The sequence below is a fragment of the Catalinimonas alkaloidigena genome, assembly GCF_900100765.1.
Taxonomy (GTDB): domain Bacteria; phylum Bacteroidota; class Bacteroidia; order Cytophagales; family Flexibacteraceae; genus Mooreia; species Mooreia alkaloidigena.
The window spans coordinates 575,974-632,815 of record NZ_FNFO01000002.1 but is presented as its reverse complement, the minus strand read 5'-3'; the positions used below and the strand labels follow the sequence as shown (position 1 = coordinate 632,815).

General features: G+C 52.9%; 60 protein-coding genes and 1 tRNA gene (2 of these 61 running past the window's edge). 42 read left to right on the top strand and 19 right to left on the bottom strand.

Features of this window, described 5'->3' with window-relative positions; translation table 11 throughout:
* The 19 genes from BLR44_RS06030 to BLR44_RS05945 all read left to right on the top strand — a co-directional run.
* A protein-coding gene (locus BLR44_RS06030) for a hypothetical protein (protein WP_089680266.1) crosses the window boundary here: on the top strand, positions 1-900 show its 3' portion. It extends 48 nt beyond the left edge of the window; only the last 900 of its 948 coding nucleotides appear in the window; its start codon lies off the left edge, out of view; it ends in the stop codon at positions 898-900.
* Positions 901-980: 80 nt separating this feature from the next.
* Positions 981-1,310, top strand: a complete 330-nt coding sequence (locus BLR44_RS06025; protein WP_089680264.1) for a hypothetical protein — start codon at positions 981-983, stop codon at positions 1,308-1,310.
* A 49-nt stretch (positions 1,311-1,359) separates the two neighbouring features.
* Positions 1,360-1,902 carry a hypothetical protein gene (locus tag BLR44_RS06020; RefSeq protein ID WP_089680262.1) on the top strand — a complete coding sequence of 181 codons (543 nt, stop codon included), beginning with the start codon at positions 1,360-1,362 and terminating at the stop codon, positions 1,900-1,902.
* 30 nt (positions 1,903-1,932) lie between these two features.
* Positions 1,933-2,139 carry a hypothetical protein gene (locus tag BLR44_RS28545; protein ID WP_143017148.1) on the top strand — a complete coding sequence of 69 codons (207 nt, stop codon included), beginning with the start codon at positions 1,933-1,935 and terminating at the stop codon, positions 2,137-2,139.
* A 126-nt stretch (positions 2,140-2,265) separates the two neighbouring features.
* A complete protein-coding gene (locus tag BLR44_RS06015) occupies positions 2,266-2,898 on the top strand; it encodes a hypothetical protein (protein WP_143017147.1) in 633 nt (210 codons plus the stop codon).
* The gene (locus BLR44_RS06010; RefSeq protein WP_089680258.1) at positions 2,898-3,473 is read left to right on the top strand and encodes a hypothetical protein; all 576 of its coding nucleotides are present in this window, start codon (positions 2,898-2,900) and stop codon (positions 3,471-3,473) included. The genes BLR44_RS06015 and BLR44_RS06010 overlap by 1 nt, the downstream gene beginning before the upstream one ends.
* A gap of 1 nt (position 3,474) precedes the next feature.
* Positions 3,475-5,124, top strand: coding sequence for a hypothetical protein (locus tag BLR44_RS06005; RefSeq protein ID WP_089680256.1), 1,650 nt, complete (start codon positions 3,475-3,477; stop codon positions 5,122-5,124).
* 347 nt (positions 5,125-5,471) lie between these two features.
* Positions 5,472-5,768: a hypothetical protein gene (locus tag BLR44_RS06000; protein WP_143017146.1), complete on the top strand. Its 297-nt coding sequence runs from the start codon at positions 5,472-5,474 to the stop codon at positions 5,766-5,768.
* Positions 5,768-7,102 (top strand): phage portal family protein, encoded by a 1,335-nt coding sequence (locus BLR44_RS05995; RefSeq protein WP_089680252.1) that lies wholly within the window; start codon positions 5,768-5,770, stop codon positions 7,100-7,102. Before BLR44_RS06000 ends, BLR44_RS05995 begins: the two co-directional genes overlap by 1 nt.
* A complete protein-coding gene (locus BLR44_RS05990) occupies positions 7,095-7,412 on the top strand; it encodes a hypothetical protein (protein WP_089680250.1) in 318 nt (105 codons plus the stop codon). Before BLR44_RS05995 ends, BLR44_RS05990 begins: the two co-directional genes overlap by 8 nt.
* Positions 7,412-8,383: a DUF6712 family protein gene (locus BLR44_RS05985; RefSeq protein ID WP_089680248.1), complete on the top strand. Its 972-nt coding sequence runs from the start codon at positions 7,412-7,414 to the stop codon at positions 8,381-8,383. The genes BLR44_RS05990 and BLR44_RS05985 overlap by 1 nt, the downstream gene beginning before the upstream one ends.
* A gap of 2 nt (positions 8,384-8,385) precedes the next feature.
* Complete coding sequence (locus BLR44_RS05980) at positions 8,386-8,853, top strand: lysozyme (protein ID WP_089680247.1); 468 nt, start codon at positions 8,386-8,388, stop codon at positions 8,851-8,853.
* A 16-nt stretch (positions 8,854-8,869) separates the two neighbouring features.
* Positions 8,870-9,115, top strand: coding sequence for a hypothetical protein (locus BLR44_RS05975; protein WP_089680245.1), 246 nt, complete (start codon positions 8,870-8,872; stop codon positions 9,113-9,115).
* Entirely contained in the window at positions 9,102-9,719 is a 618-nt protein-coding gene (locus tag BLR44_RS05970) for a hypothetical protein (RefSeq protein WP_089680243.1), read from the top strand. Before BLR44_RS05975 ends, BLR44_RS05970 begins: the two co-directional genes overlap by 14 nt.
* Complete coding sequence (locus tag BLR44_RS05965) at positions 9,716-10,162, top strand: hypothetical protein (RefSeq protein WP_143017145.1); 447 nt, start codon at positions 9,716-9,718, stop codon at positions 10,160-10,162. The genes BLR44_RS05970 and BLR44_RS05965 overlap by 4 nt, the downstream gene beginning before the upstream one ends.
* Positions 10,159-10,968: a hypothetical protein gene (locus tag BLR44_RS05960; RefSeq protein WP_089680240.1), complete on the top strand. Its 810-nt coding sequence runs from the start codon at positions 10,159-10,161 to the stop codon at positions 10,966-10,968. The genes BLR44_RS05965 and BLR44_RS05960 overlap by 4 nt, the downstream gene beginning before the upstream one ends.
* Entirely contained in the window at positions 10,965-11,468 is a 504-nt protein-coding gene (locus BLR44_RS05955) for a hypothetical protein (RefSeq protein WP_089680238.1), read from the top strand. The genes BLR44_RS05960 and BLR44_RS05955 overlap by 4 nt, the downstream gene beginning before the upstream one ends.
* Positions 11,469-11,743: 275 nt before the next feature.
* Positions 11,744-12,337, top strand: a complete 594-nt coding sequence (locus BLR44_RS05950) for a YdeI/OmpD-associated family protein (RefSeq protein WP_089680236.1) — start codon at positions 11,744-11,746, stop codon at positions 12,335-12,337.
* 197 nt (positions 12,338-12,534) lie between these two features.
* A complete protein-coding gene (locus BLR44_RS05945; RefSeq protein ID WP_089680235.1) occupies positions 12,535-13,209 on the top strand; it encodes a DNRLRE domain-containing protein in 675 nt (224 codons plus the stop codon).
* A 185-nt stretch (positions 13,210-13,394) separates the two neighbouring features.
* Here BLR44_RS05945 and BLR44_RS05940 read toward each other — a convergent pair whose 3' ends face one another.
* Complete coding sequence (locus tag BLR44_RS05940; protein WP_089680233.1) at positions 13,395-15,206, bottom strand: T9SS type A sorting domain-containing protein; 1,812 nt, start codon at positions 15,204-15,206, stop codon at positions 13,395-13,397.
* A gap of 297 nt (positions 15,207-15,503) precedes the next feature.
* Between BLR44_RS05940 and BLR44_RS05935 the strand changes: the two genes are divergently transcribed.
* The gene (locus tag BLR44_RS05935) at positions 15,504-16,046 is read left to right on the top strand and encodes a dihydrofolate reductase family protein (RefSeq protein WP_089680231.1); all 543 of its coding nucleotides are present in this window, start codon (positions 15,504-15,506) and stop codon (positions 16,044-16,046) included.
* A 131-nt stretch (positions 16,047-16,177) separates the two neighbouring features.
* On the opposite strand, the gene BLR44_RS05930 is transcribed toward BLR44_RS05935, so the two are convergent.
* Positions 16,178-16,390 (bottom strand): hypothetical protein, encoded by a 213-nt coding sequence (locus tag BLR44_RS05930; RefSeq protein ID WP_143017144.1) that lies wholly within the window; start codon positions 16,388-16,390, stop codon positions 16,178-16,180.
* Positions 16,391-16,548: 158 nt separating this feature from the next.
* Positions 16,549-16,755: a hypothetical protein gene (locus BLR44_RS28540; RefSeq protein WP_143017143.1), complete on the bottom strand. Its 207-nt coding sequence runs from the start codon at positions 16,753-16,755 to the stop codon at positions 16,549-16,551.
* Between the two features lie 409 nt (positions 16,756-17,164).
* Here BLR44_RS28540 and BLR44_RS05925 point away from each other — a divergent pair, with 409 nt between their 5' ends.
* Entirely contained in the window at positions 17,165-18,148 is a 984-nt protein-coding gene (locus tag BLR44_RS05925; RefSeq protein WP_089680227.1) for a GTP pyrophosphokinase, read from the top strand.
* Positions 18,149-18,192: 44 nt separating this feature from the next.
* Here BLR44_RS05925 and BLR44_RS05920 read toward each other — a convergent pair whose 3' ends face one another.
* A complete protein-coding gene (locus tag BLR44_RS05920; protein ID WP_089680225.1) occupies positions 18,193-18,849 on the bottom strand; it encodes a recombinase family protein in 657 nt (218 codons plus the stop codon).
* A 307-nt stretch (positions 18,850-19,156) separates the two neighbouring features.
* Here BLR44_RS05920 and BLR44_RS05915 point away from each other — a divergent pair, with 307 nt between their 5' ends.
* The 10 genes from BLR44_RS05915 (at position 19,157) to BLR44_RS05870 (ending at position 30,562) form a co-directional block, all read left to right on the top strand.
* The gene (locus BLR44_RS05915; RefSeq protein ID WP_176955913.1) at positions 19,157-19,723 is read left to right on the top strand and encodes a Crp/Fnr family transcriptional regulator; all 567 of its coding nucleotides are present in this window, start codon (positions 19,157-19,159) and stop codon (positions 19,721-19,723) included.
* Positions 19,724-19,806: 83 nt separating this feature from the next.
* Positions 19,807-20,724 carry an SDR family NAD(P)-dependent oxidoreductase gene (locus tag BLR44_RS05910; protein ID WP_089680221.1) on the top strand — a complete coding sequence of 306 codons (918 nt, stop codon included), beginning with the start codon at positions 19,807-19,809 and terminating at the stop codon, positions 20,722-20,724.
* A 274-nt stretch (positions 20,725-20,998) separates the two neighbouring features.
* Positions 20,999-21,349: a nuclear transport factor 2 family protein gene (locus tag BLR44_RS05905; protein ID WP_089680219.1), complete on the top strand. Its 351-nt coding sequence runs from the start codon at positions 20,999-21,001 to the stop codon at positions 21,347-21,349.
* Positions 21,350-21,504: 155 nt separating this feature from the next.
* On the top strand, positions 21,505-22,239 hold the full coding sequence (locus BLR44_RS05900) for a helix-turn-helix transcriptional regulator (protein ID WP_089680217.1): 735 nt from the start codon (positions 21,505-21,507) through the stop codon (positions 22,237-22,239).
* Between the two features lie 71 nt (positions 22,240-22,310).
* Positions 22,311-22,844, top strand: a complete 534-nt coding sequence (locus BLR44_RS05895; protein ID WP_089680215.1) for a dihydrofolate reductase family protein — start codon at positions 22,311-22,313, stop codon at positions 22,842-22,844.
* A 338-nt stretch (positions 22,845-23,182) separates the two neighbouring features.
* Positions 23,183-23,578, top strand: coding sequence for a hypothetical protein (locus BLR44_RS05890; protein WP_089680214.1), 396 nt, complete (start codon positions 23,183-23,185; stop codon positions 23,576-23,578).
* The gene (locus BLR44_RS05885) at positions 23,575-27,114 is read left to right on the top strand and encodes a phage tail tape measure protein (protein ID WP_089680212.1); all 3,540 of its coding nucleotides are present in this window, start codon (positions 23,575-23,577) and stop codon (positions 27,112-27,114) included. The genes BLR44_RS05890 and BLR44_RS05885 overlap by 4 nt, the downstream gene beginning before the upstream one ends.
* On the top strand, positions 27,111-28,295 hold the full coding sequence (locus BLR44_RS05880) for a hypothetical protein (RefSeq protein WP_089680208.1): 1,185 nt from the start codon (positions 27,111-27,113) through the stop codon (positions 28,293-28,295). Before BLR44_RS05885 ends, BLR44_RS05880 begins: the two co-directional genes overlap by 4 nt.
* A complete protein-coding gene (locus BLR44_RS05875; protein WP_089680206.1) occupies positions 28,292-30,064 on the top strand; it encodes a hypothetical protein in 1,773 nt (590 codons plus the stop codon). Before BLR44_RS05880 ends, BLR44_RS05875 begins: the two co-directional genes overlap by 4 nt.
* Before the next feature lie 51 nt (positions 30,065-30,115).
* Positions 30,116-30,562 carry a hypothetical protein gene (locus tag BLR44_RS05870; RefSeq protein ID WP_089680204.1) on the top strand — a complete coding sequence of 149 codons (447 nt, stop codon included), beginning with the start codon at positions 30,116-30,118 and terminating at the stop codon, positions 30,560-30,562.
* 28 nt (positions 30,563-30,590) lie between these two features.
* Here BLR44_RS05870 and BLR44_RS05865 read toward each other — a convergent pair whose 3' ends face one another.
* Positions 30,591-31,721: a site-specific integrase gene (locus BLR44_RS05865; protein ID WP_089680202.1), complete on the bottom strand. Its 1,131-nt coding sequence runs from the start codon at positions 31,719-31,721 to the stop codon at positions 30,591-30,593.
* A 118-nt stretch (positions 31,722-31,839) separates the two neighbouring features.
* Positions 31,840-31,913, bottom strand: a tRNA-Ile gene (locus BLR44_RS05860).
* Between the two features lie 80 nt (positions 31,914-31,993).
* On the opposite strand from BLR44_RS05860, the gene BLR44_RS05855 reads away from it, so the two are divergent.
* The 7 genes from BLR44_RS05855 to surE all read left to right on the top strand — a co-directional run bounded on the left by BLR44_RS05855 (position 31,994) and on the right by surE (position 39,787).
* Entirely contained in the window at positions 31,994-32,623 is a 630-nt protein-coding gene (locus tag BLR44_RS05855) for an HAD family hydrolase (protein ID WP_089680200.1), read from the top strand.
* Positions 32,616-34,133, top strand: a complete 1,518-nt coding sequence (locus BLR44_RS05850; protein WP_089680198.1) for a site-2 protease family protein — start codon at positions 32,616-32,618, stop codon at positions 34,131-34,133. Before BLR44_RS05855 ends, BLR44_RS05850 begins: the two co-directional genes overlap by 8 nt.
* Before the next feature lie 404 nt (positions 34,134-34,537).
* Positions 34,538-35,734: a glycosyltransferase family 4 protein gene (locus BLR44_RS05845; RefSeq protein ID WP_143017141.1), complete on the top strand. Its 1,197-nt coding sequence runs from the start codon at positions 34,538-34,540 to the stop codon at positions 35,732-35,734.
* A complete protein-coding gene (locus BLR44_RS05840) occupies positions 35,731-36,936 on the top strand; it encodes a glycosyltransferase (RefSeq protein ID WP_089680194.1) in 1,206 nt (401 codons plus the stop codon). The genes BLR44_RS05845 and BLR44_RS05840 overlap by 4 nt, the downstream gene beginning before the upstream one ends.
* 100 nt (positions 36,937-37,036) lie before the next feature.
* Positions 37,037-38,299, top strand: a complete 1,263-nt coding sequence (locus tag BLR44_RS05835) for a bifunctional 3,4-dihydroxy-2-butanone-4-phosphate synthase/GTP cyclohydrolase II (RefSeq protein WP_089680192.1) — start codon at positions 37,037-37,039, stop codon at positions 38,297-38,299.
* Positions 38,300-38,333: 34 nt separating this feature from the next.
* The gene (locus BLR44_RS05830) at positions 38,334-38,951 is read left to right on the top strand and encodes a hypothetical protein (protein WP_143017140.1); all 618 of its coding nucleotides are present in this window, start codon (positions 38,334-38,336) and stop codon (positions 38,949-38,951) included.
* Positions 38,948-39,787 (top strand): 5'/3'-nucleotidase SurE, encoded by an 840-nt coding sequence (gene surE / locus BLR44_RS05825; RefSeq protein ID WP_089680187.1) that lies wholly within the window; start codon positions 38,948-38,950, stop codon positions 39,785-39,787. The genes BLR44_RS05830 and surE overlap by 4 nt, the downstream gene beginning before the upstream one ends.
* Before the next feature lies 1 nt (position 39,788).
* Here surE and BLR44_RS05820 read toward each other — a convergent pair whose 3' ends face one another.
* The 8 genes from BLR44_RS05820 to BLR44_RS05785 all read right to left on the bottom strand — a co-directional run bounded on the left by BLR44_RS05820 (position 39,789) and on the right by BLR44_RS05785 (position 49,495).
* Positions 39,789-40,976, bottom strand: coding sequence for a glycosyltransferase family 4 protein (locus tag BLR44_RS05820; RefSeq protein ID WP_089680185.1), 1,188 nt, complete (start codon positions 40,974-40,976; stop codon positions 39,789-39,791).
* Between the two features lie 89 nt (positions 40,977-41,065).
* Entirely contained in the window at positions 41,066-41,815 is a 750-nt protein-coding gene (locus BLR44_RS05815) for a hypothetical protein (RefSeq protein ID WP_089680183.1), read from the bottom strand.
* A gap of 2 nt (positions 41,816-41,817) precedes the next feature.
* A complete protein-coding gene (locus BLR44_RS05810) occupies positions 41,818-42,519 on the bottom strand; it encodes a glycosyltransferase family 2 protein (RefSeq protein WP_245705982.1) in 702 nt (233 codons plus the stop codon).
* 25 nt (positions 42,520-42,544) lie between these two features.
* Positions 42,545-43,978 (bottom strand): O-antigen ligase family protein, encoded by a 1,434-nt coding sequence (locus BLR44_RS05805; RefSeq protein WP_143017139.1) that lies wholly within the window; start codon positions 43,976-43,978, stop codon positions 42,545-42,547.
* Positions 43,979-44,050: 72 nt separating this feature from the next.
* Positions 44,051-46,336, bottom strand: a complete 2,286-nt coding sequence (locus BLR44_RS05800; protein ID WP_176955912.1) for a GumC family protein — start codon at positions 46,334-46,336, stop codon at positions 44,051-44,053.
* Positions 46,337-46,465: 129 nt separating this feature from the next.
* Entirely contained in the window at positions 46,466-47,929 is a 1,464-nt protein-coding gene (locus BLR44_RS05795; RefSeq protein WP_089680174.1) for a lipopolysaccharide biosynthesis protein, read from the bottom strand.
* A gap of 51 nt (positions 47,930-47,980) precedes the next feature.
* On the bottom strand, positions 47,981-48,694 hold the full coding sequence (locus BLR44_RS05790; protein WP_176955910.1) for a polysaccharide biosynthesis/export family protein: 714 nt from the start codon (positions 48,692-48,694) through the stop codon (positions 47,981-47,983).
* 447 nt (positions 48,695-49,141) lie between these two features.
* Positions 49,142-49,495 carry a HepT-like ribonuclease domain-containing protein gene (locus BLR44_RS05785; RefSeq protein WP_089680170.1) on the bottom strand — a complete coding sequence of 118 codons (354 nt, stop codon included), beginning with the start codon at positions 49,493-49,495 and terminating at the stop codon, positions 49,142-49,144.
* A 145-nt stretch (positions 49,496-49,640) separates the two neighbouring features.
* On the opposite strand from BLR44_RS05785, the gene egtB reads away from it, so the two are divergent.
* Entirely contained in the window at positions 49,641-50,924 is a 1,284-nt protein-coding gene (gene egtB, locus BLR44_RS05780) for an ergothioneine biosynthesis protein EgtB (protein ID WP_089680168.1), read from the top strand.
* 23 nt (positions 50,925-50,947) lie between these two features.
* The gene (egtD, locus tag BLR44_RS05775) at positions 50,948-51,907 is read left to right on the top strand and encodes an L-histidine N(alpha)-methyltransferase (protein ID WP_089680166.1); all 960 of its coding nucleotides are present in this window, start codon (positions 50,948-50,950) and stop codon (positions 51,905-51,907) included.
* 73 nt (positions 51,908-51,980) lie between these two features.
* Here egtD and BLR44_RS05770 read toward each other — a convergent pair whose 3' ends face one another.
* Positions 51,981-52,541 carry a pyridoxamine 5'-phosphate oxidase family protein gene (locus BLR44_RS05770; RefSeq protein ID WP_089680164.1) on the bottom strand — a complete coding sequence of 187 codons (561 nt, stop codon included), beginning with the start codon at positions 52,539-52,541 and terminating at the stop codon, positions 51,981-51,983.
* Between the two features lie 109 nt (positions 52,542-52,650).
* On the opposite strand from BLR44_RS05770, the gene BLR44_RS05765 reads away from it, so the two are divergent.
* On the top strand, positions 52,651-53,307 hold the full coding sequence (locus BLR44_RS05765; RefSeq protein WP_089680162.1) for a TetR/AcrR family transcriptional regulator: 657 nt from the start codon (positions 52,651-52,653) through the stop codon (positions 53,305-53,307).
* A 53-nt stretch (positions 53,308-53,360) separates the two neighbouring features.
* Here the strand turns inward: BLR44_RS05765 and BLR44_RS05760 are convergent, their stop codons facing one another.
* Positions 53,361-54,173, bottom strand: a complete 813-nt coding sequence (locus BLR44_RS05760) for a hypothetical protein (RefSeq protein WP_089680160.1) — start codon at positions 54,171-54,173, stop codon at positions 53,361-53,363.
* A 288-nt stretch (positions 54,174-54,461) separates the two neighbouring features.
* Complete coding sequence (locus BLR44_RS05755; RefSeq protein WP_089680158.1) at positions 54,462-55,046, bottom strand: porin family protein; 585 nt, start codon at positions 55,044-55,046, stop codon at positions 54,462-54,464.
* A gap of 114 nt (positions 55,047-55,160) precedes the next feature.
* Here BLR44_RS05755 and BLR44_RS05750 point away from each other — a divergent pair, with 114 nt between their 5' ends.
* Positions 55,161-56,039: a fructosamine kinase family protein gene (locus BLR44_RS05750; protein ID WP_176955909.1), complete on the top strand. Its 879-nt coding sequence runs from the start codon at positions 55,161-55,163 to the stop codon at positions 56,037-56,039.
* A 61-nt stretch (positions 56,040-56,100) separates the two neighbouring features.
* Here the strand turns inward: BLR44_RS05750 and BLR44_RS05745 are convergent, their stop codons facing one another.
* Positions 56,101-56,340, bottom strand: a complete 240-nt coding sequence (locus BLR44_RS05745; protein ID WP_089680154.1) for a hypothetical protein — start codon at positions 56,338-56,340, stop codon at positions 56,101-56,103.
* Positions 56,341-56,436: 96 nt separating this feature from the next.
* Positions 56,437-56,842 carry the 3' portion of an L-type lectin-domain containing protein gene (locus tag BLR44_RS05740; RefSeq protein WP_089680773.1) on the bottom strand. It continues 320 nt past the right edge of the window, so the window shows 406 of its 726 coding nt (coding positions 321-726); its start codon lies beyond the right edge, outside the window; it ends in the stop codon at positions 56,437-56,439.

Here is a 56,842-nt window from a genome sequence, read left to right as displayed (position 1 = left end):
CCCAGCCAGGAGGCGAACCGCAGCCGCATTGTGCAGCAGCTGTTCCAGGCCGCGGTCACAGCCGCCCTGTTTACCACCATGGTCACGGACGCCACGATCTACCGTGCCTCCGAAGCCCGCATCGGCAAACTGTTGCAGCCGTTCCAGAAAGCCTGGACCCCTCGTGGCGAAGCGCAATTTGTGCCGATCGCCATCGAGCAATTCAAAATGAAAGCGGACCTGGAAGAGTATCCGGACGATCTGGAGGCTACCTGGTTGGGCTTTCTGGCCGACAACTCGCTGGATCGGAAGACCTGGCCGTTTGTGCGCTGGTTCGTAGAGTCCCTGGTGATCCCTCAGATCAAAGAAGACGAAGAACTGGACCTGATCTACAACGGTGTTTATGCCGCACCAACGCCGGGTACGGCCGGCGCTGTCGGCACAAGCATGGACGGACTGGGCAAGATCATTGCCGATCAGATCACGGCCGGCCGCATTACGCCGATCACGCTGGGCGCGATCGATGCGGACGATAAACTCTTTGTGAAACAGGTGGAAGACTTTGTGGATCAGATCAATTCCCTGTACCGCAACGCGCCCATGACGCTGGGCCTGAGCGAAACGCTGGAGCGCCGTTACCTGCGTGGCTACCGCGAACTGTACGGGAAGGATACTGACTACGCCGGTGCGAAGCGGAAGGTGGACTTCACCAACATCACCATGCAGGGCCTGCCCTCGATGGCCGGGAAGTCACGGATCTGGTGTTCTCCGAAGTCGAACCTGGTACGCCTGACCAAAAAGACGGGCATCCAGACGCCTCGCATTGAGAACGTAGACCGGAAGGTGAAGCTGTACACCGACTACTGGCAAGGCGTCGGCATGCTGATTCCGGAGATCTTCTTCTGCAACGAGCTGGTATAATTTCTCACCTCTGTCGAGGGGCGTTTACGCCCCCGCTTTCTAACCCTTTCCCCCCCGGGCGGGAACGCCCTTTTACTGTTATGGCAGACGAAACCCAAACTACAGAGCTGGAAGCGCTCAAAAAACAACTGGCTGAAGAGCGAGAAGCCAATGCGAAGGCCCTGGCCGAACGCGATGCCGTCATTGCGGATCAAACCAAAATGATCGAAGAGCAGGCCGTGGCCACCGTGGCCAGTGAGACCATCATCACACACGAGAAGGCCCGATACAAGGTCACCCTCCCGAAGTTCCAGGTGAAAGTGGCCGGTACGGTGCACGTGCTGAAGGCCGAAGACCTGAAAAAGAAAGAGTACGCGGACGTGGTGAAGCATTTGGTCAAGATCCAGTCGCCTGTACTGGTGAAGCTGTAGCTTCTCCCCGGAACAAAGCTGTTAACCCCTTTAAACAACATCTCACGCGATGGAATTACAAGATATTTTGTGGCCCAACGGGTCTAATAACGACGCCGGACTGGCCCGTATGCACTACTACTGTGCGCTGGACGACATCGATACATTTCCGGCCATTGCGGCGACGCCGGCCAGCGCCACTTCCGCGGCCGAACTGGTGACCGTGGCCGATGACTTTGTGTTCAAGTCAGGCAAGTGCTTCAAAGAGTTTTACTGCACGCTGGAGAAAGGCAATATGAAGTCTACGCTGGTGGGCGAACGCGATGGCAAAAGCGCCGAGAATACGGTGACGCTGTTCCATCCGGGCAACAAAGACTACCTGCTGGGCATGATCGAATACCTGAAGAACACTAACCTGGTGGTGCTGGTCCGGGAGCTGGATGGTCAGATCCGCATCTTCGGCTCGGAATACCTGCCCGCCAACCTGGATGTGGCCGAGTCGGATTCCGGAACGAAAGTAGCGGACCTGAAGGGCATCACGGTGACGGTCAAGTCGATCGGACGCATCGCGCCCATCTACACCGGTGCCATTCCGTTGACGCCGGCCGCTTAATCACGTTTACCACCCTTTGACGCAAACCTCATGGCAGAAACCAAGCCTGTGCCAACGCCCTCATCGGCGTTGGAGGGAAAATTTGAAGTGGTCGGCATTGTGCCCGGCAAGGTGATGATCGACGGCCAGACCGTTGATTTCACGACGATCAGCCTGACGAAGGCCGAAGCGCTTTACAACCGCAAAGGTGGCTGTCGCTACCTGAAGAAAATGGAAAAATCCGCTAAAAACAGTTAAGTTACTGGAAGCGGCCCCCTGCGGCCGCGTGGTTGCCTGAACCTATTGAATCTGCAAAGGCTCCTGATACCTCAGGAGCCTTTCTTATGTCCTTTCTGTAGCCTCCGTGCGGTTTTATTTTCGGTGGTGCATTACACAAAAACCGACCGCCCCGCGGACCGCATTGCTCAGGTGCTGAGCGACTGGAACTACGCTACGGCGCTGGCCATTTACCAGGACCTGGGCACTAGCGCGTTTATGAAGCAGCTGCTGGCCAGCGGCGAAAGCGTTTACACCACCCGCCGTCTCCGGGCGGAGCTGGAGGAACTTCTTAGCACGGCAGAAATAGGAGGCGCTGCGGTGCCTTCCCCCCTTCCCCGGCGCATTGCGGTCAACGATGAATTTGCCCACGCGCCGGAAGCCGTGCAGGCGTTGCAGGTGGAATGGAAAGATCTGTACAAGATCAGCAACCATCTGCGCCTGAAACTGCCCCTGATCGTGCGACAACAGGACCGGGCACCGCTATGTCGGGAGATCCGCAGCCATTTTGATCGCATCCATGACCTCTGGACGCAGTTGGACTACTACCGTGCCCATGGCGAGCTTCCACCGAACCTGAAGGAGGTCACGGTGGCCATCGAAGACCGGGCCCAGCTGGAGCGCCGGCGCAACACCTTACGCACCTACCTGAGCCGGGCCAGAAACGGCACCCGTCCGTCGGACAAAGTGCCCGCCTGGGAGGCCGAACTCCGCAGCATTGAAAAGAAACTACTGGACTGATGAACATTCACCGGAAACCCACTGATGTCGAACAGGTCATTGCCTATATGCAGCAACCGGCCACCCTCACGCTCACCGGCAAGTTGCAGGAGAAGCTGGAGCGCTGGGACTGCTGCGATAACCTGATCCGGCAATACGGCCGCTATTCGACGGTGGTAGAGATGCTGATGAAGAAGTTCGGGTGCTCCAAAGCCACCGCCTACCGCGACATCCAGGCCACCGAACAGGTGTTTGGCTCCATCAACCGTACGCAGAAAGAGTATTGGCGTATGATCCTGCGGGAGATGATGCTGGAGACGCGGGATCTGGCCAAACAGAACGAAGATCTGCGCACCATGACGGCCGCCGAAAAGAACCTGATGCAGCTCATGCAGCTGGACCAACAGGATCCGGAATTGCCGGACTACTCGGAGCTGCAACCGGCCGACATCACACTGGGCTTCTTCCCGGAACTGCTGAAGGTCGAGCTTCCGGAAGAGAAGGAACTGAAGCGACAGATCGCCAAACTCAAAGAGGTGAAGCGCAAGACCAACCTCAACGTCGACCAGCTGGAAGAGGCCAAAATCATCCCGTGAGATGGAAGAACGGAAGAAGATCCACCTCAACGTACCGCAACTGCTGTTCTACCTGGTGCAGTGCTCCATCAACGTCTGCATCTGGGGACGCGGTACCGGCAAGTCGGAAGGGCCCATCAGTCTGTTTTCACACGACAACGTGCACCGCATGCCCCGCGGCAACGGCGTGTTTCTGGGGAAGACCTATGAACAGCTGCTCACCCGGACGCTTCCGCCGGTCATCAAAGGCTGGGAGAAACTCGGCTACCGGGAAGAGGTGCATTTCTGGGTCCGGAAGTTTCCGGCCAGGAAGCTCAAGATCAAACGGGCGTACGTCGCGCCGGTCGACGCCACGCACTACATCACCTGGTACAACGGAAGCGGCATCTACCTGGGCTCGCTGGACCGGCCGGGTACCCTGAACGGCCTCTCGGTCGACTGGCTGGCCGCCGATGAGGCGCGCTTCCTGAACCGGGAGCGGCTGGAGACGGACGTGTTGCCGATCCTGCGGGGTAATGCCGAGCACTTCGGCAAGCTGAGCTGCCACGGCTCCATTTTGTTCACCACCGACCGGCCACGCGATGCGAAAAGTGCCTGGCTGAACGAGTACGCCAGGCTGATGGATCCGGAACTGATCGAAACCATCCTGGCCGTCCAAGTGAAACTTCTCCGCCTGAAAGAAGAGCTACTGACAGCAAAGGCGAACAACCAGGTGAAAGCACAGGAGCGGCTGAGTCGCCTGATGGATCGCTACCTGGCTGACCTCAACGAATTGCGGACGGGAGCCGTCTACTTCTCGACCGCCTCGACACTGGATAACGTGCACGCGCTCGGCTTGAACGCCATCAAAAATCTGAAGCGGGTGCTCTCTGACCTGGTGTACCGCGCCTCGGTGCTCAACCACGAGGTCAACAAGATCGATGACGGGTTCTACGGCCTGCTGGACGAGGAAGTGCACGGCTACGATGCGCCCAACTATGACTTCATTGACGGGCTGCAGCTCAACTTCCGGGAGGAGGTCAAGAAAGATTGCCGGTGGGATACGGACCTCAACCCGCTGCAGCCGCTGGATTTTGCGGCCGACTACAACGCAGCGATCAACTCCATGGTGATCGGTCAGCGTCAGGTGGGCCCAGTTCGGAATAAATACCGCTTCCTGAATGCCCTCTACGTCAAGCATCCGCACCGCCTGAAAGATCTGGCACAGGAATTCATTCGGTACTACCGCTACCACCCCACCAAAGAGGTCAATTACTACTATGACCACACGGCCGTGGGCACCAATGCCTCTTCCGATATCTCCTATGCGGATGAATGGGTCAGCATTTTGCAGGCGGCCGGCTGGCAGGTGAACCGGCACTACATCGGACAGGCCAGCAGCCATCACAGCCGGTACCTGTTGTGGCAACTGGGTTTCTCCGGTGATCCGCGGGTGGATGAGTTCAGTTACAACCGTGGCAATTGCCACCAGTGGCAGGTCTCCTGTGAAAATGCGCCGGTGAAGCAGACCAACGGAAGTTTTGGCAAGGATAAGGGCAGCGAGAAGGATCCGAGTGTCAAACCGGAGGATGCTACCCACTTCTCGGAGGCGGGGGACAACCTCTGGTGGGGCACGCAGCGCTACCGGCTCAACCAGACGGAAGGGGCGTTTGTGGACAATCTGTACGGGTAGGTAAAACCCAATGCACGCCTTTCTCATTTTTTGAAACAAGAAATGGCCTTAGAAAGCTAAAAAGGCGCTTTTTGGGCGTTTTCTCGACAGGATTTGTCTCAAGATGGCACTTCTCACCACGACCCGCCCTACCGCGTCGTGGCAATTGCCATAGGAGATCCACACGATATATGATTGAGGTAGCGAGCTGCCTTGCCACCATTTGGCATGGAGAGTAGTTACGTGACTATCCTATGCTACTCACCGACCAACCCTTTGTCTATAGGGTACACTCTGTCTAGCCAGCTCCGTCTAGCCGACCGCGTCTTGTCCTTTTTTTCCCCTGGTGCCGGCCCCATCTTGGCATCATGATTTTACTGCGTGATGCCCTTCGCCAGATGGAACAGCTCGACGAGCGGAAGGAGCCCGTGCCCTTCAACCTGGTCTTCTACACCAAGGATGGCGAACGGGTCGAACTCCGTCAGGTCGTCCTCTCGCGCAAGGTCAAGGCCCTGCCCCGTCACCAGCGTCAGGTAGGCTCAGCAGCTAAACCCAGTCATCGCCAGCGGGCCCGGATCAACGTGCTGATCCCGCAATCGGAACAGATCCGCAGCGTGCATACCCGCCTCATTGTCGAATTCAACAGCCAAGACGTCGCCTGGTAATGAGCACTGTCCTGATCAACCGAGATGCCACGGTGGCTTACCTGCCCTCTCACGAGGCTGCCGTCACGATGGAGCAACACAAGGCCACGACGACCGCGCCGGTGGCCATCAACCACCCGACGGACCAGACGCTGGCGCACTGGGGCGATGACAACCTGTTTCCGCAGACGGTGCTGACGGAGTGCAGCAAAAACACCATTGTGCCTTCCACGCTGGACAAGAAGGCGCGCCTCCTTTATGCCGGCGGTCTGTGCTACGGCAAGACCGTGATCCGGGACGGAAAGGAAACTTTCGAGCTGATGAAGGTGCCGGCCATTGAAACCTTCCTGCGCTACACCAACATCCGCCGTTACCTCATCGAGGCCTGCACCGACTTCTACTGGTTCTACAACATCTTTCCGGAACTCATCCTGTCGAAAGACCGCACCCAGATCCTGGGGCTCTACATCCAGGAAGCTTCGTTCTGTCGCTGGGCCCTTCAGAATCCCCGGACCGGCCTGGTCGACTGGTGCTACATCTCGGCCAACTGGGCCGACGGAGCCGATGCCACCAGCCAAGAGACGCAGAAGGTCCGCGTCCTGGATCCCTATTTCGATCCGGTCTACAACCTCCGGCAGGGCAACGACTGGAAATACATTTACCCGGTCTCTTACCCCACGCCCGGCAAAACCTACTACCAGCTGGCGCACTGGGATTCACTCCGCGGCTCCGGCTGGCTGGAGTTTGCCCAGGCCATTCCCGAATTCAAGCGGGCGCTGATGAAGAACCAGATCACCGTCAAGTATCACATCAACGTGCCGATGTACTGGTGGGAATGGAAGTATCCGGACTGGAGCAAAAAGAAGCCGGAAGAGAAACAGGCGCTGATGGATGAGGAGCTGAAGCGCTTCAACGATTTCCTGCAGGGCGCTAAAAACGCGGGCAAGGCCATCATGACCTCTTCCAAGTTCGATCCTCACTTCAACAAAGAGTTTCCGGGTTGGTCCATCACCCCGCTGGAAGACAAGCTAAAAGACGGGGCCTACGTGGAGGATTCGCAGGAAGCCAGCTCACACCTGCTCTACGCGCTGGGTGTGCCGGCCGCGCTGATCGGCAACACGCCGGGCAAGGGCGGCATGGGCGCCGGCAGCGGCTCGGACGTGCGCGAACACCTCAACATGTACCTGACCGACTGCCAGATTCATCAGGACATCATCCTGGAGCCGCTGCACTTCATTCGCGACTACAACGGCTGGGATCCGGAGATCGAATTCCGCTTCCGCCGGCCGCACCTCCAAACCCTCGACCACATCACTCCTTCTCAACGTCAAACTACGCCGAAAGACCATGCCTAGAATCACGGGCCGCCGTGCGGTCACCAAGAAAGAGAAAGCGCAGCTGCAAAAGCTAGCGGCCATGCTACCCCAAGCCCCGGCCCATCCGGTCTGTGCCGTCAAAGACGGGCATCAGCTACTCAAAGACACCCCCCATATCAACGTAAAAGGAGGTGATGCTATTGACCCGAAAGCCCGCTACAAAGTGGCCCGCGGTACGCAGCCGGTCAACCACTTCAGCCGCCTGGTGCAGGTCCTGGCCAGCGAAGGCGAAGAAGGGGTGCGCCGCTACATGCTGCGGTATAGAAACCAACCAAACCCGGCGGCCTGATGCTGTTCAAGACTACCGATGAGCTGCGGGAGTACCTACCCGCCAACGTCACCTTCCAGTTCGGTGATGTAAAGCCCTACCTGCGGCAGGCGGAAAACCGCTGGCTGCGCCGTGCCCTGGGTGAGAAAGAGTATGCGAACCTCCAGGAGAAGTACGAGGAGAGGGAGACGACACCGCTTAACGACACGTGGCAAGAACTCCTGGCACTCTGCCAGCTGGCCGTGGCCAACCTGGCCTTCATGCTCTACATCCCGTTCGGACAGGTCGAAGCGACGTCGACGGGCTTCAAGATCTCCGTCAGCGATACCCAGAAGACCGCGTTTGAGTGGCAGATCCGCAAGCTGGAAGCGTCCTTCCGCGATACGGGACTGGCCGGCCTCGAGGACGTCCTGGCCTTCCTGGAGGCGCATACCGAGATCTTTACTGACTGGAAAGCCTCCCAGGCCTGCACGCAGTACCGGGAAGGGTTTGTCAGTACCACCGAGCAACTGGCCTACCTGATCCCTAACGTCGGCACCTCGCGCCGGCTGTTTTTGGCACTCAGACCGGCCTTCCGCAGCGTGGAACAGCGCTGCATTCTGCCCGTGCTGGGCAAAGCCCTGTTTCAGCAGCTGAAGGAAGAGATGAAAGCGGGCAACGTAAGCGAGGCCCATCAGGAACTGATCGAATGGATCCGGCCCGTAGTAGCGCACCTGGCACTGGCCGAGGGCCTGGATGACCTGGCCGTCACCCTCGAAGACGACGGCATCACCCTGTTCGACAACTCGGCGTCGCGCCTGGTGGACAGCCGAGGCCCCGCCGATCTGCAACGGGTCGGCCTCCTACGCCGCAAGCGGGAAGCCGACGGCTATTTAGCCCTTCAGGAGCTGACGCAGTTTCTCCTGATGAACGGCGACGACTACCCGCTCTACGAAGCCCCCGCGTCCCCTTTGCCCCCCAATCCTACTTCCGGAACCTTCTTTACAGGCTAACCATGCAACTCAACAGCCAAGGCATCGCGCTGATCCGCTCGTTCGAAAAGTTTGAACCGCAGGCATATTTGTGTCCGGCGGGATGCTGGACCCTAGGGTGGGGCAACACCCGCTGGGAAAACGGCCGCCCCGTCAAGCCCGGCGAAACCATTACCCGCGAACGGGCCGAGCGCCTGTTCCACTACTGGCTCGATCGCTTCTCCGACGATGTGCGGAGCCTGTTGAAGGTGAAGGTCAACGAAAATCAGTTTTCAGCGCTGGTCTCCTTTGCTTACAACGTCGGCTCCGACATCGATGCGGACGACATCGCCGAAGGCTTGGGCGACTCGACCCTCCTGAAGCGGGTCAATGCGAACCCCTCTGATCCGGCGATCGCGGCCGAGTTCGCCAAGTGGAAGCGCAGCAACGGCCACGTCTTAAACGGCCTGGTCCGCCGGCGGGCGGCCGAAGCTACGCTCTACTTCCTGTAAACCGACGCAGAAATGAATGAACGCACTAGACTACCTCATGCAGCTGTCGGGCGAAACCATCGCCAAAGTCGGCCTTTTCGGCTCGGTGGGTGTGTTTTGCATGACCTGGATGTGGCGCATGATGACGGCACAAAATCAGCTCAACAAGGCACAAGCCGAGCGCATCACCGAGCTGGAAAACCTGCTGGACAAAGAACGTGAAGACAAAAACCAGCGCATCAAAGACCTGGAAAACCGCCTTTTCAACCATGAGAATAAGTGACAATCGGCTCTTCCTTCTGACCGTTTTCTGCCTGTTTGCCCTGCTGACGGGCTGGAACTTCCTGGAGTCCTACCAGAAACAGACCGAGCGCAAGGAGAAGGAAGCCGCGCAGGAGCAGAACCACCTGCTGGCCAAAGCCATCGAGGACAAAGACGAATCCATCACCTACTGGCGCCACCAGGCCGAGCGGGATCGGGACTTCTACACCCGGATCGACACCAGCGCCATCCTGGAAGTGCTGCGCAAGCAGACCGAAATCGAAGCGAAGCTGGACCGCAACTATGCCCAGGCACGGGCCGCCCACCGGGCGGTTGCCCTGCAAAATGCGGCCATCGTGCGCATCTCCACCAACACGGACCGGCTGTTCGACCAGGTACAGCTCATCGACTCACTGGCCCGCACCGGCTCGGATTCGCTCATCATCATGCACGTGCGTCAGGTAGGGGAGAAAGTGGAAGAAGCCGAGCACGCCATCAACCAGAACACCGCCCGGCAATTGCTGGAGCTGAAACCGAAGAAGAAACAACCGAAGATTCCGTGGTGGAAGCGCGGCACCCAGAAGGGCAACCGCAATGTCTGGGGTGATAAAATCAAGAAACGATGAGGACACTACGCTGTTTACTGGTGCTTCTCCTCCTGAGTGGCTGTGCTACTTACCAGCGGTGTCAGCGGAAGTTTGCCGAAACGGTGGTCGACACGGTGCAGATCGCCGTTCCCATTGCGGTGGCTGTGCCCAAAGATTCCGTTGTGACCCGCTTTCACACGGATACCACGCACCTGCGTATAGAAGAGCACCAGGGACGGGCACGGGTGGTCATTCACCGCTACTACGACACCACCTACGTCTATGCCTACTGCGATACGCTCACGGTCCGCGATACGATTCCGGTAACGCTACCCCACGCAACCACAGTATTTCACCCAGCGACAAAAGCCATCGCCTGGTACTGGTGGGTGGGCCTGGGTGTCTTGCTGACGTTCCTGATCCGGCTCACCGTCTTTGTCCTCAAGCTTAGTTTACGCGCATCGGGCGCTCCGCTGAAATGAACCAGGTCTACTTTAACAAGCGTAGCTACGCGATCGCCGGAAGCTTCCAGGAACTCACACGCCGTCAGCTGGTGGCCATCGCCGGCATCATCCATAGCCAACGTCCCATGCTCGATGCCGCGCTGCGGGTGCTGTTCATCCTATTGCAGGTGCACCGTCGACCGCGGCTGGCCTGGCTCCTCTACTTCCGACTCCGGACGCACCACGTGCAGGACCTACTCCTGTTGACTGACTTCTTATTTCAAAAGAATGACTTAACGAAGAATCGTATTCCCACCATCCGCCGTGGGCTGAAAAGGCTTTACGGACCGAACGACGAGCTGAAAGGCCTCCGCTTCATCGAATGGATGCACGCCGAAGCCGCCTTTCTGGCCTATTCCAAAACACAGGAGGAGCAGCACCTCAACCGCCTGGTGGCCATCCTCTACCGCCCCCGGAAAAAGGGCGCTCGGCCGCAGGCGCCCGACTGGGATGGCGACCTGCGCGAGCGTTACAACGATTACACGCTGGAGGCCCGCACGCGAAACGTAAGCCGCCTGCCCCTGGCGACCCGTCAGGCCATCCTCATGTTCTACGTGGGGTGCCGCGCGCTGATCATCGCCCGCTTTCCCAACGTGTTTAAGGAGCCCGGCGAATCAACGCAGGTCACGTCGGGGCAGAATGGCTGGCCGGAAGTGATGCGCCGCCTTGCCGGAGATGTAACCAAATTTGAAGAGGTGTCTTACCAGCGCCTGACGCTGGTGCTCTACGATCTGGATGGCCGGATCCGGGACGATCAGGCGCTCAAGGAAAAATTAAAGCAATGACCGAACAGCAGTACTACGACTATTTCCTCGATGTGGCGACACGTCACCCGGACCTGCAGCATACTGACCAGAAGCCCCGCTTCTTTCAGATGAACGTGGAGGAAGTCATCAGCGGCCGCGGCAACTTCCGCCCGGAAGACTATGTGCTGGTCATCGATTCGTTCGAGGGGCAGCTCGTCGACTACCGCTCCGACAACATCCTGGATTACCAGCATGGCGCCTTCCAGGTGCTACGGCACAGCCCCAAAGACGATGCGTTGCTACGGCGACAGATCGAAAGCAAGACCAAACAGATCGTCTTTCAAATCCTGGCCAAGCTGTTGCACGATCGGCTTCCCGAGAACGGCCGCCTGTTCAATTTAGAAGTGAGCAACACCAAGTATTTCAAGATCGGCCCTGTCTTCGATCAGGTATACGGTCACCGTTGCGAGCTGACCTTCTACGAATCGGCCAGCCATAACCTTGACTACGATCCTTCGTTATGGTATCCACTAGAGTAGTTATACGATAGCTATTGTAGGACGAAGCAGAAAACACTTTCACCGTTTTATTACCAGTATGTCAGTCCGCCACTTCCTTCAGCTCCTCTTTGCCAGGCCACCTTACCACAACACCGACCATGACATGCTTAGGCGCATGACGTGGGCGCTACTTTTAGCGGTCGCCAGTTTTCTCCTGGCCATTATGGCCCTCCTGTTTGCTTTGGCATAGCAATAAAACCGCTGTGCTACCGGGAAGGAAGAGACACACACTTGAATAAAAATTCATACGTGCTATGGGGAAGGTATTTGTAGAGACCATCGCGGAATTAAGAGATTGGCTTCTGGAAAATCATAATCAGGCCGAAAGTGTCTGGCTTGTAAAATGGAAAAAAGGGTTTGGTCCCACACACATCAGCTACGATGAACTCGTAGACGAACTCATGTGCTTTGGTTGGGTAGATAGCCTCCCCCAAAGCCTAGATCAGCAAAAAACTATGCTCCGAATTTTTCCGCGCCACCCCGCAAGCAACTGGTCGAAGGTGAACAAAGAGCGCATTGCCCGACTCACCCAAGAGGGAAGAATGGAAGCACCGGGCCTGAAAATGGTCGAAGAAGCCAAACAAAACGGGGCGTGGGATTTTTTAAATGATGTAGAACAGCTAGTAGTTCCTCCTGACCTGGAAGAAGCTTTTAAGGGCGATGATAAAGCCAAGTATTACTACGATCGCTTCCCCAACTCGTCAAAGCGAGGGATCCTCGAATGGATTAAGAATGCTAAACAGGACTCAACAAGGCAAAAGCGAATTGCAGAAACCGTGAAAAAAGCTTCTCAAAATCTAAAAGCTAATTTTCCCAAAGGAAGGGATGCGGGCCCTCAGGACAAATAGGCAACAGTGCCCAACTCTACAAAAGAGGTGTGTAACAACTACGTATACAAGTTGCGTTATAGCCAAATCGGTAAAGCTTATTCGTCACCGTCAGAGGGATAGCGCTGAAATGCCTGATCACTCGTCCCGCAGGCAACTTCCATGACATACGAAAGCCCCACTGCCCTATTTTTTCAACTTATTCGCGATTAAGATTTATGAAAAGCCTGTTGATTCCTGCGCTCCTCACAATCCTGTTGGTAGGTCTACTCACCGCTTGCTACAGAGAAGACTTACTGCCAGCTGGTGACCAGACCCTTGTTTTGCAACCGAACTCAGTGGATGGAAAAGACGCCCTGGTAAACTTGCAATATCCAAACACCAACTATGGCCAGAGCGAACGCCTACAAAGTTTGAGCTGGACCATCGATGGATCGAACGTAATCTTAAGAAGCTACCTTGCTTTTGATTTGTCCGGAGTCCCTGTGGGTAGTCAGATCACTTCGGCAAAATTATCGTTGTTTGCCTACCATGATGGCACACTCCCGTCGGAGGGCCATAGCCACCAGTCGGGTTCCAATAGCGCTTACATACAACGAGTGACTACATTCTGGGATGAAGAGACCATCACTTGGAATAATCAGCCGAGTTACAGCATCGGGAACCAGGTAGTACTACCTCAGGATACAAGTGCCTTGCAGGATTATGTCGGTATCGACGTCACGGGACTGATCCAAGACATCAAAAACAATCCCGCGGAAGGACATGGCATGGTTATCTCCTTGGTTGAGGAAAGTCCGTATCGTGGCTTATCGTTTGCATCAAGCGACCATGATGTGAAAGAGAAGAGACCTATGTTGACCGTGACGTACAAAGAGTCGACTAGTCGATAGAGTATGAACGAGGTCATCTGACTGCAAAGCGCAAGACACTAGCGAGAGGTCAGGTGCTGCATCACATCACCGACACGCTCGGCATCAGACCTTCAACAATTCATCGGCGGTCACTGGATGGAAGCAAAGAAGTTGTTTACTCCATAAGAAGAGCATCAGGAGTTGGCGTTAGAAGGGCGTGCCCCTTACTGCTTCGAGAATTTAAGCATGTACTGCCCGATTTTAAGAAAGTAAAGGCCGCTTTTTAAGTGGGAAAGATCCAAACTGGCTTCTTCGCCCCGGTAGGTTTGATGATAAACCACTTTGCCTTGCAGGTCAATGACGTGTATTTCTCCATGTATTGAAGGACTTGGCCAGCGCACACGGAGGGTTCCGGAAGTAGGATTAGGGTATAGTTGAGGCAAGGAGAAAGCGGAGTACTCAGGACTGCTTGTCACGGTGCAATTCCCCGCCGCTAATGCAGGATTGAGTAGGGAGGCGATGTAAATGCTGCTTCCATGGCTCCCGGTGTTGATTTCAAGCCTATGGTCGCCTGGAGCCAGCTCGAGGGTGAGATTCTTCTCGGCGAGTGCGCCCGTCAATGTGTAAATAGGACAATCCGCTTCTAAAGCAATCGAACTATAATTGTCCAGAATCCTGGAGTTAGCCACTGAATAGGCAAATAGCACCTTCCCCTCGCTATTATAAGAGGCAACAAACAAATCACCTCCACGAGCATTGATAGGGCGACCCTGCAGGTCTAGACTCTCAGAAGACGGGTCAAAATCGACCACTCCTCCTTCCAACACACCAGTGAGGTACAGATTGCCCTCCGCATCTACCTCCATATCGGTTATCGATTCAAAACAGAGGGCACCTACCTTGTCTTGCACCGCTTGGGCCATCAGGAGCTCTCCCGTTGCTGAATAACGTGCCATGAAAAGATCGCCACTCTCATCGGGCTCAAATTCGCTGACCTCCACAGCATACACTTCGCTGCTGGGATCGAAATCGACAATTCCTGACATTTTCCCGGCAATGAAAATGTCACCGGTGCGATTACCCGAAATCATGACCGGTAACGCGTTGGGGCCTTTTAAATCCTTGACCAACTGGAACTCTCCTTGTTGGTTGTAGGCTGCAAAGAAAAAAGAAGAGCTGTCGACGTTATCCAAAACGTAAGTAGCTGGGCTTGGATCAAAATCAAAGCTAGCGTCAATGGATTCCAAGAGGGTCCCGGTAATGTAATGAGAGCCGTCAGGATTGCAGCCGATGGCTTTTGTATTATTGGGTACTTGATAACCGAAACGGAAGTTGCCGTTTTGATCATAAGAGAGAACATACAAACCAAAGGGGATGGTGAATTCGTCGGGCCCGGGATCAAAGTCAAATCCATCTACAATCGGAGCGAGCAGCAGGTAGCTATTCCCATCCTGATCCACCTGCACCAGGCGATTCACAAGGTTATGGTTTGAAAAGGAGGCCCCAAACAGATTGTCAGGGAAAGGAAAAGCAAGGGCAAATCGAAAATTTCCTGCCTGGTCATACGAGGCTAAGAACAGTCTCATTTCATACACCGTGCTGGCTTGAAGTTCGAACACTCCCTCACTCGGATCGAAGTCGGCCTTTCCAGTAAAAGCTCCCAGCACGTAGAGGTTATTTGCTTTGTCGGTTTCTACCTGAAAGTTGCTTACCGAAGGTTCGATCTCCTGATCGGAAATGTGAAACGCATAATTTAGCTGCCCCCCTTTGCGGTACGAAGCCACAAAACCTGTTACGGTACCGCTTGGCAGGTTCTCATCCACGGGCAAGCTCACCACGGCAGCGGAAGGATCGAAATCATGGTTGCCCTGGTGCTGAAGGGCCCCTACGATGATCCGGTTTTCCTCTGAATCGATCGCGACATCGTAGGCATCCAGGACTGCGGATGCTTCGCCGGTGATCATAATAGGGTTTTGTGCTGCCAGGGAAGTGAGCAGAACGCTCCAAAGCAGGGAAGTAGGGAGTAATTTGAACATGGGGAGAGTGGGGTTAATCCATTAATACGATTCAAAAATTGTATTAACGCAGCAGGTTGCCGAACGCCTCGCTATCGGTGCAGCCATAATAGTTTTAAAAAATGACATTCCCCAATAAGCCAGAGAATAATCTTTCTCAGAAATGTACGGAGCCCTAATTGGGCTGCCGTGCTGCCTAAGTTCTTTACTTTTACTCCCGGACGGACGATCACGCCCTACGGGCTGATCGCCACGTTCGTTTAGTTAAGAGCGTTGTGGCTAATGTGAACCTACATAACCAACCCCAAAAAACACTTCATGAAAAAGATTATCTACTACGTGGCAAGTTCCATTGATGGTTTTATCTCCGGACCAAATGATGATGTTAGCAAATTTATTTTTCAAGGCAAAGGAGTTGAAACCTACTTAGAAGATTTAAAGTCATTTCAAACGGTAATCATGGGCAGAAAAACGTATGAGTTTGGCTATAAGTTTGGGGCAGTTCCTGGACAACCTTCACCTGCCTATCCTCATATGAAACATTATATTTTCTCCGACAGCATGAAATTAGAGGACAAAAGTGATCAGGTTGAAATAAAATCTATGAATAGAGAAGAGATTGTAAAAATAAAAAATGAATCACCTACAGACATTTACCTGTGTGGCGGTGGACAACTAGCGGGCTGGATGCTAGAAAACGGACTAATTGACCAGCTAAAACTCAAATTGAACCCGATAACGCTGGGAGGAGGAATTTCTTTGTTCGGACAAACTAAGGTTTCTGCCAATTGGAAATTAATAGAATCCGAAAAGTTTGACAGTGGACTGCTGTTGTTAACTTATGAACTAGAAAGGAACTAACACTAGCCACAACATTGCCTATAGCTTATGGCGGATGAATTGCTACTTTTTAAGGGTTTGGCTTCTTAGTCAAAATTGTTTACGGCTGACAGGAACATGCCCCGAAACCACCACAAGCTATATGTGAGCTGTTAGGCAATAAGAGACTTCTTTACCTTCTGTACGGTATGGACCGACCGGTAACTCCCGGCAATCTTCCGCAGGCTGAGCCCCTCCCGCAGCTCCCAAACCACTCCCGGATATTCTTTTAAGAGTTGATCTTTTGTTTTGGCAGAGCCCCGCGGCCGGCCGATGTACTTGCCTTTCCGCTTGGTGGCCTGCATGCTGGAGATCGTGCGTTCCACCAATGTCTCCCGTTCCAGCCGTAGGAAACCAATATGCCAGAAAGAGTTGACCTGTCCCTATGCTTCAGATTTGTGGAGCCTACCTGAGGTTTATGTAGCGTCACCCTGCGGAACGACGCCTAGTGTAGCGAAAAAAAGGGTGTCGCATCTCGAGTGCCTCACACCACCAGCAAAGGCGATCCAGAAAGCATATCAGTGTAGCGACGAAAACGGTCGTTTTTTTCGCTGCAAGCCACTTTTCCGACCAACCAACCAGATAATTTAAACAAAACCAAGTAAGAATTGTCTTTTGGAGTTTCGCCTATCTGCCCAAATAGCGAGGTAAACGAACCATCATTAGGTAGGTTTCCTTCTTCTTGTCCCACCAATGCAAGTGCTTAGGATAACGAAATAAGGAACAAAAGCAGGAATTATGCACTTGCTTAAAGCAATTTTACTCCTCACAACTCCATTTCTAACCAAGAAATCGCTTCTTTTGGTGCTGACGTAGGTAAATCCTATTATCTTCAAGACAGCAAAGATCCATTTGCCTTTCGATCATTACCAGGAAACCCAAGCGATGGCGTTATCTAGGGAGCAGCAAAATATTTTTCGGAAGCCGCAATAGGCAAAAAATTGAATTTTAGCAACAGCACCACTCCCTCATAACAAGTATATGCTTTATCAATATACTTAAAACAAGAAGAACCGGGTGGTAACTATAAGAAAAATAACAGCACCTTTTGGGAAAGGTGCGTCTATACATACGTTAGCTACAATCAAAATAGACAGATAATGGAACATCCGATTGCAATTAAGTTTATTGAAAATAAGGCAAATTATGAAGTATTAGCAGGCAAGGTAGAAGGATTATTACGGGAATTAATAATGGATGAAGGAATAAATGTTCACCACATAACAAGTAGAGTAAAGGAAGTCGATAAGCTTAAAGAAAAACTAAAGAGAAAAAATAATAAGTACAAAGCCCTTGAAGATATCACAGATCTAGCTGGAGTGAGAATCATCACTTATTTTGAAGATGACGTAGATAAGATCGCAAACATCATAGAAAAAGAATATGAAATCGACAGAGAAAATTCAATTGACAAACGGGTTCTTGAAAATGAAAAGTTTGGCTATATGTCACTACATTATGTAGCTTCTCTATCGAAAGAACGTTTGCGATTAACCGAAAACAAAAAATTCAAGAATAAAAAAATTGAAATTCAAGTAAGATCAATTTTGCAGCACTCTTGGGCAGAGATTGAACATGATATAGGGTATAAAGGAGAATTTGCAATCCCGAATTTTGCCAAACGAAGTTTTTCAAGAATCGCGGCACTTTTAGAAATAGCCGATATTGAGTTTATCCGATTAAGGGATGAACTAATTGAGTACAGCGAGTCGGTGATCGACAATTTAGATAAAGACTCTGAGAATATTTTACTTGACAAGGTAAGTCTGATCGAATTAATCAAAAGTGATAAGAATATTACTGAAATTGATAAATCTATTTCGGATCAGCTTGGTTGGGAATATGATGATTCTTACAGCTTTATAGATAATATAGTGGAACGTAACCTTAAGATCATTGCGGAATACCCTCAGCTAAATATTAAAAATATTAAACAAATTCAAGAACTACTTAGCAAAAACAAAAAGGATATTATTGAGATTGGTGTTAAAGAAAATGAAGATGAAAAAGGAGTACCGGATAGAGGACTTATTAATGGTGCTGCTATATCCTACTTGATTGATTTACTAAAAACAAGACTGTAGCTAACAACACCTAAACTGCATTAAAACGCAGTTTAGCCAAACCGTTAGACAGCAAGAAGCTTCTTCACCTTCTGTACTGTATCGACCGATACTTCGCGGATCTTGGCAATCTTTCGCAGACTGAGTCCCTCCCGAAGATCCCGAACCACTCCCGGATATTCTTTTAAGAGTTGATCTTTTGTTTTGGTGGAGCCCCGCGGCCGGCCGATGTGCTTGCCTTTCCGCTTGGCGGCCTGCATGCCGGAGATCGTACGTTCTACCAGCGTTTCCCGTTCCAGCCGGGCAAACTCGGCCAGCATCGTGAACATGAGCTGCGCCATCGGATTTTTCTTTTTCGCAGCGGGAGACCGCCCCGCAGTAAGCGTCTCCAGGTTGTAATTGGCCACGTACACCGAAACCCCTACCTCCGTGAAACGCTCCAGCACCTGCAATACCTCCAGTGTGTTGCGTCCCAGCCGTGAGATCTCCGTCACCAATACTTTCTGGATCGTACCGGCAGCGCCGGCGGCAAGTAGCGCTTGCAGGTGCGGACGCTTCGTGGTTTTGGTAGCACCGGAGATGGCTTCCAGTTCGGTGGCCACCACCCGGTAGCCTTGCCGATCGGCGTAGGCCTGGAGGTCGTCGATCTGGCGCTGGGCATCCTGGCGGTTAGTCGACACGCGAGCAAAGAGAGCAACGGGGATTGCGGGGAAATTCTCCATACTTCGAATGTACGAAAAGAAAGGTTCGCTTTTCTCCTTACAACTTTTTCCAATATTATGACCTCATTACAACGCATCCGTGGCATGTTTTGCGGATACCCTTTTTCCAGTACATCTTTGAAGCCTCAAGCTGGAAACAAGGCCGTCGTAGCAAAGGTATCGGCCGGCACCTCGTTAGAAAAGGTGCATTTATACATACGTTATCTGCAACCAGAAAAACCATTCAAATGGAACAATACCAAAATCAATCAACCATTTTTGCCATTTGACAAATTCCAAATAAAATGCAATGACAATCTTTGTGGCTATGGATAAATTAATTAACTATCTGTTGGAATTTGGGCAGCTAAATCAACAGCAAATTGACTTGATAAAGAGAAAAGCACAGGTATTGGAATTGAAAAAAGGAGATTATTTTTCCGAAGCAGGAAAAACGCCAAAACAAGTAGCTTTTATTGAAGAAGGCATTTTACGGGTATGCTACTATAACAGCGAAGGGGATGAAATCACCAAATACTTTGTTGATGAAAACAATTTCGCAGTGGACATAAACAGCTTCAATCAAAAAATTCCATCTTCGGAATACGTACAGGCTGTAACAGACTGCACACTACTTGTATTTTCTACAGGATCGCTTAATGATTTATCAGCTACTATCATTCAATGGGACAGTATTATCAACAAAATAACCGAAAAAGCATTGGTTGAAAAAGTAAATAAACTAAGTCCAATGCTAGCAGAAGATGCCACTACAAGGTATCTGAGTTTTTTAGAGAAATTCCCGAATTTAGCTAATAGAATTCCACTTTCCTATCTCGCATCCTACTTGGGAATCACGCAATCATCACTAAGTAGAATTAGAAAGAGTATCTAAATTCATTATTTACCAAATGGCAAAAATTTTTGCTTTTGAAGTATTGAACTTTGCTTCATTATTTAAATAAAAAGCAAAAATTTATGAATTCAATAGTTATTACAGGCGCAACCAGCGGCATTGGTTTTGAATGTGCCTCGCGAATGGCTCAAATTGCCAAAAACGAACAAATTGTTATTCCTGCCAGAAATATAAAAGCAGGAAAAGAAGTGATTGAAAAGATAAAGGACAAAACAGGTCATAAAAACCTAACATCTTTGGAATTGGATTTGGCTTCATTGCAATCTATCCGAAATTTCTCTGAATCATTTGCCAAAGAAAAAAGCAACGCCATTTCTATTTTGATAAACAATGCAGGCGTGCAGAATATTGGTGAAACGCAATTTACCACAGACGGATTTGAACAGACATTTGGTGTAAATCATTTAGGTGCATTTGCCTTGACAATGCAATTACTGCCCTTTATGAAAGATGACGCCCATATAATATTCACATCCAGCGAGACTCACGATCCTGCATTAAAAACACCCATAGAACCACCAATCTACACAAGTACTCAAGAACTTGCTTTTCCAAAAGAAACTTCCGAAAAGCAAAATATTGTAGGACAAAGAAGGTATTCCACGTCAAAGTTGTGCAACATAATGACGACATACGAATTACAAGAGCGATTAAAGCACACAAATATCAGAGTAAATGCTTATGACCCAGGACTAACACCAGGTACAGGGCTTGCAAGAACTTACACACCTGTTATGCGATTTTTATGGAAAAATGTCTTCCCTGTTTTGACCTTATTCAAAAGCAATATCCATACACCAGCGCAAGCAGGAAAACATTTAGCAAACCTTGCGTACTGTGAGAAGTACAAAGACTTAAAAGGAATTTATTTCTCGGACGGAAAAGTGGTTAGAACATCTGTTGATTCTTACAACAAGGATTTTCAAAAAGACCTGTGGAGTGGCAGTCTTGAACTTACAAAAACCACATTTATAGAATAACAAAAAAGAAACTCCTAAAAAATGGTAGCAGTGAATATTGTATGAAAGCCATTGCGAGGTTTATTTGTCATCTGTGGCGTTTTTGTAAATTTAAGTTCCGTATCAAACCGAAAACTCAGTGCCTTAAAATCTGCTACGGCTCATATACAAGACCGTTAGGTGGTACTTTGTATTCATTGTCCAAATTACTATTGCAATAGAGTGCCAGAAATAATTTTATCAGAGCGGTTATTTCACCATACTTGGAGCATTAACTCAACGTAAGGAAATCCATATGGAAGAGTATAATAAAGCAATACTAGAAAAGGCGAATGAAGCTATTATTCAAGGCGACAATGAAGGATTTCTGTCTTTCTGCACCGACGATACAGAATGGACCTTTGTAGGTGACCAGACCCTAAGAGGCAAGGAAGCTGTCCGACGGTATATGGCTACAGTGTACATAGAACCGCCGAAGTTTATAGTTGAAAACTTAATCTCTGGAGGTGATTTTGTTACAGCCCTAGGCAAAATCAGATTAAAGGACAGTGACGGAAAAATGGCTGACTACTCATACTGTGATGTCTGGCGATTTCGCGACGGCAAGATGGCTGAATTAAAGGCTTTCGTTATCAAGATTGACTAAACGTGGAAATCATCAACATTACAATGATAATTGGCAGGAATCACCCTGAGAGTGACGAGATACATAGTGAAAAGTAAAGCCTAATAACACCTACAGAGCATTAGAACGCTTTCTAGCCAGCGTTGGCGGCCATATTAAAAGGTCCCTTAGAACAAATGGAGTATAAAGAAATAAAGCCTCATAAAGAATTAGCCCACTTTATTCATTTCTATTGGGAACTGAAAGGAAACGAACTTGACAGACAATGGGAACGTGTTTTTCCGGATGGGTGTGCAGGTATATTAATAAATATAGGAGCTACTTGTTTGACAGACAATGGCTCGGTTTCTATGGCGTATGGAAAAACTTATGTGGTTGGCGCAATGTCTTCATTCAAAGACAGTTTTATCGAGAAGGATACACATTTACTAGGTGTGTGCCTCAAACCTGCAACTTTTGCTAATTTTTATAAGTATTCCTCGCATGATATATTAACTAACGACACAGTTGAGTTTGAAAAACCAAATTCATTTATAGCTGATAAGATATTTAATGACCCATTTAATTACCTTAACCATTTTTTTCTAAGCAGAGTAAAGTACAAAAGCAACTTATTGCAACCAGTTATTAATGATATACATTCAACAAACGGACAAATTGGTATTTATGAATTGTCAAAACGAAATTACACCACCGTAAGACAATTGGAGCGAAATTTTAAAAAACACATTGGATTGTCACCGAAGGAATATTCAAACATTGTTCGTTTTCAATATGCTTTGAGCCTCATCAAAAATTCAAGTAAGAATCGAAGTTTCTTAGATATTGCTTTTGAATGTGGCTATTATGACCATTCGCATCTTGCCAATGAAATTAAGCGAAACACAGGACTTTCGCCGTCTCAGCTTTAATTTGTCGCATTTTTGCAAAGCACGATGTCAGTTCAAAGTTAATTTTGCGAAAACATTCAAATCAAAAGCAAATGCGAAAAATATCGATCTTCATTGCAACAAGTTTGGACGGCTACATCGCAAAGCCTAACGACGACCTTAGTTTCTTAAAACTTGTAGAAAAAGAAGGCGAAGACTACGGTTATACAAAATTTACTGACACAATTGACACTTTGATCATTGGTAGAAAAACCTATGATTATGTGCTGAAAGAAATTGGTTCATCGCATTACGACAATGGACAAAGAGATATTTATGTCGTTACAAGAACTCATAGACCGAAAGTTGGCAGGACGACCTTTTACACAGGAAGCTTGAACGATTTGGTTGAACAACTAAAATCTGAAAATGGAAAGAATATTTATTGTGACGGTGGTTCAGAAGTAATAAACGAGCTTTTAAAAAATGACTTGATTGATGATTTTATTATTTCTGTTATTCCTGTATTGTTAGGCAATGGAACAAGATTGTTTAAGGATGACCGACCTGAGCAACTTCTTGAATTTGTCACTGCAAAAACATTTGATACAGGATTAATACAGTTACATTATAAACGAAAAAAATAAATAACGAACCGCCAATATCGGCTATAGGTAAGGTCATTTACTTTTCTTGCTCTGCCTCCAATGATACAGCAATTGGCACCCGAAAAATCTCTGCATATGTTCGCTTCGTTGTGTTCAGTCGAACTAGCGGGAGCTTGAAAAATGTCCTGCAAGCGGGCCAGTGCTGCTTGCAAATCTTCTTCGATTTCCATCGCCAGTAAGGTGAGCGTTATCTTTTTCCTAGCCATCTCCTTACTCTTTCGAGTCTAATGTATCTACTGCGGTTCAGTTGACAGAATCAACTGAACCGCACTTATTCTGTCCTTTTTTTCGCCTGATACCCGCCCGATCTTGGTACCATGGCGAACTTCCACGAGAACCTTCAACTGGTCGAGGACTGGGCACACCGCACCGATCAGCTCCTGCACGACAGCCTCCGCAGGCGCAACATCGGCGTAAGCGAAGCCCTCTACGCTTCCCTGTTCATGCAGGTCACCGCCCGCGCGGGCGGTATGATCGGCGTCGACCTTTCCTTCCTCCTGCGCGGCCGCTTCGTGGACATAGGCGCCGGCCGGGCCCGCAAACTCCACTCGCAGAATCACTACCGTCAGGCGTACGGCAAAACGGGCCGTCGTCCCAAGAAGTGGTACAGCCGCCCCTTCTACGGCCGGCTGCACGCGCTTAACAACGTCCTGATGGCCGAGATCACCGAAGAAGCCCTCGATTCGATCACCACCGACCTGAGAAGCGCATGAGCCTTAAACGCGACGAGGTGCAGGTCACCGTCCTGGTTGACGGCAAGCAGGCCATCAACCAATTGGGCAGGCTGGAGATGGAAGCCCGCGACATCAAAGAGGAAATGAAGGGGCTGAAGCGGACCAGCGACGAATACATCCAGGCCTCCGCCCGGTTGGAACAGGTCAAGGCCCGCATGAAAAGCGTCCGGGAGGAACTCGGCGTCACCGGCATGACCATGAACCAGCTGCGCAGCTACCAGCGACAGCTCATGGCTGACATGAACTCCGGCACCACCCGCGGTACGGCTAAGTACGAGGAGCTGAAAGCCAAGCTGATCGAAGTCAACGGCGCGATCCGCACCCAGCGGGACGAAACCCGGGGGCTGGGCAGCGTCTGGGGATCACTCAAGCAAAGCTTTTCTTCGTTCGGGGCCGGGGCCCTCGTTTTTACCGCGGTGCAGCAGGGCCTGCAATTGCTCTCCTCTACGATCGGCAGCGTCCTGCCCAAGAACGCCGAGCTCTCCGATGCCTTTGCTGATGTCAAGAAAAACACCGGCCTGACCAAACAGGAGGTGCACGACTTAAACGAGGAGCTGGCTAGCCTCAACACCCGTACCAGCCAGAGGGAGCTCCTCAAGCTCGCCTCGGATGCCGGGAAACTGGGCATCGAAGGCAAACAAGATGTGCTGGAATTTGTGAAAGCCGCTGACAAAATCAACGTGGCGCTGGGCGAAGATCTGGGGGAAGATGCCATCAAGAGCATCGGCAAACTCAACGATCTGTTCGGCATCAAAGACATCTACGGCTACGGGGAAGGCATGCAAAAAACGGGGAGCGCCATCAACGAACTGGGCTCCAGTTCCACGGCGTCAGAAGCCTACCTGGTAGACTTCACCAAACGCCTGGGTGGGGTGGGCAAACAGGCCGGCGTTTCCCTACAGGATATCCTGGGCATGGGGGCCGCCCTCGATTCGTTGGGTCAAACCTCGGAAACCAGCTCTACCGCCATCGGCACCTTTCTGGTGGACATGTTCTCCGATACGGCTACCTACGCCGGGATCGCCGGCATAGAGGTAGGCGCGTTCACGACCCTGTTGAACGAAGATGCCAACCAGGCCTTTATCGCGGTGCTTCAAGGCTTACAGGGCAACAACGAAGGCTTTGCCACGATGGTCGAGAAATTGCAGGCCGCCGGCATCGAAGGAGCCCGGGCCACACAGGTCATCTCCACCCTGTCCGGGAACATCCAGGTCCTCACCGACCAGCAGAGGATCGCTAACCAGGCGTTTGCTGACGGCACCTCCCTGACCAATGAGTTCAATACCAAGAACCAGACGCTGGCAGCGAGTATAGAGAAGATCGGCAAATTCATCACCAACTACTTTGTCAATAGCCAATTTGTAGCGGTTCTGGAGCGGTTCGCGGGGAGTCTGGCCGGCCTGATTCCTCCCACGGAAACCGCACAGGAGTCCCTGGAAGGCTTGCGCAGCGAGTTCAACCGGGAGATCGAGACGCTGAAGCGGGGCAACTTTACCCAGGAAGAACGCGCTCGCCTGATCCAAGAGATCAACAGCAAATATGGCCAGTACCTGCCCCATCTGCTCAGCGAGCAGTCCAGCTTGGAAGACATCGAGAAAGCGCAGCGCGCTGTCAACGAGGCCATCCTGGGGAAAATCATCCTGATGGACTTTGAGGAGGAAATCACCGAGCTCTACAAAAGACAGAAAGAATCGGCCGAAAGCCTCTACCAGACCGAGAAAGCCCGCCAACAGCTGAAGCTGGACAACCAGACCGGCATGGGGGGCATGTCCAATGGTCAGCTGCAGCAGATGCAGCAGATGTTCGCCAACCTGGATGCGGTCAACGAAGCCGTCGTGGCTGGTACCGGTGAGGCCGCCGCGGAGATCGAAGAAAAGTACGAAGCGATGGCCGCCCGCCTGGGGCTGAACTTCCAGAAGCTACGGGAAGCGGCCGCCAATGCGATGAGCGGGAAAACCGGCGGAAAAAGCACCGGGGGCCTGGAAGAGCAGCTGGGCCTGATCGAGCAGATCCAGGCCCGGATTGAAGCCTTGCAAGCCAAGCGGGACAAGAGCCTGTCGGTGGAGGAGATCCGCAGCCTGACGGCTCAGATTGAAGCCGAGCAGCAAAAGTTAGAGGAGCTCGTCGGCAGCGCCCGCACGGCCGCGAAAAACGTGCTGGACTTGAAGCGCCTGGAAGTGGAAGCCATCGAGGACGCCACGCAGCGCCGGATCCAGCAGCTGATCCTGGCCTCTGATAAGGAGATCGAAGAGGTAGAGAAAACCACGGCCAGTCAGGAAGAGAAGGCCCGGGCGATCGAACTCATCCAGCGCAAACTCTTCCGGGACGTAGCCGAGATCCAGGAGGAAGCTTTCAAGGAAGAACTGGAACGGCTGAAAAAACACGAAGCCGAAAAACAGGACCTGATCAACCGTGCCGCTCGGGCTCGGGCGGAACTGGGCGTCATTGCCGCCGGTGACAACGCAAAGGCACAACTGGAGGCAAAGATTGCCCAGCTGGACGTCGAGAAAGACATCGAGTTGCAAAACACCGAGCTGATCGAAGAGGAGCGGCAACTGATCAGGGCGCGTTACGCCGCCGAAGCGGATGCCCTCCGGGAAGAATACGCCAACCAAGACCTGGACCGCTGGAAGCGCACGGCCGATGAGACAGGCCGTGCCCTGATCCAGGCCTCCACCTTCCTCCACGAGCTGAAATCGGCGCAGCGCCAGGCCGAACTGGACCAGGAACAGCAGGACGCCGAGGCGCGCATGACCGCGCTGGAGGCAGAGTTCGAACGGGGCACGCTCCGCAAACGCGAGTTTGAGAAGGAAAAGGCGAAGCTGGAAAAAGAGACGGCCCTGCGTCAGGCCGAGCTCAAGCTGCAGCAGGCCAAAGCCGACAAGGAAAAAGCCTTGTTCGATGCCGGCATTGCCACCGCGTTAGCGGTGCTCAAGGCGGCTCCCAACCCCATCCTGATGGCCGCGATGGCGGCCGTCGGGGCCATTCAGGTCGCGACCATTGCCGCCAAGCCCCTCCCGGCCTTTGCGGAAGGCGGAAAAACCGGCCCGATTCCCCTGACGCAGGATCGGAATGGGGCCTATTCGTATAAGCCCCACTCCATCGCCGACGGAGGGACGGTCAGCCAGCCTTACCTGGCCTGGGTCGGCGAACGAGGGGCCGAGTACATCGTGCCCAACTGGATGCTGCACGATCCGTGGGTGGCCAACGTGGTGGGCATCATGGAGAGCATGCGCACGCAGCGCTACGGCCCGGCCGCCCGGATCAAGGCAACCGGCTTGCCGGCCTTTGCCGAAGGAGGAGGGACAGGTCCCCTTCCAGCCGGTACCAGCGGGGTGGAAGCAAGCGAGCAGAAACGATTAGAAGCCCTCTTCCAGGCCATGCTCCAGGAACAGCGCCTGACCCGTCAGGAGATCGCCACCATGAAAACCCGACTTCGCGCCTACATCGTCTGGCAGGACCTGGAAGAAACCCAAGACACGATCGATACGATCTATAACGACGCCGCCGCATGATCATCCCCGAACTTTCCCGCAATCCCATCACCCAGGAAGTGACCGTCAGCCCATTGGCCTACGTGCGCTTTGAACTCTACCTGGAAACCTCCTACGGCCTGGGGGATTACCAGCTTCTCATCACGGCCAACCTGCCCACCGATCACAACGGCTACGTCCAATGGCGATTCCAGGACTACCTCAATGATGCCCTGGAAGCCGACGCGACGGCGCCCGATCCGGATCAGGACACGCTGGCCTATCCCGTCACCCAACTACGGCGTTTCTACGTAAGGTGGGTGCAGACCCAGGCCTACCAGGAACCCACCGGCAACTGGACGCAGGAAGCCGAACGGGTCGTTATCTTAGGCGGCGTACCGGACGAGTACTGGCCCCACCTGGACCGGGCCGAATTGTTCCGCAACTGGCTCACCTGGCAGCCCGATCGGCGAGGCCTAGCGTACGCCGATCGCCTGTGGCTCGACTTCTGTTCGACCCGCGCCGGCGTCTCCTCGATCACCTGGCACGTGGCGCTCTACGCTTATCCGAATGATGTGCTGCCCGCCGACCAGCTCGAGAGCACGCTCAACGTCCAGGCCGGACCCTATGCCGAAGGCCCGCAGCTCGTGCGCTTCTTGCTCGATTTTCGCACGATCGCACCCGTCTACCGCATGGTACGCTTCTGGCTCACCGATCACAACGGCCTTGAGCTGGCGCCCGTGCGCGAGTACTACCTGGATCCGACCACGCTGGAGCGCCCGAAGGAAGGGCGCCATCTCCTTTCGTTCCGCAATTCGCTCGGTGGGTGGGATACGCTCCTGACCAAAGGGCGCTACCAGCACCAGCTCAAAACCAGCCGCAACGTAGCCGAGCTGCACAACGAAAACGGCAGCAGCGCGAGTTACCCCTTGCTCAACGTCTGGCGCCGACCGACCGGCCAGCTCCTTCGTGAAGTAGGCACCGGATGGCTGACCCGTCCGGAGCTGGAGCATTTGCAGGAATTCGAGCTGACGCGGGAAATCATCGAGTGGCAGGAGAACGGCCAGGACCTGATTCCGATCCCCGTCATTTCGCAAAGCCAGGAATTGCTCTACGACCAGAACCACCCCGGCCTGGTGGCCGCGGTGTTCAAATACCTGGTGGCCCGGACCCAACATTCATTCCTGCCTAAAGCCGCCCGGCGTGGCAACACACGACCATGATCCAGATTTTCCTTCTGCACGACGACGGTAGACGTAGCCCCCTTGACCTGAACGAAGGCACCCGGATCCAGCTCGAAATTTTCAACCCGATTTTCGACGACGAGCTGACCCGGACCACGTTCAGCTTTCCCTTCACAATTCCCCTCACCCCGCGCAACCGGAAGCTTCTCGGGTTTGCCGATGTGCTCTACGCACACGACACGCGCCAGACGCCCGGCCAGTGGAACGTCGACCTGTATGATGCCGGCGTGCCGCAGTTCCGCGGCGTGCTGAAACGACGGAAGGTGCGGCCGGGAACACTGGAGTGTAATTTCCAGGCCGGCGAAAACAGCCTGGCCGACCAGCTGAAAAACCTACGCCTACGCGACCTCACGTTTGAGGAAGGCGACCTGATTTTTAGCGAAGAGCCCGACAGCCGCTACAATCAGGACGAAATCAAAGCAGCCATGAAAACCATGACACAAAGCTTCTGGCCCCAGTCCCGTGTTGCGTTTCCCACGCTCTACAACTACAACTTCTGCGATCATCCCCATTACCAGGGCTACATCAACTACTACACGGCCGACGGGCAATTCCAGAACTCATCGTCGACCGTCATCCAGCGCGATCGGCAGACGCCGATGCCCTACACCCGCGAAGTGATCGCCGCGATCGGCCGGACCATGAACTGGGAATTCACCGGATCCGGCCTGGTGCAATCCCGCGTGCTCCTCAGTATTCTCTATTCGAACTACGATTGGGGATTCTATAACAACACGACCGAAGGAAGCTATAACGCCACCGAAGGCCGCGGCGCCATGATCCGCTACCTGAAAAACCGGGTTGGCCTCGGTCCGCTTCTACCCGACCTCTCCGCCGCGGATTTTCTCAACGCGCTGCGGCGCTACTTCTTCCTGGCCATCTTTTGGGATTCGCTCAACCGGAAAGCGGAAATTCTCGACCTGGAAGCGCTCATCGAAAACAAGAACTACGAAGACTGGACCGAGCGGGCCAGCCCCCAGTTCGAAGCCGAAGAACCCGAGTACCGCGAAGGCTTTACGCTCCAGGTCCAGCAGGATTCCAGCGACGCGCTGGCCCGTGACCTCGACTTCACCGGCATGAACGACAAGGGCGTGACGCAAAACATCCACACAGAAGCACGACCCGAAGCCGAACTCGACTACATCTTCTGCCAGCCGGAAATGAAATACTACCGCGGCGCCTGGATTGAAGCCGATACCGATTACGCCTGGGAGTACTTCGGTCCGGCCAGCCAGGACGTCGTCCACGGCAACGGCAAAACGAGCTGGCCGCTGATGGCCGACACCCTACCGATGGAAAAACGGGCGGATTGGCAGAACCCCGCCCGGAGCTTGCTCATCCCGCACGCCGACCAGCCCGGACGCAGCGACATCCGCCCGGAACGCAACGAAGCCAGCCTTCGCTTTTTGCTCTATTGGGGCATGCAGCCCGATAGCGAAGGCAACCTCTACCCGCTGGCCAGCGGAGGCCACTGGACCTACAACGGGATCAACGCGCAGAACCTCTACCTGGCCCTGTACCAGGGCATCGAGCAAGGCCCCTACGCCCAGCGCGGGTCGACCTACCTGGCCTGCCTGGAGCAAGCCCGTCGCGTCACCTACCGCGTACGCCTCAACCACAACGAACTGGCGCAGCTGGACATGAAGAAGAAAAAGCGGATCAACCACGTCAATTACCTGATCAACAAGGTATCCGTCACCTTACCCCTCACCGAAGAAGCCACCATCGAATTTCGAACCGTGCCGTGAGGCAAGGCGGGCCCGGTATCTTGAGGCCGCCCGGATGCGTAAACAGAAGCTATGGACAGAAACTTTTTTCAGAACATCATCGATCTGTTCGAGGAGGTCTACAACAGCCAGGACCCGCGCCTGTTTGAGGCCATGAACTCGGAAGACGACGTCCGCGGCCCGAAAGTGTACCTGACGGCGCCTCACTTCATGCTCGAGCTGTTCTGGCAGGCGCTCGCGTTTGTCGGACGCCACCATCACATTCCGCCCGGCCAGATCCCGACGTGGCGTGGCTTGCAGGTCTCCCCCAATCCTGACTTGAAAATTTCCATCTTTCACCGCGATTACCCGCTTTACAAAGAAGACTGGATGATCTGTGAAGTGTCGCTGGTGACGCTCCAGCGCAGAGGCGAAGACGAATGCCTGAAAGAAACACGCTCCGAAGAGTATTACCAGCAGTACCTGGGAAGCTTGCGGCAATACTTCGACATCGATCCTAAAAAGTGGCGGGAGAATTAGCCACTGCTCCGTCAGGCCTACTTTGCCCTTAGAAATTATCCCACTTCGCCATCTGCTGTTCTTTCAGCTGGTCGACCACTTTCGCATAAATCTGGGTAGTCTTCAGATCAGCGTGGCCCAGCACGTTGCTTACGACCTCAATGGGGATCCCCAATACCAGCGAGTTGATGGCAAACGTATGCCGGGCACAGTGAAACGTTATGTTCTTCCGGATGCCGGCGATCTGCATAATTTCAGCCAGGTCTGTACTGATCCGGTGCTTTTTCTGCTTCAGAGGACGGGCGAATAGCGTATCCACCAGGCTCAGCGCGCGGCTGTTAAGCGGAATACGAATGGGACGCTTCCCTTTGGCAATCCGCGGCAGTTCCAGATAGCCGGCTCGGATCATGTCCGGCTCCACCTTCCGCACATCGACTGCCCGTAATCCGGTGTAACAGCAAAAAAGAAAATAGCACAGGGTGGTCTGAAGACGTTCCGAAAGCTGTTCACTCTCATATAGCGCATGCACCTGCCGCAGCTCTTCGAGTGTCAGGTGCTGCTTTTCGACCTGCTCCGTCCCAAACTTGAAGTCATCAAAAGGGTTTTCCTGCGTCAGGCCTTTCTTGCGTGCCAGGTTCAGAAAGCGCCGGATCGTACGGAAGTCATGCGCAACGCCGTTCACATTGCGGCCGCGGTTGCGCAAATAATACCGGTAGCGTTCCAGAAAGTCATAGGTGAGTTCGCCAAATGTCAGGTCAGGTCGGTACTTCTCCAGATTCGACAGGCAGTAAGCATAATCCTCCACCGTGCTGTCCGACAGAACACCCCGCATCAAGTTCAGTTCTTCCTGGCAAAACGCCAGAAAACTATCCGGATGGGTCTGCTGATACAGCTGGATTACCCGCTCGATGGTCACCGGCTGACGACGCTTTTGCAGATCCAGCACCAGCTCGTCGATGCGCGCGATTTCCGCCGTCAGGAACGCATTTAGTTTCTGGGAGTTGTTACTCCCCCGCTTACAGGTCCCGGATTTGTTGTCGAAATATTTGGGTTCGATGTATTTGCGGGTATTCACCAATCGCTCTGGATGAGGCGGCTGACGGAAGATGAGGTAAATGGGGGCCAAACCGTCGCTCCGCACCTTGCTTTTCTTGCAATACGCTTTCGCCGTAACGGACATACAAATAGGTCTGAATTGGGTCTGAAAGTTTGGTGTTTTGGGTGCTATTTTGGCAATATAAGCGAGAAAAAGGAAATGAAAAAAGGCGCCAGAAACGTGTTCTAACGCCTTTTTGACGTGGGCCCTGCTGGTCTCGAACCAGCGACCACCTGATTATGAGTCAGGTGCTCTAACCAACTGAGCTAAGGGCCCTGAAGCGCTGGGTACACAAACGTACCTTTGCGTTTCGTGGGGCAAATCTACATATTTGCCCGCGCTTTCCCAATGTACCTATGACAGACTTCAGCACCGTCCGTAACCTAATTTTTGACCTCGGCGGGGTCATCATCAACATCGATCCGCAGCTCACCTACCAGGCTATGGCGAAACTAGCCGGTCGCGAAGCCGATCAATTACTGGCCCAATTGCGCGAGCATCGCCTCGTGGAGCGGCTGGAAAGCGGGCAAATTTCGAACGAGGAGTTTCTGGCGGAGGCCCGTCAAACCCTCGCCCTGCAAGGCAGCGACGAAGACCTGCGCCAAGCCTGGAACGAGCTGCTGCTGGACCTGCCGGCCGAGCGCATCGACCGGTTGCGTGAACTGGGCCAGCACTACCGCGTCTTTCTGCTGAGCAACACCAATGCATTTCACATCCCGACGGTGGAGCGTATCCTGCACGAGGCTACCCACGTACAGACCCTCGATGAACTTTTCGAAAAAGCGTACTACTCGTATCAGGTAGGCTATATTAAACCCGACGCAGCCATTTTTCAGTTCGTGCTGGAAGACAGCCAATTAAATGCGGAGGAAACCGTTTTCATCGACGACAGTTTTGCTAACGTGCAGGCCGCCGAACAACTGGGCATACGAACCATCCACGTGCAGCCGCCTCAAACCATGCTTGATTACCTGAAAGATGCCTGAACAGCCGCGGCAACGCTATCTTCTTCATCTGATTCTTTTTGTGATCACCTTCGCGACCACGACGCTCGCGGGGGTTGAATGGATTACCGGACACTATTGGCTCCTCGGTCCGTTCCCAGGGTGGGACGAGCTTCAGCAAGGATTGCAGTACGCCGTCCCGTTTCTGTTGATTCTGACCTGCCATGAATTCGGCCACTACTTCACCGCCCGCTATTACCGCATTGCGGTGTCGCTTCCGTACTACATTCCGATGTTTGGACTGCCGTTGATGATCGGCACGATGGGGGCGTTTATTCGCATTCGCGAGAAAATCCAGTCGCGCCAGCAATACTTTGACGTGGGCATTGCAGGGCCGCTGGCCGGTTTTGTGGTGGCGGTGGGGTTGGCCTGGTGGGGATTTGCCCACCTCCCCCCGAAAAGCTACGTCTACAACATTCATCCGGAATACGAAGCCTACGGCAACAACTTCGAACAGCACGTGTACAGCTACGCGTTTATGCGCCATACCGACTCGTTGCACTTCGATGAGGCACGGACGCAATTTCTGGCCAGGGGCGATTCGAGCTGGGCAGACAGCACATTCCGGGCGCAACCGGAGTATACCAACTTTGCATTGGGCTCCAATCTGCTTTTTACATTACTGGAACATACCGTGGCCGATCCGGCGCGGTTGCCGAATCGCTTCGAGATGTTCCACTATCCCTACCTGTTTGCGGCGTATCTGGCGTTTCTGTTTACCGCCATCAACCTGATTCCGATCGGACAACTGGACGGCGGACACATTTTGTATGGCCTGGTGGGTGAGGAAAAGCACCGGCGCATCGCACCGGTTTTGTTTACGTTGTTTGTGTTGTATGCCGGCATGGGGGCGGTGAGCTACCTGCGCACTACGACCGACGAAAGTTATTTTCTCTGGCATCTGCTGTACGGGGGCTTTCTGTACTTGGTCTTCGGCCGAATCAGTCCCAACCGTCTGAACGGACTGACTCTTGCGCTGAGCGTATTTGCTGCGCAGTATATGATCATCCTGCTGTTTCCGACGCACGAATGGGATGCGTTCTGGCTGTTGTTTATCTTTTTGTTAGGGCGCTTTTTAGGGGTCTACCACCCCCCTGCAACGGAAGAAGCGCCACTCAACCCAGGACGAAAAGTACTGGGCTGGGCAGCGCTTGGCATTTTTGTGCTTTGTTTTACGCCCGCTCCGTTCGAATTTATCACGGTCAGCGCTTTTGATAAAGTAGATTCACAGGGGCCGGAGCCACTCTTCAGCCGCTTCGACGGTCGCGAACGAACGAATTTCACAGACCTCCTCGGAGACGAAGGGGTGGGTGGTCTGCAGCCGTTCCAGCCGCTCAGCCGGATACACGTACGCGATGCGGTTGAGGCCGGCTTTCAGGGCCCGGGGGAGCCAGTGCCAAGCCAACCAACTGGTGATGCTACCCCAGTTGCCGATCATGTATTCGGCATTCATCAGCAAACCGCCGACGTGTCGCTCCTGGAGCAATTTTAGGGCTTCTTCGTAACCAACGCGCAGTTGATTCGAGGTGAGATAGCCACGCCACGTCACGCTAATCCAGTCGTGGTCGTGGTCGTGCTCGATGGTCAGGTACTGACGATCGATGAGTTTCTCGATAGTTACCATACTCATCTTACTTTGGTGTGTCGAAAGGAAAGAACTTCCCTTCAGAAATGGATTAATAAGTGGGTGCTGTAGGCTACAGCGTAATAAATGATTGATTTTCATCTGACCTGCGCGTTCTAAAAAGTGTGGTGAGCGCGCGGGCTTTCCTGAATAACGTAAATTTTTATCAGAAAAATGTAATCCTATCATCATTTAATAATCTTTTCATATTTTATTGACCTCCCCGTAAAACCACCCCCTTCTCTGCACGGGAAGTCCTATTTTTGCCCCCCATGCGTATTCTTCAGCTTACGAATCGCCTGCCCTGGCCTTTGAACGACGGGGGGAACATCGCCACGTACTTGTTGACGCATCATTTGCACAAGCGGGGACACCACCTGACGCTCGCGTCGCTGAATACGCGCAAGCATCACACGGACCCGGCACCGCTCCGCTCCGTAACCGACGAGGTGCTGGTGACCGAAGTGGATACCTCTTTTACTGCTCTGGGACTGTTAAAAGGCGCTTTTCAGATGGCACCTTACAACGTTTCCCGCTTTCACCGTGAAGAATTCGCCCACTTGCTGCGCACGCATCTGCAGACCCATACGGTCGATCTCATCCAATTGGAAGGCATCTATCTGGCATCGTACCTGCCGCTACTGCGCCGCTACAGCCAGGCCCCGGTGGTCCTGCGGGCGCATAACGTAGAACATCAGATCTGGGCACGCGTCGCGGCGGCAGAACGCAACCTTGCCAAGCGCTGGTACCTGCAACAACTGGTACCCAAAATTCAACGGTTCGAACTGACCTACATTCCGCGGTTCGATGGCATTGTCGCCATTACCGAGGCCGATGCGGAGTTTTTCCGGCGCTATCATGCCGGGAAGCCGCTGGCCACCATTCCAGCCGGGCCCGATCCGGCCTGGTTTGAGCGCTCTTCGGCAGCCGAGGTCCTCCCTCAATCAGTCGGGTTCCTGGGAAGTTTAGAATGGGTACCCAATGCTCAGGGCGTCGCCTGGCTACTGGCCGACATCTGGCCCCGGGTACAAGCCGCGCTCCCACACGCCACGCTGCACATTGCCGGCAAAAATCCGCCCCCCTCGTTGCAACCGGGCGCCCCTGTGCCAACCGGGGTTCACTTGCACGGGCCGGTGCCCGACGCCGCCGCCTTTCTGGAGCGTTGCCAGATCCTGGTGGTGCCTTTGCTTTCGGGCAGCGGCATGCGCCTGAAGGTGGTTGAGGCGCTAGCGCTCGGCAAATGCATCGTCACCACGTCGATCGGCACCGAAGGCATCCCCCTCCAGTCGGGGCAACAGGGGTGGATCGCCGACATGCCCGAAGCCTTCGCCGAGACCCTTATCAACTTATTACAACATCCGCAGCAAATTTGCGCCACCGGTCAGGCGGCGCGCGCCTGGGCTCAGGAACAGTACCATTGGGACCAACTGGTCCGGCAGTTTGAAACGTTTTACGCTTCTGTGTCATGAAAATTCTGGTGGCCGCTTCCCGGTTTCCGTGGCCTCTTGAAAAAGGGGACAAGCTGCGGCTGTACCACCAATTGCATTACCTCAGCCAGCATCACGAGGTCTACCTGATCTGCCTGGCCGAAGCACTCCCCACAGCGGCGCAGCTTCGTTCCATTCAAGCGTTGGTGAAACGGCTGGAAGTCATTCCATTACCCTTACCCCAGCGGCTGGCGCACCTGGCCAGCGGACTTCTGAACTCGCTTCCCTTTCAGGTCAATTACTTCCGGTCGCCCCTGATGCGGAAGCGCGTTCGTGCGCTGGTGAAAGCCTATCAGATCGATGTCGTCTACACCCAGTTGATTCGCCTGGGCGAAAACATCCCGACCGAGCTCGAAACGCCTCGCTACCTCGATTACATGGATGCCCTCTCGGAGGGAATGAGGAAGCGCGGCGAACGTTCGCCCTGGTGGCAACGCCCCCTGATCGCGGTAGAAACCCGAAGGTTGCGCCGCTACGAATTGACCCTGATGGAACATTTCCAGCGGTATTCTATGATTACCGATGCCGACGCCGCCATTTTCCCTCGGTCGCTTCGCGCGTCTGTCGATGTCATTGCCAACGGCATCTCACCGGATTTTTTGCAGGACGACATCCCCCCCGCCCATCCGCAACCACTGGATCTGATCTTTACGGGAAACATGGGCTATCACCCGAACGTACTGGCGGCTTGTTACCTGGTCGATCAACTGGTGCCCCTTCTGAAAGAACAAGGGCAGTCGGTTACCGTCGGGCTGGTTGGCGTCCGGCCCGCGGCCGAAGTACGGCGGTTGGAAAGCCCGGAGGTGCTGATCACCGGCTTTGTGCCCGATCTCCGGCCTTACTTAAAGGCGGCACGCATCATGGTCGCCCCCTTGTTCACCGGTTCGGGTCTGCAAAATAAGTTGCTGGAAGCCATGGCCCTGGGAGTGCCGGTCGTGACGACGCCGCTGGCGAATCGTGCTCTGGGTGCACAACCAGGTGAGGAAATTCTGGAAGGCGCTACCGCCGCCGAGCTGACCCGCCACATTGTATTTCTCCTGACTCACCCGGACGAAGCCCGCCGCTTGGGCGCACAGGGTCAGGCCTTTGTGCGCGAACGCTACGACTGGCAAAAAGCAAATCGGCGGCTGGAACGTAGCCTTATACAGTTGGCAGAACAAAAACTGACCCGTTCGGTGTTGTGATGATTAAAGTCAGAGGGCTAACGCACCGAGGCATTGGATTCGCCAAGGCAGAGGCTTCTGACTTCATCTTGCAGTTGAAAAAGTATAGCTACCTTTCCGTATGAATTCTCCACTTACTTCCGATCAGTCGTCGCGCAAACTTGACAGCATTGAAGCGGCGATTGATGATATACGCCAAGGGAAAGTCGTAATCGTTGTGGACGACGAAGATCGTGAGAACGAAGGCGATTTTATCTGCGCGGCCGAGTGTACCACTCCCGAAATTGTCAATTTCATGGCCCGCGAGGGCCGCGGACTTATCTGCGTTCCCCTGTTGGAGGACCGCTGCGACGAACTAGGGCTGGAAATGATGGTGGGCCGCAACACCGCCGCGTACGAAACGGCATTTACGGTTTCGGTCGATCTGAAAGGCCACGGGTGCACCACGGGTATTTCGGCCCACGACCGAGCCAAAACCATTCAGGCCTTGGTCGATCCGGCCACCGATCCTGACGAATTGGGTCGCCCCGGCCACATCTTTCCGCTGCGCGCCAAACGTGGAGGCGTTCTACGGCGGGCGGGCCATACCGAAGCCGCCATCGATCTGGCACGGCTGGCTGGCTTACGTCCAGCGGGCGTTCTGGTCGAAATTCTGAAAGAGGACGGCGAAATGGCGCGTCTCCCCGACCTGTTCGAAGTTGCCGACCGGTTGCAACTGAAAATCATTTCAATCAAAGATCTGATCGAGTATCGCCTTCGCACCGAAACGCTGATCACACGCGAAATCAACGTGCAGATGCCCACCGACCACGGTGATTTCGAGCTGGTGGCCTACCGGCAGGTCAATACCGGAGAGACGCATCTGGCGCTGGTCAAAGGCACTTGGCAGGAAAACGAGCCGGTGTTGGTGCGGGTACACTCATCGTGCCTGACGGGCGACGTATTCGGTTCGTGCCGCTGCGACTGTGGCCCCCAATTGCACGCCGCGATGGAGATGGTCGACCGGATCGGCCAGGGAGTAGTGCTGTACATGAACCAGGAAGGGCGGGGCATTGGCCTGCTCAACAAGCTCAAAGCGTATAAATTACAGGAACAAGGCCGCGACACCGTGCAGGCCAATCTGGAATTGGGCTTTAAGATGGATCAGCGCGACTACGGCGTCGGCGCACAGATTCTGCGCGATTTGGGCATCTCCAAGATCAAGCTGATGACCAACAACCCGAAAAAACGTGTCGGTCTGATGGGATACGGCCTGGAAATCGTAGAAAATGTGCCGATTGAGATTGTGCCTAACCAACACAACGAAAAGTATTTACTCACCAAACGGGACAAAATGGGGCACGAAATTTTGCGCAACTTTGAAGCAAAAGTTAACGGACGTTAACGTACGCTCCCTGATTTGATTCCGTTGCTTATTCATGAAACAACTTACTTTTTGGGTACTTGTGTTGTTTCCGCTGCTCGGGCAGGCTCAAACGCCGCTGAGTGAACGGTGGCTGCGTGGCGTGGTGGTGCTGAACAACGGCGACACTACCCGTGGCAAACTCAATTACAACACAGAAACCGAAACCTTGCGGCTGGACGCCAACAGTTCGCTGAAAACCTATAGCACCCAACAGGTCAATCTGTTCAGTCTGTACGATGAGGAAAGCGGTCAGACCCGCCTGTTCCGCTCCTTGCCTTTCAGGTACCAGAGCGATTACGAGCGCCCTACGTTTTTTGAAGTGCTGGAAGACGGGCAGCCGTTGCAGTTGCTGGGACGCGAGCGCATGAGCGTACAGTCGGTGCCGGTGTACGACCCGTTTATGAACCGGACGTACTATACCAACCGGATGCAACTGACCAACGACTTTTTCTTCCGAGAAAACGAAGGACGCATCCGGCAATACCTGGGTCGGAAACGCGAAGTGTATCTGCTGTTGAGCGACCGGAAAAAAGAAGTCAAAGCATTTGTGAAACGCAATAATCTCCGCTTTGATCGCGAACGCGATTTGGTGGAGATCGTAAAATATTATAACCAGCTTAAGAACGGATGAGCAAAAAGTCACCTGAACGACCTTTGATTCTAGTTTCGAACGACGACGGCATCACGTCTCCGGGCATTCGTACGTTGGTCGAATTGATGAACGAACTGGGCGAAGTAGTGGTCGTGGCACCCGATAGCCCTCAATCGGGGATGGGGCACGCCATCACCGTGGGAAACACCCTCCGGCTCGACGCTTCGACCATCTTCAGAGATCTGGGGATTCAGGCCTTTGAATGCTCGGGCACGCCGGCCGATTGCGTGAAACTGGCCAAACACCACGTCCTGAAAGACCGAACGCCCGATCTGGTCGTCAGTGGCATCAACCACGGCAGCAACTCTTCCATCAGTGTGTTGTATTCAGGTACGATGTCGGCAGCCATCGAAGGCGCCATTGAAGGAATGCCGGCCATTGGTTTCTCGTTGTGTGACTACGGACACGATGCCGATTTTTCACACGTCAGAAAATACGTTACGCAGATTGCCCAGCAGGTGCTTCAAACCGGCATTCCTTCGGGCGTGGCGCTGAATGTTAATTTCCCCAAGAAGACCGACCATGCCCTAAAAGGCATCAAGATTTGCCGCCAGGCACGCGCCAAGTGGCAGGAGGTATTTGAAGAACGCTACGATCCGAATGGCCGCCGGTACTTTTGGCTGGCGGGTAACTTTGTCAATGAGGACAAAGGAGAAGACAACGACGAATGGGCGCTGGCGAACCATTACGTTTCGGTGGTGCCCTGCCTGTTCGACCTCACGGCCTATCATGCTATGGGCACACTCAACCAGGAGTGGGAAATTGCGGTAGGCGACGAAACACCGGACACCAGCAAACAGGCGTCTCACCGCTAAGTTACGGGCGTGCCAACGCCTTTTTCTCCGCGAGCACGTCTTCGTAAATCCGGATTAGCTGCTGGTAGTTTCGTTCAGGCGTGTAATGGCGCTCGTAACTCTCGCGGGCACCGGCCTGCATTTTTTTCAACAACGTTTTTTCCTGCAACAGCCGATCGACATGGGCACGCAGCTGCTGCCAATCGTGAGGCTCGAAATGCAGCCCGTTGTATTCGTTGACCACAATATCGGCGGGGCCACCAATGCGCGACGCAATGGCGGGCGTCCCGGTCGAAAACGCCTCCAAAATGGTCATGCCCATGGTTTCGTACCACAGTGAGGGAAACAGCAGCGCGGTACATTGCTTCATGGCCTCAATGACCTGAGACTTCTCCTGAAAGCCGAGGTACTCCAACTGAGGATTTTCCGCGGCAACTGCTTCGACTTTGCTGCGCAGCGGGCCATCGCCAATGATTTTTAACGGAAAAGGAGCGGCACGAAAGGCTTGCAACAGGTTGTCGATTCCTTTCTCTTCGCTCAGCCGCCCCACAAATAAAAAGTAAGGTTCCCGCTCTTCGTAACCTAAGCCCAGATCTTCGGTAAAATTCGGTTTCACCGCAATCTGCTCAGGCGAGAGATGCAAGGAAGAGTCGAGAAACTTCTGTTTGCCAAACTCCGTCAACGCAATGAAGCGGCTTACTTTTTTCCGAAAAGTCCCCAGCAGCTTATGCATTCCGGTGATGATGCCCAGGTTGGCCGTCTGCATACGCGAATCGCGGTAAACGCCTTTGCGAATCCCGTCGATCGGGAAGATGCAGTGGACGTTGGCCTCGTAGATCTGCCCGTCGTGGTATAAAAACGCACTCGGACACAACAGCCGGTAATTGTGCAGTGTCAGCACTACGGGTACCCCCTGCCGGTCGGCTTCGTAAAATACCGACGGCGAAGCGAGAGGAAAAAAATTGTGGATGTGGATGAGGTCCGGACGAAACGCCTGGATCTTCTGCCGTAACAGCGTAGCGCTGACCGGATTATACAGCCCACGCAAGCCGGTCAGCAACTTGTCTTTCGTGGATTGGATTGCGTCATTATCGAAAAGAAGTGCTTCTACGGCATGTCCCCGCTCCTCAAGCAACGCTTTTTCTGCCCTGAAAACCGTATCCTCCCCGCCCGCAATCTGGTAAAAGTTATGAATGAAGAGTACTCGCATATGCGTCGGTTTCGCTAGGTAATGTCGCCACAAATTTGATGTTCCGCTCGTAGAAAGGCCGGGGTCCGAATGGACTGAAACCTAGTACGTTAGGGCGTCGTGAAGAACTGGTACAATTCCTCACACTCTTCCAGCCAGGCGCGGTACTTGGGGTTGGCCTTCAGTTCGGCCAGAAGCTGCTCTTTCTTCTGCTTTTTGCCTTTCCCCGGTCGTGAGTTAATCAGGTTAAATTCGTTGGCAGAGACCTCTTTTTCTTTCGTAATCCGATCCAACTGATCAATTTCCTGAAAAATGGCTTCGCTATCGATCTCTCCCACTTCAATCGAGAAATTCTTCACGCGTTGTTGCAGCATCTTCAGGTGCGAGGCCGGGTCGTTGATCAACTCGTTAAACTCCCAGATGATGAGCCGATCTTTGTAGATGCGCAGTCCTTTATGAAAATAAATGTACCACTTGATGGCGTTTTCGATGGAAACGGCACGTTCCCGCAGCAACAGCGACGTAATGGCATCTTGCGGTTTGCGGATCAGCAGCACCGCCGGAATGTCGTAATGGATCGCCCGTTTTAGCTGGGCTGCCAGATGGAGATGGTGCCCGATTTCCAGCGGGCGGTCGGCATACTTTTCTACCAGGAGCACGGTGTAGGTATTGGCACTGCGCGGATATCCCTCAATGCAAATGTCCTTCCGGTGGTTGATCATGAGTTTGTCACGATCCTCGCGGGTACTCCAGACAAAGTAGTTGCCCAATCGGTAGCGTAACGTATGCAGGAAATTAGCGCGCTTCTGGTAGCCTACGACCGAATCGGCAGCTTTATAAAGTTTTCGGATAGTTGTCATAACTAAGAGATTAGGCGCATGATGCCTTTCACAAACTGGATTTTCTTCTCCACTTTAAAATACAGGTGGATGTTTTCGGGAGTGGGCTCTACGTAAAAAGGCGAGTGTTTGTTGATGATGGTAATGCCTTCGGCATAACGCGTATTGCGTACTTCCTTCGATTCCAGCGACTTATTCGAATCGTGCCAGCGGAAAGCGGCGAAGAAGTCGTTTACATACTTCATCCGATACCCTGCTTTCATAATGTGGGCAAAAAAGTCTTTGTCCATCGAAAGGTCGATGGTTTTGTCGATCAGGATGCCCTGCTCTACAATCTCCTTCCGGAAGAAGAACGTAGTAGAAGGAATGTAACAGCTGAAGAACATGAACCAACGCAACGGCCGGTGCGAAATGAAATTGCGGATAAAATTCCGGTCTTTATCAATGAAGCGCACGTTGCTGTAAACCGCCGCGATAGACGGATTGCTCATCTGCTGGCTTACCTTTCGGAACGTACCGGGCAGGTAAAAATCGTCGGCATTCAACCAACCAATTACGTCGCCGGTCGCTTGCAGAAAGCCTTTGTTCAGGGCATCGCTCTGGCCTTCGTCGGGCTCAGAAACCCATTTTAAATGAGGGTATTTTTTTAGTATGTCTACTGTTTCGTCGGTTGATCCGCCGTCGATGATGATGTGCTCAAAATTCTGGTAGCCTTGCTCGGCCACACTTTTGATCGCCTCTTCAATAAATTTACCCTGATTGTACGAGGGTGTGACGATTGATATTTTTAGCTTCTCCAACTTTTGTATTACTTATATGATTGAATAAAACGGCTAAAAAACTCAGGTGGCACCACAAAAGAATGGAGGTGCCGTAGTGTTTCACTTCAGCGTTGGTCGCACTAATCAACGTTTGTGCACCTAGCACGATCGTCATGAACAGGACGATGTAGTTGAGATCGCCGGCCCGACGCGCGGTGAGTACTCCGCGAATGATGTAACTCAGGAGCATGAACAAGAGCATGCAGCTAAAGACGATTCCGTTCGTCATCGCCATTGCGATGTAATCGTTGTGGGCAAGCGAATTGTCTACGTACGGATCGCGGCTCTGCCAATCCAGACTCGAAATATCGATCAGTTCCAGACCGAAGGGCCGGCCAAAGAAAAGGCGGCTATGGTCTTCGAATAGCTTGTTTAAGAAGATGGTCCACATGCCCAGCCGGAAGTCGACCGTAGATCCCCCACCCTCGGCATACTCCTCCTGCTGTTCCACTACTTCCTGCAGTACGCCCAGGTTAATTGCCACCAGGCCGGCTGCAATCAATCCGAAAATCAAGATGATCTTTTTCTTCAGATCGGATTTTGAGTTCAGAAAAGTCAACAGAACCAGCAGTACACCCGAAATCAGCAGCACCGAGCGCACCCCCGACAACACAATGATGATCAGGTAAAAGCCAATCAGCAACAGGCGATTGACGTTAAAAATGCAGTATTTCTCTCCGTAGAAGAAATCGAGCATGCAGATGATCATGCCGAGCATGATGAACTGCGCCTCCGCATGCCCGGGATTGAACCGCCCTGAGCCGCCGGTCAGGCCTATGGTTCGGAACACCACCATGCAGATGATGGCAAACGACAGCAGGAACGAACACAGCGAAATGATTTTGATGAGTTTCACAAAGTCCTGCTTGTGGCGAAATACCCGGGGCACAATTAACAGAAAGATGCTCCCGAAATAGACCCGCGCTTCGCCAATGGCATGGCCTCCCTCTCCGCTCAACAACCCACGGCTAAAGTTGAAGGTCCACAGCAACAACATTAGAATGTAGATCGTGATCAGAAAGAAGTCGCTAATCTGTTTCTTCTTGACGATGTCGTAGAAGTTCAACGCCGTCAGGTAAATGAAAAAGGCATCGAAAAACAGGACTCGCGACCCTGACTTGAGTAAAGCAAACTCGGACAACCAGTTCCCGTAGTTGCTGAGCATGCCCAGGATAAAGATGAACGTGAGCTCCCGCAGGTCATCGTAGTATTTGAACACCAACAGGGCATAAGGCACCAGGAACAGGAAATCGAGGCTATGGTCGTATTCATGCGTCACGCGATATGCATTTTGCGCCAACATGGTCAAGGCAAAAAATACATAGTAGCCGTTCAGCTTGAACTCTTCCGTCTCTGTCTGCACAGACGGATAGGTCGCATGGGAAATAGCACTGGCAACGCCCATTGTCTCCTCTTTTAAATGCGCCGGAAAGCGCTATTCGTAGTATCCGTGCCCTTTGGTAGCCTGTACGTCGTTCAAGACCACGTATAGGTTGTGGAGGGTATTGTTTTGATGCAACTCCTCTACGTCCATCAGCTGGCTCTTGCTGGTAACACCGCGCCGCGCCACCAGAATGTTGATGTCAGAGTAAGCGCTCAACACCAGGGCATCGGTCACGATCTTCACGGGTGGGGTGTCCAATACCACGAACTTAAATTCCATCTTCAGCTTGTTGATCAGTTGAGGGAGCCGCTCGCTCAGTAAGATTTCCCCCGGATGGCCGTCGCTTTTACCTGCTGTTATGACGTACAGATTTTCCTGATCGGTCGGCTGTATAATCTCCGACATATCGGCAGTGCCCTGCAGGTAATTGCTCAGCCCTACGCCGTTGGTTTTCTCCAGGATGTTGTGTACCCGCGGACGGCGCAAGTCGGCGTCAATGATGATGGTGCGGTTGTTCGCCACTGCAAACGACGATGCCAGATTAACCGAGCAAAGCGTCTTGCCTTCGTTCGACACCGAAGAGGTTACCAGGAGGGTTTTCGAAGCGCCATTGACATGATTCTGCAGCAACAGATTCGAGCGAATGGTGCGGAACGATTCAGCCGCTGCCGAACGAGGTCGGCTGTAGACCAAGGCATTCTCTTTGCGGCGCAAACGTGGCACTTCCCCTACCAGCGGCATCGAAATGATGTTCGCGACTTCTTCCCGGCTGCTGATTTTATCCTGGAACATATCCGCCAGAATCAGCGCCCCCACAGGCAGGGCCAGCCCCAGCACAATCGCCGTCAACAGAATCAGGATTTTGTTGGGCGAAACCGGAGTGCGTCCGTCCAGTCGGGCTTCTTCGACGACCTTCTTGGTACTGGCATTCGAAGCTACTGCGATTCCTACTTCGGTTCGTTTCTGCAACAGGTAGTTGTACTGGTTGTCGCTGAACTGGAACTTCCGTTCGATGTTGATCAGCTCCTGTTCATTTTTAGGCAGCAAGTTAATCTGACTGTCCAGCTCTTCAATCTGGTTCTCCACAGACTCGATTTTGTACTTCGTAGTGGCAATCAGGTTGTTGACGTTCTCGTGCAGTTGGGCCCGAATGCTTTTGACTTTGGCGTCCAGTTCTTCGATTGCCGGGAGGCTTTGTCTGACCGAAGTTTTTAACTGCGCCCGCTGCTGGTTGAGTTCGATCAAGTTGCGCAGCAGTCCGCTCATAACCTCATCGTTGATGTTACGAACCGAAGGCGCAATTACTTCGGTGTAATCATTTTGCTCCAGGTACTGGAACAGGTTCTGGTAACTCCGGTAATCGATCAGCAGATCTTCCCGCGTTTTTTGCAATTCATCGAGTTTAGTATTCAGGTCACGAGCCGTAGTACCGATGTCTACCGTACGCGTCCGGTCCCGGAAACTCCTGAGTGACTGCTCCACCTGCGACAGCGAATCGGCCACCGTAGCGATCTGCTTATCGATGAAATTGATGGTACGCAAACCCAACAGGTTTTTATTTTTTACCTCGTCCTCGATGTACGTCTCCATCAAACTGTTGAGAAACATCAACTCTTTCTCGACAATTTCTCCGGTTGTGGTCAGCACCAGGATGTCGGAACCTTCTTCAAAAGGAGCGACGACCAGCTTTTTCTGGTACTGCTCGGTCACCCGTTCCAGAGGATGGATCATGAACGAGTACTGGCTCAGGGTATCGAGGGGCTCCTGCTCATTGCGGATTAACGTAAAGTTGAGATAGGGAGTCCGTACGGGTTGCCCCACCTTCTGTACGTTCTGAATCAGCACGTCGCGTGCTTTGGTCGGCGCAAATTTCTCTTCGGCCATTTGGTAGACGCTGGCTTCATCGGCTTCGACGGATATTTCGTAGCGATTTGAAGACAGAAAACGCACATAGATGGGCACCCCGATCAGTTGATCGGACAAACTGTCGAGCTCCACATCGAACGGCCGGCGCTTGTAAATCTCGTGCTGGATAAACTGATCGTGTTTGTAGTACGTCACGCCAAAATCCAGCTTTTCCAATGTCCGTCTGATGATATCGAACGACGTTAGCATTGCCGTCTGGTCCGATATTTTGGTCTGAGGTTCGAACAAGCCGATCCCTTCCATAAACTGCTGGTTTCCCGTAGCACTTTCGTCACGGACTAGCATGGAAGAAGACACTTTGTACACCTCTGGTGTAGTCAGAATGACCACATAAGCCAGCGCCAGCGTGAGCAATAACGAACCCAGTAAAAGGTACCATTTACGAATGATCTTCTTCGTAATGACACTCAAGTCAATAGGGTCGCTTTTCAAGGCTTGTGTGTGTGAATACCGAGACGTTTCCATGCCTTTATAGCTATTGAAATGAAATGCTAAGTTAACTTATTTTACTATACAAATAAATATTTGCACTATTATAATTCAGGCAGTCTTCTTTTTGCGCTTCTTCTCCAGGAATTCAGTCACAATTTCCATTACCCACCGCCGGTCGTCTTGCGCCATGATCGCCACAAATCCCAGGTACAGCCCTGCGATCAGAAGGCCTTTGGCGGCGATGTCCAGGAGGGGAATCGGCAAGACGCCCAGCCAATGCTCGACCGACCACGCACAAAGGATGGCCAGCACAATCCCCCCCATCGGGATGACGTATTGCTTGAGGTAGGTGCCAATTTGTAGGTTGATGAGACGGTAAATGCAGTAGAGCGAGATGGGAACCGTCAGGAGGGTGACCAGGTCGTAGGCGGTACAGACGTAAAGTACGCCATAAGAAGCGACAAGTAAAAACAGTAAGGTCTTGCCTACCATATTGACCAGACTAACATAGAACTGCCACCGAGGTTTTCCTAAGGCGGTCATTACCGTCGTGTTGTACTGTACGATCGGCTGCAAAATCCCGATCACACATAAAATCTGCAGCAGAATGGCACTGTCTTTCCACTGCGGCCCAAAGACCAGCGGCATGATCTGCGGTGCCAGGAAAGCCAGCATCGCAAAAACAGGGATGGTCAGGTAGTTTGTATAACGTGTGGCCTGGTAAAAGTAACTCAGTACCCGCTCCGGCTGATGCTGAATTTTCGAAAATGCCGGCAGTGCGACCTTTCGCGAAGTCTCAATCGTCAGTTCCAGAAGGATGTTAATAATTTTCAAGGCCAGTGAGTAGTACCCCAAAATTTCTTCGCCGACCGAATAGCCCAACAGGAAACGGTCGGTGTTGCCCCCCAGGAAGCGAAGCAGGTTAGACCCCATTTCGTTGACACTGAAGCTAAACAACTCGCGGAAGCAGCGCCAGGAGAAGTTGAAGCTGGGCCGCCAGTCGCTGATGCCCCACAGGATGATGGCATTGGCGATTCCGGCCGAAAGCTGTTGTCCGATCAAACTCCAGACGCCGTACCCGGCCAGCGCCATACCGACGCCAATGGCACTACTGATGCACACCACCACCATGCCCCGCAGCGCCAGCACTTTAAAATCGAGTTTGCGCAACAGGATCGACATCTGCACGCTGATGAACGATTGCACCACGAAGGTGATCGCCAGCACCTGAATGATGGGCGCAATTTCAGGTTCTTCGAAGATATCTGCGATGGCATGCGCAGAGAAGACGGAAATGAGGGCGATGATGGACGAGACGGCAAAGTGGCTCCAGAAAGCCGTATCCAGATGCGCTTTTTCCAGCTCTTTCCGTTGGATGATGGCATTGCCAAACCCCTGGTTCGCAAAAATGTGGGCAAAATTGATGAATACCTGCGCATAGGCTACCAGCCCGAAGGCTTCCGGAGCCAGTAGCCGGGCCAGCAGGAAAAACACAGACGCAGTGATCACTCGCATCCCGATGCTCTGGACAAAAGACCAGAACACCCCCTTCATTACTTTCTGCCTAAACATTTTTTTAAAACCTAGGTTATCAGTTTGTTACCTAGTTCGATGGTCTGGTGATTACTCCGGTCTGGTGATTACTCCTGTAAGTACCAAAACACTGAGGGTGGTGCTGATGACGGATACCACGGAAGTGACAATGCCGAAGTTAGAGATGTTGAAATCGTTCGATTTGGCACGCAACGGTGGCACGTACAACATGTCGTTCGGCTGTAGGTAGTAGTATTTCGAAGTAAGTAGGTCGGCTTTGGTCAGGTCCAGGAATACACTTTCGTTCCCCCCGGGTACCTGCCGCACTAGGTTCACGTGCTTCCGGTCACCCAAATTGGCAACGTCGCTTGCCATGCTGAGGGCCTCGAAAATGGTCACCTGGTCGTTGTAGACGTAGTAATATCCCGGATTACGTACTTCGCCCAATACGGATATCTTGAAGCTGACCAACGCGACCAGTACCGTTCCGCTTGTCAGGTATTCGTCTACCTTCTGCTGAATGGCAGCCCGGGCTTCATCTACCGTCAGTCCCACGACTTCAACAGCTCCGATGGTGGGTAGAGTGATGTTCCCTGCCGGGCCGATCGAATACCCGCTGACGTAAAGCGCCGCCGGGTTGATGTTCCGCATGTTGTTTTGCCCCTGCTGGTTGAATTCCTTGGCAATTTCAGCGTTGGAACTGGTGACGTTAACGGCCAGTATATCGTTCACCTGCAATTTATATTCAGGCGGACGATTGTTGTTAACGGCGGGGGCGTTGAGGCGCGCCGATTGACCTTGCAAGTATACCAGCTTTTCGCGCGAAATGCAGGAAATACAACTGATCAGCAAGAAACAAAAACAAAAAAGTCGCTTCGAGAATAGAGCTGTAGCAGAGCTAGTTATCATCAGTCAATTGTGCTGAGTACGGAATCATTATGGCAAAGATAGAGAGAGAAACCAGAAAGCATCTATTATGCTTGCATGAGCTTTCTGTCATGTATAAAACCGGGTGCCGTAGGTATTAAAGTAGGAAAACAGCCATTATATAATAATACAAATATAGAATATTATATAATAGCGACAACAAAGGTACGCGAATAGTATTTAAATTGTTATCAATTGCTGAGAAAATATCGCCTGTCTACTACAAGATCGGGGAAGTCCGGCAGTGGAAGGACATCCCAGCAAAATAGCCGGACCTTTCGGTCACGGCTATGCTGATAACGTAACTAGTTGATAAAAAGTATATTACTCCTCATTATCCAGTTGCTCGGAGGCAGTCCCGACAATGTCGCGGATCAGAGGCAGATCGTTTTGGATGATTCCCCACAACGAATGGTGGTCAATTTCCATTTCGTCGTTGTAATGGGCATTACGCAGCCCATCCAAGGTATCTAGTTCAATGGCCGTGAACTGCTCTTTGAATTCGTCGGAGAGCAGCGTAGCGGCTTCGCCAATCATCTGTAAGTTCTGTACTACTGAGGCTTTTACCTCTTCTTCCTGCACAAAATTGTTGAAATCCATTCCTTCGGTATAGGCTTCGATTTCCTGGATGCAGTTGGCGATATTATTAAGGTGTATTTGATCTTCTTCTCGTGTCATAACGCTTTTCTGTTAGGATACGTTAGATCGTAATAAATGTTCGTGCCCCACCCCAAAACCAAAAACAATGCCCACGCTTTCATGTTTCACCCATCATCAGTACCTTCTTTTTAATCTTCACCTCATTTCCTAATCCTACTCCCGTATGGCATCTCCTGTTCTTACGTCTGTTTCAGAAAAAAGAAATCTGCAATACCTGGCTCGCTTCACCCAAGTGCGTTCGTTTACCGAGTCGATCTGCCGCCCCCTGACGCCAGAAGACCACGTAGTGCAACCGATGGCCGATGTTAGTCCGCCCAAGTGGCACATGGCCCACACCACCTGGTTTTTCGAAACCTTTTTGCTAAACGCTTACGACCCTAATTATCAGCTCTTTCATCCGGATTACAGTTACCTGTTCAACAGCTATTACGAAAGCGTCGGCAAGCGGGTGCTCCGTGCCCATCGGGGCAACATGACCCGCCCACCGGTAGAAGACATTTTGCGATACCGCACGCACGTGAACGCCGCCATGCAAGCCCTACTTGACCGGGAAGAGGCCTGGCCCGAACGCTTCTATTACATCCTGGAGGTGGGTCTGCAACACGAGCAGCAACATCAGGAACTCTTGTTCACCGATTTGAAATACATCCTGGGCAACAACCCGCTCTTTCCGGCTTATCGGGAAGATGTGGCCGATCTTCCTGCCGCCACTCCACGCCCCAGCGGCTACCTTACCGTGGACGAGGGCGTATATCCCATTGGGTTTGCGGGAGAAGGCTTTTGCTTTGATAATGAACTCGGCCGCCATCAGGTGTACCTCCACGCGTGTCGGCTGCAAGACCGGCTGGTGACCAACGGCGAGTACCTGGAGTTTATCGAAGCGGGCGGCTACCAGAATTTCCGCTACTGGTTGGCCGAAGGATGGGACTGGGTCAAGACACATCAGGCAACCGCGCCCCTCTATTGGCACCAGATTGAGGGCGAATGGCACTACTACACCTTAGGGGGTCTGAAGAAGGTGGACCTGCACAGTCCCGTGACGCACGTCAACTATTATGAGGCGGATGCCTACGCCCGCTTCCGGGGCAAGCGCCTCCCGACAGAGTTCGAATGGGAAGTGGCTTGCCAACAACAGGGCAAACTTCCCGATGCGGCCAATCTCGGTGACCGGGAAATCTGGCACCCGGCTCCCGCGGCCGAAGGCCAGCCCCAGTTGTATGGCGACGTGTGGGAATGGACGTCGAGCGCCTACCTCCCCTACCCGTATTACCAGCACGAAGACGGCGCCCTGGGTGAATACAACGGAAAATTTATGATAAGCCAGATGGTGCTGCGCGGCGGCTCTTGCATCACACCGCGTGACCACATTCGCCCAACGTACCGAAACTTCTTTCATCCTGATAAACAGTGGCAGTTTACGGGCATTCGCCTGGCCGAAACCGTTTAACCCCTCTGCGCAAAGACACCCTTATGGAAACCACCGTTACAACTAACTCGTCGTTCGCCGACGACGTACGGGAGGGCCTCACGGCTTCTCCCAAACATGTATCTTCCAAATATTTCTACGACCAACAGGGCGACCAGCTCTTTCAGCAGATCATGCACCTGAAAGAGTACTACCTGACCGACTGCGAACTGGAAATCTTTCAAACGCAGAAAGAAACGTGGCTGGACCTGTTCCGCGAACACGGATCGGCTTTTAGTCTGGTCGATTTCGGGGCGGGCGACGGCCTGAAAACCAAAGTGTTGCTAGAGCACTTTCTGCAAGCCAACGCCAACTTCAGGTACTTGCCCGTCGACATTTCGGCCAACGCCGTAGACGGACTGGTGGCCGATGTAAAACAAGCGTTCCCCGCTCTGCGGGTGGAGGGCATGCGTAGTGAATATTTTGCGGCGTTGCGCAGCCTGTCCGGCCAACAGCGCAACGTGATCCTTTTTCTGGGCTCCAACATCGGGAATTTCAGCCATCCGGAAGCCATTGCGTTTCTTCGGCAACTGGCCGACTCTGCGTCAAAAGGCGATTTATTACTGATCGGCTTCGATCTCAAGAAAGATCCGGCCGTTATTCTCGATGCCTATAACGACGCCAGCGGGGTAACGCGCGCGTTCAACCTGAACCTGCTGCGTCGCATCAACCGGGAGCTGGGCGGCCACTTCGATCTGCAAACGTTCATGCACTACCCGACCTACGACCCCATGACCGGTGAAGCGCGCAGCTACCTGGTCAGCACTCAGGCGCAACGGGTTCGCATTGAGGCGCTGGAGACCGAAATCGAGTTCGATGCCTGGGAAGCCATCTATACCGAAACCTCACAGAAATATACGCTCCAAGAAGTTGAGCACATGGCAAAAGTCAGCGGTTTCCAAGTGCGGCGGCACTTTTTTGACCAGCGCGGCTACTTTGTCGATTCCGTGTGGGAAGTACTCTGAGCGAACCGACCACAAAAAAGCGCCACCGACTCATCGAGAATCGGTGGCGCTTTTATTTTCTTACCGGCGTTTCTTATTCGGGCAGGGCCTTCGAAGGAGCGGCCGTAGTCGGCACCGCGGCGGCCGGCGGAACCAGGGGCTGATCGAGCGATACTTTGCCATGATCGCCAGAATCGTACGTTCCGCCCGTTACGATCGACTTCGCAATTTTAACAAACTGCGATACTTTGCTGGCGGTATCGTCCCAATACTCACCATGGATGATTCGTACTTTCAACAGCGCCAGGTTCGGGTCTTCCAAGCCATCGGGAAACCAGGCCTTCAGGATCGGATTCCAAAGCTGCTTCATCTTCTCTTTGTCGACAATCAAATTCGCTTTTCCCGAAATCGACACGTATTTCTGTTTGTCAGGATGCGAATAGCTCAGATTCACATCGTGGTCGTTCATGATCTCATTCACTTTGCCGGAAAACTCGTTCGTAAAGAACCAGAGGTTTCCTTCGGCGTCGAGCAGGCGTGTCGCCATCGGGCGGCTCCGCAAAGCGCCGTTGGGCTCTACCGTCACCATCATGGCCACTTTAATTTCTTCTATCTTCTCTTTTAACTTTTCCACTGAGCTTAATTGTCGTTCCATGGTATTGTTCTTGTTTCTATATTCATACGCCAAGCCCTCGCCAAGGGTTTAGTTGCCGCCGCAGTTTAATAAAGCTATATTGACAGCACCTTAAACCACCACGTTGTCCATGCCCCAACCCACGTTTCTCCACCTTCCCGATACCAAGCAGGACTCCATTCGGCAGGCTGGCCTGGAAGAGTTCGCGCTTAACGCCTACGACAGCGCCTCGATCACGCGCATTGTCAAAACGCTGAAGATCGCCAAAGGCAGCATCTACCAGTACTTCCAGAACAAGAGCGATTTTTACCAGTACCTGTTCGACTATGCCCGCGATACCCGCGCGCAGGCGCTGGAATCTGTCTCCGTTCCCGACGATTACAAAGATTGGTTCAAGTGGCTGGAGATGTACCTGGAAAAACGCGTGCAGTTTGACTTGACGCACCCCGTCATCAGTGGTCTGTTGCGCATGGCCTTCCGGGAGCGGTTTTCGGAAGAAGTGGGTGAACTGATCCGGCAACACCGAGCCGAGTTGTTGCAATGGCACCAGGACCTGTTGCGGAAGCAGCAGACCGATAAAAAAATCAACAAGAAAATAAAAGTAAAACACGCAGCACTCCTGGCCCTGCAACTGACAGAAGGCCTGACCGAGCTGCTGGTGCTACAGCACGACCTCGACCTGGCGGCGCACATGCAGAGCAACGAACCGATTACGGACGTGTCTGAAAAGGAAATTCGGAAGACAGTGAAAGGCCTCGTCAAAATGTTGAAAAGGGGCCTGCAATAAAAAAGCCTCCGACGTTACCGCAGGAGGCTTCTATGATTTAGAATCGTGCAACCTTAAGCCGCATCTGAGGCAGGCGTCTGGTCCGAAGCACGCTCTTTAATTACCTTTTTCAGGTTGATAATCGCTTTCTGGGCGCGTACCGAATCGATTTTGTTGATGTTGCGCACCATACGCTCCTTTTCTTCAGCGGTAATCACCTTATGGCTCAGCAACAGCAAAATATCGGCCTTTTGTTTGGCAGACGCGGGTTTTAGCTTTGCCGACGACTCGTCCGCAACGACCTCCACCACGCTCTTCTCGGTCGATTTCTCTACCGCGGTTACGGGCTGACGCGTCTCTTCCGCCACGGCGCGCTTCTCAGTCGCACCCGCGCGGGCGTTCACTTCATAATCCATCTCTTCGGCCGGCGTTGGTTCGTAGCCCGCTGCGCGGATGATCCACGCCAGGATGTTGCGATACGCCTTCCCGATGGCACGCGTCTGCGCCATCGAAGCAATGGCAAACTCCTGATAGAAACGCTTGCCATTTTCTTTATTCGAACAGATGGCGTAGCCCGTTCCAACAATCTGCGGATGCCCGTCCTGTTCCTGATTGCTCTTCAGGTTGTATAACGACACTTTCGCCTGGTACTTGATCTCCCGATCGTCGCTGACGTTCAGTAGTTCTTCCACCACCGGCAGAATACCGAGGCGCGAACCAGCGTACTGCCACCCCTCCACGTTCACATAGGCTTTGCCCTGAATGTTCATGAAAAGGTTGTTCTCTTTTATAAATTTTGCCAGATCGTCTGCCAACTGCAACGTCTCGTTCGACTTCGAAATATCGTAGCTTTCGATCTGATTTTTAGCAATTTTCACAGCTGTCATAGTTCATGGGTTGTGGTACTTTATTTAAACAAACCCACCCTTCTAAAAGTGCCTTTACAACGAAAAAAAACAGGTACTTACCCCTATTTCAACCCTCTCATTTCCAGCCAGATACGAGTCATTTTAAAAATATTCCTCGCTTGCGTGAATGCCCCTCAACCTCACCCTGCGAAATGATATTTTTATCAGAACCACTTCTCGCTTCCACCGGTTTAGTTCCAATGCAGAAAAAAAAAGGAGCACCGCGCATGGAGCTCCTTTTCTGAAAATCAGTACTGACCCAATGATTCACAGAAGCTTCCAGCCCAGGCTGACGTTGAACGTATGAGGCCGTTGCCGCAGTCCTTGGTTAATGTCCTGTAGACCGGTTTCGTACCGTACGTCGAGGGTCAGGTTGCCCACATCGAGGCCCAGACCGCCCTGTATGCCCCACACCTGATCTTCGTAACGGTTGTTTTCGCTGGGCCACTCCGTAACGCCATCTTCGTCGGTAGACATAATGAACGAAGCCACAGGTCCGCCCATCAGCCGCAGGTTCACCAGACCGCCGTCGATCAGCTTGTACCCCAGCAAAATCGGGACGTCGATGCTGTTGTAACGCACCTCGCCACGCAACAGCTCGTGCCCCGTATCCTTGAACCGGAGGTCGCTCCCGCGCCGAATCAGGTACGCTTCCGGCTGGAGATGGAGACGTCCGCCCAACCGGGCGAAAACCCCGGCGTGAAATCCGGTGATCGGTTCGTCTTCTAACGATTGCAGATTCGAAGAGAGGTTGGAATAGTTGACCCCTACTTTGGGTCCGATGGTAAATTGTGCGCGGCTGGCGTGCGCCCCTACCAGGCAAAAAATCAAAACAAAAAGTGCTTTTTTCATAGCTTTAGCAGTTTAGGAGTTGTACAAAGTAGGTGTTTTTACATAGCGCTTCTTGTATAGTCTGGGCTCAGCTCCCAACTTAACCGGCTGATTCCCTGTTTTCTCCAGATGAACATGATGCAAGCGTACCTTCTCTCTCTTTTACGCGATCACCTCGGTACGGCAGTTGATTGGCAAGGCAGCGAGTCGCTCGCAGGTGGTTGCATTAACCATGCCAGCCGCGTACAAACGACCCGCGGTACCTTCTTTGCCAAGTGGAACGACCACCTGCCTTACCCGGATATGTTCGTTCGCGAGGCCGAGTCGCTCCGCGAATTACGCAAGGCCACCGCAACGCTGGCGATTCCAGAAGTACTGGTGGCTACTTCCCCAGAGAACGATCACCCGGCCGTACTTATTACGGAGTTTCTGCCTTCCCGGTCGGCTTCGGCAGACGACCACGCACAACTGGGCCGGGGCCTGGCCGAGCTGCACCGTCATCAGCAAACGCAGTTTGGGTTTTACCACGACAATTATTGCGGCGCTACGCGACAGGACAATCGCTGGCACGAAGACTGGATTCATTTTTACGGACAACAGCGCATTGGGCACCTCGTAGAAGCCATTCGCGCCAAAGGTGGGATGACGTCCGAAGAGGCGTCGTTGTACGAGCGCCTGATCGGTCTATTACCCCAATGGATTGCCCACCGTCCGGTGCCGTCGCTGACGCACGGCGATTTGTGGTCGGGCAATTACCTGTTCACTACACAAGGGCCAGCCCTGATCGATCCGGCCAGTTCTTACGCCGACCGCGAGTGCGACCTGGCGCTCATGGCGATGTTCGGTGGTTTCTCTTCGCGCGTGTGGGAAGTATACCAGGCGACCTGGCCGTTGCCGTCCGGCTGGAAGGAACGCCAACCCTTGTACATGCTGTATCACTACCTGAATCACCAGTACTTGTTCGGGGGCGGATACGGTGCGCAGGCGTTGCGCATTGCCCGATCGTATCTATAAAAAAAGACATACACTTCCGGAAGCGTATGTCTGCTTTACTACTTTTGGAGCCTGCCCAACGTTAGCTGGCACTGCGCATGTGCAGAATCTGCCGACGCTTGCTGGGACTGTAGTTGTTGTAGAAGCCGGATAAAATCCAGTGGACAATCTGGATGATGATTAGCTCTTCGTCCGACTTTCCCTCCTTTCCGCGCCAGTAGACCCGGTCCGGATGTCGTTTCATATCCTCTACAAACTGCCGAGCGCGATCGTATTGCTCAGGGGTGTAGCTAAGGGTGAAAGTAGCGTCTACCGTCTGCATAATGGTTCAGGTTGTCATGTAGGTAAAAAATAAGAAAATCAGTCACCGCACGCAATGACTCGCACTGGTGATGTGTTGAACGGCTCCTGGACGTGATCAGTGGCGATCGGCAGGCACCAGGTCAGGCGCAAAGGCCCACCGCCGGAGGCAGAAGTATTGCAGGTTGTGTTTCCGGCCGGTGGAGGCCGTGAATCCCCAAATGACCTGCGTAGCCCCTCCGAAAACGTCGTTGATCAGATCCCGCTTGCCTTTGTAGACGATCTGCCCGTCCAGAAACACGGTAATCAGTTGCTCATCGGGGTCCCACCGGAAGCGAAAGTCGTGCATGTAGTCGTCTTCCATGTTAAAGCCGCCATCGCCGTTGTTCCAATACGTTTCGTGCAGGCTCACGCCGTTTTCCAGATAAGCCACATGGTCGGAAGGCGGATCATTCTGGCGGTAGTTCTGGTACGTATCGAACTCCACCGCTACCGACGGGGTGATGGAATGCCCCGAACCGGCC

Bases quoted from the DNA above. Each gene is read 5' to 3' on its own strand.
- BLR44_RS06000 (WP_143017146.1), top strand. From the start codon at position 5,472: ATGATTTTACTGCGTGATGCCCTTCGCCAGATGGAACAGCTCGACGAG.
- BLR44_RS05850 (WP_089680198.1), top strand. From the start codon at position 32,616: ATGCCTGAACAGCCGCGGCAACGCTATCTTCTTCATCTGATTCTTTTT.
- BLR44_RS05960 (WP_089680240.1), top strand. From the start codon at position 10,159: ATGAACCAGGTCTACTTTAACAAGCGTAGCTACGCGATCGCCGGAAGC.
- BLR44_RS05765 (WP_089680162.1), top strand. From the start codon at position 52,651: ATGCCCCAACCCACGTTTCTCCACCTTCCCGATACCAAGCAGGACTCC.
- BLR44_RS05935 (WP_089680231.1), top strand. From the start codon at position 15,504: ATGAAAAAGATTATCTACTACGTGGCAAGTTCCATTGATGGTTTTATC.
- BLR44_RS05965 (WP_143017145.1), top strand. From the start codon at position 9,716: ATGAGGACACTACGCTGTTTACTGGTGCTTCTCCTCCTGAGTGGCTGT.
- BLR44_RS05820 (WP_089680185.1), bottom strand. From the start codon at position 40,976: ATGCGAGTACTCTTCATTCATAACTTTTACCAGATTGCGGGCGGGGAG.
- BLR44_RS05760 (WP_089680160.1), bottom strand. From the start codon at position 54,173: ATGACAGCTGTGAAAATTGCTAAAAATCAGATCGAAAGCTACGATATT.
- BLR44_RS05890 (WP_089680214.1), top strand. From the start codon at position 23,183: ATGGCGAACTTCCACGAGAACCTTCAACTGGTCGAGGACTGGGCACAC.
- BLR44_RS05905 (WP_089680219.1), top strand. From the start codon at position 20,999: ATGGAAGAGTATAATAAAGCAATACTAGAAAAGGCGAATGAAGCTATT.
- BLR44_RS05885 (WP_089680212.1), top strand. From the start codon at position 23,575: ATGAGCCTTAAACGCGACGAGGTGCAGGTCACCGTCCTGGTTGACGGC.
- BLR44_RS28545 (WP_143017148.1), top strand. From the start codon at position 1,933: ATGGCAGAAACCAAGCCTGTGCCAACGCCCTCATCGGCGTTGGAGGGA.
- BLR44_RS05870 (WP_089680204.1), top strand. From the start codon at position 30,116: ATGGACAGAAACTTTTTTCAGAACATCATCGATCTGTTCGAGGAGGTC.
- BLR44_RS05925 (WP_089680227.1), top strand. From the start codon at position 17,165: ATGGAACATCCGATTGCAATTAAGTTTATTGAAAATAAGGCAAATTAT.
- BLR44_RS06025 (WP_089680264.1), top strand. From the start codon at position 981: ATGGCAGACGAAACCCAAACTACAGAGCTGGAAGCGCTCAAAAAACAA.
- BLR44_RS05745 (WP_089680154.1), bottom strand. From the start codon at position 56,340: ATGCAGACGGTAGACGCTACTTTCACCCTTAGCTACACCCCTGAGCAA.
- BLR44_RS05915 (WP_176955913.1), top strand. From the start codon at position 19,157: ATGGATAAATTAATTAACTATCTGTTGGAATTTGGGCAGCTAAATCAA.
- BLR44_RS05785 (WP_089680170.1), bottom strand. From the start codon at position 49,495: ATGACACGAGAAGAAGATCAAATACACCTTAATAATATCGCCAACTGC.
- BLR44_RS05975 (WP_089680245.1), top strand. From the start codon at position 8,870: ATGAACGCACTAGACTACCTCATGCAGCTGTCGGGCGAAACCATCGCC.
- BLR44_RS05970 (WP_089680243.1), top strand. From the start codon at position 9,102: ATGAGAATAAGTGACAATCGGCTCTTCCTTCTGACCGTTTTCTGCCTG.
- BLR44_RS05865 (WP_089680202.1), bottom strand. From the start codon at position 31,721: ATGTCCGTTACGGCGAAAGCGTATTGCAAGAAAAGCAAGGTGCGGAGC.
- BLR44_RS05900 (WP_089680217.1), top strand. From the start codon at position 21,505: ATGGAGTATAAAGAAATAAAGCCTCATAAAGAATTAGCCCACTTTATT.
- BLR44_RS05910 (WP_089680221.1), top strand. From the start codon at position 19,807: ATGAATTCAATAGTTATTACAGGCGCAACCAGCGGCATTGGTTTTGAA.
- BLR44_RS05770 (WP_089680164.1), bottom strand. From the start codon at position 52,541: ATGGAACGACAATTAAGCTCAGTGGAAAAGTTAAAAGAGAAGATAGAA.
- BLR44_RS05990 (WP_089680250.1), top strand. From the start codon at position 7,095: ATGCCTAGAATCACGGGCCGCCGTGCGGTCACCAAGAAAGAGAAAGCG.
- BLR44_RS05920 (WP_089680225.1), bottom strand. From the start codon at position 18,849: ATGGAGAATTTCCCCGCAATCCCCGTTGCTCTCTTTGCTCGCGTGTCG.
- surE (WP_089680187.1), top strand. From the start codon at position 38,948: ATGAGCAAAAAGTCACCTGAACGACCTTTGATTCTAGTTTCGAACGAC.
- BLR44_RS05980 (WP_089680247.1), top strand. From the start codon at position 8,386: ATGCAACTCAACAGCCAAGGCATCGCGCTGATCCGCTCGTTCGAAAAG.
- BLR44_RS05750 (WP_176955909.1), top strand. From the start codon at position 55,161: ATGATGCAAGCGTACCTTCTCTCTCTTTTACGCGATCACCTCGGTACG.
- BLR44_RS06020 (WP_089680262.1), top strand. From the start codon at position 1,360: ATGGAATTACAAGATATTTTGTGGCCCAACGGGTCTAATAACGACGCC.
- BLR44_RS05875 (WP_089680206.1), top strand. From the start codon at position 28,292: ATGATCCAGATTTTCCTTCTGCACGACGACGGTAGACGTAGCCCCCTT.
- BLR44_RS05955 (WP_089680238.1), top strand. From the start codon at position 10,965: ATGACCGAACAGCAGTACTACGACTATTTCCTCGATGTGGCGACACGT.
- BLR44_RS05995 (WP_089680252.1), top strand. From the start codon at position 5,768: ATGAGCACTGTCCTGATCAACCGAGATGCCACGGTGGCTTACCTGCCC.
- BLR44_RS05755 (WP_089680158.1), bottom strand. From the start codon at position 55,046: ATGAAAAAAGCACTTTTTGTTTTGATTTTTTGCCTGGTAGGGGCGCAC.
- BLR44_RS05940 (WP_089680233.1), bottom strand. From the start codon at position 15,206: ATGTTCAAATTACTCCCTACTTCCCTGCTTTGGAGCGTTCTGCTCACT.
- BLR44_RS05795 (WP_089680174.1), bottom strand. From the start codon at position 47,929: ATGTTTAGGCAGAAAGTAATGAAGGGGGTGTTCTGGTCTTTTGTCCAG.
- BLR44_RS05880 (WP_089680208.1), top strand. From the start codon at position 27,111: ATGATCATCCCCGAACTTTCCCGCAATCCCATCACCCAGGAAGTGACC.
- BLR44_RS05840 (WP_089680194.1), top strand. From the start codon at position 35,731: ATGAAAATTCTGGTGGCCGCTTCCCGGTTTCCGTGGCCTCTTGAAAAA.
- egtB (WP_089680168.1), top strand. From the start codon at position 49,641: ATGGCATCTCCTGTTCTTACGTCTGTTTCAGAAAAAAGAAATCTGCAA.
- BLR44_RS05855 (WP_089680200.1), top strand. From the start codon at position 31,994: ATGACAGACTTCAGCACCGTCCGTAACCTAATTTTTGACCTCGGCGGG.
- BLR44_RS05895 (WP_089680215.1), top strand. From the start codon at position 22,311: ATGCGAAAAATATCGATCTTCATTGCAACAAGTTTGGACGGCTACATC.
- BLR44_RS05845 (WP_143017141.1), top strand. From the start codon at position 34,538: ATGCGTATTCTTCAGCTTACGAATCGCCTGCCCTGGCCTTTGAACGAC.
- BLR44_RS05815 (WP_089680183.1), bottom strand. From the start codon at position 41,815: ATGACAACTATCCGAAAACTTTATAAAGCTGCCGATTCGGTCGTAGGC.
- BLR44_RS06010 (WP_089680258.1), top strand. From the start codon at position 2,898: ATGAACATTCACCGGAAACCCACTGATGTCGAACAGGTCATTGCCTAT.
- BLR44_RS05985 (WP_089680248.1), top strand. From the start codon at position 7,412: ATGCTGTTCAAGACTACCGATGAGCTGCGGGAGTACCTACCCGCCAAC.
- BLR44_RS05835 (WP_089680192.1), top strand. From the start codon at position 37,037: ATGAATTCTCCACTTACTTCCGATCAGTCGTCGCGCAAACTTGACAGC.
- BLR44_RS05830 (WP_143017140.1), top strand. From the start codon at position 38,334: ATGAAACAACTTACTTTTTGGGTACTTGTGTTGTTTCCGCTGCTCGGG.
- BLR44_RS05945 (WP_089680235.1), top strand. From the start codon at position 12,535: ATGAAAAGCCTGTTGATTCCTGCGCTCCTCACAATCCTGTTGGTAGGT.
- BLR44_RS05950 (WP_089680236.1), top strand. From the start codon at position 11,744: ATGGGGAAGGTATTTGTAGAGACCATCGCGGAATTAAGAGATTGGCTT.
- BLR44_RS06005 (WP_089680256.1), top strand. From the start codon at position 3,475: ATGGAAGAACGGAAGAAGATCCACCTCAACGTACCGCAACTGCTGTTC.
- egtD (WP_089680166.1), top strand. From the start codon at position 50,948: ATGGAAACCACCGTTACAACTAACTCGTCGTTCGCCGACGACGTACGG.